Origin of the sequence: Wolbachia endosymbiont (group A) of Clivina fossor (genome assembly GCF_964026865.1) — a bacterium.
Taxonomy (GTDB): Bacteria; Pseudomonadota; Alphaproteobacteria; order Rickettsiales; family Anaplasmataceae; genus Wolbachia.
Window position 1 is genome coordinate 807,401 of the sequence record NZ_OZ034707.1, and the last position, 57,671, is coordinate 865,071.

Sequence of the window (57,671 nt, forward strand, 5' to 3'; positions counted from 1 at the left end):
CATGAAGTAAAATGCTTTTCTGATCGCCATTTACTGTAGTTAATACCAATTTCCGAAATAATAGCTTGTACAGTTAGTACATCAAATCCAGGAATTTTAGTAAAATCTATACCGGTTACTCGATACAATTCTTCACGCAAGGCAAAGTTTGGCTTATCTTTTCGATACTTACTTCTTTCCTTGCTTAACTCTTTACTCTCGTCAGATTTCGCTTCAAATGTCTTATAGTGGTTTTCAATATTTTTGTCACACTCTGCTATTTTTTCCTGATAAACATTGTATAGTTCAAATTCCTGCTGTAATGCAAATAAATGTTCCTCTCTGTAGTCACCTGTTAGTGCTTTGGCAATAGCCGATTTATCACTCTTTATTCGCACATCCCTTAATTCAGCTAATTTATTAGGATTTCTTTCACCTTCGATTATAGCCTTAATAATTTGCATTCCAGTGACACCTGTTATATGGCTTATTACTTTATGTAACTGAATATTCATTTGTACTAACGCCTTTTGCATCCTATTAATATGTGTAGTCGCACTTTCTGTAAGATTTTTACGTTGCCGAACATAACTACGCAATATGCACATTTGATCATCTGGCCTAAACGATCCTTGGATTAACCCATAACTGTGTAGTTGTTGTAGCCATTGGCAATCCTGGACGTCTGATTTTCTCCCAGGTACATTTTTTACATGCCTTGCATTTGCCAGTTTTACTTCGAATCCATACGATTCAAGTACTTGGAACAAAGGAATCCAATATACTCCTGTTGACTCCATAGCTACTGTAGTAACTTTACACTTCTTTAACCACTTTGCTATATTGTGAAGATCTTCTGTGAAGCAGCTAAACTTTTGTACACGTTGTTCATCTCTTTCTTCAGGTACACATACATAATGCACAGATGAACCGATATCTATTCCTGCTGCGTTAGGATTCATTATCTCTAATTTACTTTTTGCTTTTTTCATGGTAGCTCCTATAATTTGTAATAACGAAGTGCTTCAGCTTGGGAATGGTTAAGATTATACAATCTCCTAAACGAGGTAGTCATAAAATATGGCTCCATCAATGGTTCGAACGTTCCTCCCAAAACCATGCTATGAAACGGGCACTTATGGCACCAGTGAAAAATTCGGTTATAACTGCAAAAGCACCTCCTGTACAATTGTACTTAAAAACTGCTAAAAACTTAAATTGGAGAGTTTCTTCCTGGTTTGACAGATTTTTCTGTTCGGTGCTATGAAGCAAGTACTTTAATCCTCCTGATTATAAATATTAATTTGCTTAAATCAAGTTTAGAAGCAACTATCTCATCTAAAAAACTATTATAACGTTCTATGTAGTCCTTATCATTACAAGCCCAGGTTTGAACCTTATCTTCGGGGTTATCAGTAGCTTTTATGACTTTAACAGCTAGCTTGTGATGGTAATTGCTTAAATCGTCCAATAAATCATTAACTAAGCTGCGATCCCAATAAGAAGAGCGGCTTTTCATCTTGATGGCAATTGTTCTAATCAGATCGAATCTTAACAGCGACTTTAACTCAAAGTATATTTTACCAGCATCAAGAATGGACAAAGATGTCTGTTCAGCAACAGATATAATGTCCAGTGCATAAGCAAGAACGTATAGATCAGCAACTTTTTTTGCTAGATCTTTATTTATATTAAGTTCTACTAAAGAAGTTGATCCATGGCTACAGACCTTTAATAGGTGTTCATCTAAAACATCAGTTAAGTTCTGGCCTAAAGTTTCAATTGCATCTTTAAATTTTGTAACATCATCCAACTCTACAAAGCTAAGCTTGCCAAGATTTTTCACTAACCAAAACGATACTCTGCCAATAAATTTCTGCACGTTCCTCACTATTTGTAAGTATGAGTTAACATCAATTTTTCCATCCAATTCATCAATTTTCTGCCACAGGCTGTTTAAATCATACAGGTGGTTAACAACAATATATATGTTAACCGCTTCTTGTACCTTAATTCCAGTGTTCTCAGCCAAATTATTGATGAATATACAGCCCATTCTATTCACTACATCATTTGCAATGCAAGTAGAGATAATTTCTCTACGAAGTTGGTGTTTTAATATGAAATCCTTAAACTTTGTTATCATCTTTTTAGGAAAATAACCTAGCAAGTAGTCATTAGATATAAGATCTTTTTCAGGCAGATCGGAATGTATAATGTCATTTTTTATTGCCGTTCTAGCATAAGACATTAGAATAGAAAGCTGAGGAGAACTGAAACCTTCTGCACCAGTTAACATCCTTGCTATCTCTTCTTCAGTTGGAAGAAATTCTACGCTTCGGTTTAACAGCCCAGATTTTTCTAAACTGAGCAGTAACCTGTGGTGCTGCTCCAATCTCTCTTTAGCTTGCAAACACTCAAGAAGTAATGCTTTTGTTTCAATTCTGTTGTGGTTCTCAAGCACTTTGGATGCAACTTCGTCCACCATACTTGCCAGTATTTCATTCCTTTTTTCTAAAGAAACACCCCCTGCTTTCATAGCTGAAACAAATGCAATCTTGATGTTAACTTCAAGGTCCGAACATATCACTCCGGCTGAATTATCAACAAAATCTGCATTTATATATCCACCTCTTTCAGCATATTCTATTCTTCCAAGCTGTGTGCATCCCAAATTTCCGCCTTCTATAAACATAGAAGCTCTAATATCTTTACCATTTACTCTTAACTCATCGTTTGCTTTGTCACCGACCATGCTATGATTTTCACTCTTTGCCTTAACAAACGTGCCAATTCCTCCATTCCATATGAAGTCCACTTCTGCTTTGAGTAGATATCTAATCAAATCACTTGGAGGTAGCATATCTTCTGTTATATCAAAGCATTTTTTTATTTCTTGAGAAATATTTACTTGCTTGCTGCTACGCTCAAATACTCCTCCACCCTTAGAAATCAAATCTTTGTTATAATCCATCCAAGTTGAAAATGGTAACTCAAAGAGACGTTTACGCTCTGTGAAACTCTTTTCTGCACTAGGATTTGGATCAATAAAAATATGCATATGGTTAAATGCGCCGATTAAATGTATATTTTTTGAAAGCAGCATACCGTTTCCAAATAGATCGCCAGCCATATCTCCAATTCCAATAACAGTTGCATCTTGGTAAATATCCTTATTCATTTTCCAAAAATGCCTCTGCGCTGCAATCCATGCACCTCTGGCTGTAATACCCATTTTTTTGTGATCATAACCTGCTGATCCACCAGATGCAAATGCATCGCCAAGCCAAAAATTGTATTCAGAGGCTATTTGGTTTGCATAGTCAGAAAAAGAAGCAGTGCCTTTATCTGCTGCAACTACCAAGTATGGATCATCCTCATCATACCTAATCACATTCTCTGGTGGAATTATTTTGCCATTAACTACATTATCAGTAATGTCAAGCATTCCCCTGATAAAACTCTTATAGCATTCAACACCTTTCTCTCTTAAAATATCTTTGTCTTTATAAACTTGCTTAATTACAAACCCACCCTTTGCGCCAACAGGTACAATAACCGCATTTTTTGTCATCTGAGCTTTCATGAGCCCCAAAACTTCAGTGCGAAAATCTTCCGTCCTATCCGACCACCTTAAGCCACCACGGGCCAATTTCCCTCCTCTTAGATGTATTCCCTCAAAAAGATTTGAATAAATATACAATTCACGATATGGACGAGGATCAGGCAAACCATTTATTTTATTTGAGTCAAATTTTGTAGATAAATATGGTTTATCGTCTTGATAATAACTGGTCCTTAAAATAGCCATTATCAAGTTAAATATCGAGCGCAAAACGTAATCATGTGAAACATTGCTGATCTCTTTTAGAAGTTCTTCAATTTTTTCTATGAAAATGTCCGTGGTTTCTGCTCTATCAATGTCTATGCTAGGATCAAATCTTGCATGAAATAGTTGTATCAAATACTTTACTATTTTGGGATACTCTGAGACTACCTTTTGGATATATTCTGGATTGTAGTTAAATGACGTCTGCTTTAGGTAAGCACTGAGCGCTCTAACCAGAAGCACTTCTTTCCACTCCAGTCCAGCAATAATGACCAAACTATTGAAATAATCATTTTTAATTTCCTTTCTAAACACTTTCGCAAGTGTTATTTCAAATTGCTCTTTTAGAGTAATGTTGTCTATTAATTCATCGACTCTTGACAACACAAAATGGTGTATCCATATTCCGCCGTTAATTTCTATGTAATAGCCATTATGAGATAGAATCTTAGCTCCCAAATTCTTAGTAATTCTTAATATCTTCGATAATTCAAGACCTCCATTGCTCGAAGTGTAAACCTTTAATTGATAATTAAGATTATCACAAGTAAGTCTTAAATCGACCTCGCTAACTCCTTTTTTCCTCACTATCTCCAATTTTTTCATATCGTAATATGCGTCATGAGGTTCGAAACTCTCTTGATAGCTTATTGGAAATGCCTTGCAATAACGGATGAATATATCCTCAACAGTACTAAAAGTATTATATAAATTGTCTATAAAACGATCTTCCCACTTTTCCGTAATGTTCCTTAATTTGTTTTCGATACGCAAAACTTCGTCATCAGGAACACTAGCATTTTTGGTCTTTAGCACTACATGCAATTTCATCAAATCATATTCATTGATAATGTGATTGTTATAAATATCTGAACTTTCTGCACTTGTCTCATCCTTCAATATGTCACGTATCTTGAACATTAGCCTAGCGCTAGCATAACGCATTGGTATCAGCACTATGCAACTAATAAAATCCCTTACTCTTCTTAAAAATAATCTGACCCTTGGCCTAATCGCAAGAGACATGATCGAAATGCAAATTTTAAATAATTCGTCTTCATTTGATTGGAATAATTCATCACAAGAGAATGCTTGTAAAATAGAAATTAAAGCTTTGTTATTGTGGCCCCCGGTTACAAACCCTGCATTTTTTTCTATAACTTTAACTTTATCTCTTATTATTGGAATAGTTCGAATATCTTGGACCTCCGCTACAGAAGTAAATAGCCCGAAAAAACGCCGTTCCTTTACTACATTACCCTGGTCATCAAATTCTTTTACTCCTATACAATTCATGTATGTACGCCGATGGACTATTGAGATTAGATCTGATCTCAATATGTATAGGGAATCAAGGTTTGCAGAAGGAATCAACGTACTTTGACCTACTCTTATCAGGCCAAGGTCCTTTTTGCTATCACAGACGAGTTTTTCATCTTTACCAGCAATATATTCTTGATAACCTAGAAATACAAAATTATTGTTTTTTAGCCAATCTAAGAAATCTTTTCCTGGTGTCACTCCAGCGTTCGACGCTGGCTGCTCGATGGCAAAAAGAAGACTTTTTGCTTCATCAAGTTTCTTGAGCATTAAGTGCCAATCTTTCACAACGCAATTAACTGCTTTCAGCGTTTTTTGTAGAGATTCTTTTAATGTATCAACAAAACTGTCACTTATACCTTTGATAATTACATATATAACTGATTCTTTGACTCCATTGCTTTCTTCCAAGGAGTAAATCTCATCTATTAGGCCATCTTTTCTTTTAATGTTAATTATGCTGTTGCTGTAATAGCATATGGTTAAATTGTGCGATTTAATAGTTGCAATAACAGAATCAACCAAAAATGGCATATCATCGTTTGTTATCTTAATCGTGGTAAAATCGCCTTCTATTCCTGGTATATCATCTATATTGCTTACTACTAACTTACTTTCATCTTTCTCTTTTTGAGAAACAAAATTGTAAGCATCGTTTACAATATATAGCAAAAACTTATCGTTGGCTTTTAGGTCGCTTTTATAAACAAAACTATAAAAATACTTAATAAATTTTTTAATTTTTTCTTTATCTTGCTGATTTTCTTGATCAACTAACTCAAATAAAGACTCAGTGTCAACATTATGATCTATACACATTTTTTTAACAAAAATACACAGTGAACTTAAACCTTTTTAACTAAGATTTCATTATCAAGAGCGTACACTATTAGCTCATCATTTTCTACTACTTCCCCTGATAAAACTAATTTAGCTAAATTATTTTGAATACACTCTTGTATAACCCTTTTTAGGGGCCTTGCTCCATATTCAGGGTCATAGCCAGTTTGTGCTATTAGTTCTTTAGCTTCCTGCGACAAACTTATACTCAGTTTACGCTTAGCAAGTGTTTTTTGTAAATAAGAAAATTGAACATCTATAATTTTATAGATGTCATCTCTGGTTAAACTGTGGAATATAATAATTTCATCCAGCCTGTTTAAAAATTCTGGACGAAATGCTGATTTAACTATTTGCATCACTTCGCTTTTTACAGAGTTAGCAACTCCTCCTTCCGATATCATTCCAGCGCGTGACGCTGAAATCTGCATCTGGATCCCAGTGTCAGCTACTTGGATGACAGGAGGTAGAGTCTCATTTTCTGTAACTCCCTTAAGCATTATCTCTGCACCAAGGTTAGAAGTTAAGATCAGTATGGTGTTGCGAAAATCAACTAATTTGCCATGACTATCAGTGAGTCTACCCTCATCCAAGATTTGCAGCAATAGATTAAATATATCTGGATTTGCCTTCTCTATTTCATCAAACAGAATAACCTGATATGGCCTTCTCCTTACTGCTTCGGTTAATCTGCCACCTTGCTCATAGCCAACATACCCTGGAGGCGCGCCAATTAGCTTTGAAACAGAATGTTTTTCCATATATTCTGACATATCGAAACGCAAAAGCGCTGATTGATCGTCAAACAGAAATTCAGCAAGGGCTTTTGCCAGTTCTGTTTTTCCAACCCCGGTTGGGCCTAAGAATAAAAATGAACCGAAAGGTCGATTAGTATCTTGCACACCAGAGCGAGAGCGCCTAACTGCATTACTTATTGCTTCTATCGCGCCTTTTTGCCCTATTACTCTTCTTCCTATTTCATTCTCCATGTTAAGAAGTTTTTCCTTTTCGCTGTGCATCATGTTATCAACTGGAATTCCTGTCCACTTTGAAACAATGTTTGCAATATCATCTCCAGTCACTTCTTTCTTTAAGAAACTATCAGTAACCTTTTCCTGATTTTTTAATTCATTCTCAAGCTGAGGGATCACACCATACATCAGCTCTCCTGCTTTTCCTAAATTTCCACTCCGCTGAGCCAATTCCAGCTCTTTTCTGGCGTTATCTAATTTTTCAACTGTTTCTTGTATTCTAGCTATTTTATTCTTTTCCATCTGCCATTTGCTGTTCAAGTCAGCAAATTTACTGTTTAGATTTTCGATCTCTTCATTTATCTTTTTTAAACGCTGTTTAGAATTTTCATCACTTTCTTTTTTTAGAGCTTCTGCTTCAATCTTTAGCTGTATAACCTTTCTCTCAAGTTCATCAATAACTTCAGGCTTGCTATCCATTTCAATTCTCACCCTACTTGCTGCTTCATCAATCAAATCAATTGCTTTATCAGGTAAAAACCTATCTGTTATATATCTATTGGACAACGTTGCAGCAGCAATTATTGCACCGTCTGTAATTCTTATACCATGATGCACTTCATATCTTTCCTTCAAACCCCTGAGTATTGAAATGGTATCAGTTTCAGTTGGTTGAGAGATAAACACAGGCTGGAAACGCCGTGCAAGTGCAGGATCTTTTTCTATATGTTCACGATATTCATCTAAAGTTGTGGCTCCTATACAGCGAATTTCTCCACGCGCAAGAGCAGGCTTCAGCAGATTCGAGGCATCCATTGCACCACTTATTGCTCCTGCTCCAACTAAAGTATGAAGCTCATCTATAAACAAGATAACTTTTCCCTCTGTTTTTGAAATTTCATTAATCACTGCTTTTAACCTTTCTTCAAATTCTCCTCTAAACTTCGTTCCAGCGATTAATGCACCAAGATCCAAAGCTAAAACCTTTGCATCACGCAAACCAAGTGGCACGTCATTTGCAACGATTCTATTTGCAAGCCCCTCAACTATTGCAGTTTTTCCAACACCAGGTTCACCGATCAGCACTGGATTATTTTTTGTCCGCCTCAGTGATACCTGCATAGTTCTTCTGATCTCTTCATCACGACCAATTACAGGATCAAGCTTGCCTTGCATAGCAAGCTCTGTAATATCCTTTGTATATCTCTTAGCAGCGTTCAATTTTTCCTCACTATTTGGCGAGTCTGCACTGCTGCCTTTTCTCATTTCTGCAATAACTGAGTTCAGTTTTTGTGGAGTCACACCATTCTCTGCCAGAATTTTGCCTACAGTATCATCTTTTTGTGCAGTGAGGCCCTGCAGTAAACGCTCAACAGCAACAAATGAATCTTTATTTCTCTTTGCAATACCAATTGAATCTTCAAAAACTTTTGCTATTTCTCTTGAAAGTTGAAGGCCCCCACTTCCTGGACCTTCAATTACTGGCAACTTTTTTATTGCGCTATCCACAGCATCAGAAATACTTTGCACATTTCCACCACAAGCGTTTATCAAATCCTGAACTAAACCTAATTCATCCTCAAGCATCACTTTGAGTAAATGCTCAGGCATAAAAATCTGATGCCCAGCTCCCAACGCTTTCATCTGAGCACTTTGAATTAGACTTTTTGCTTTTTCGGTAAATTTATTTAAGTCCATAACACCAGTTAAATTCGTATTTGCTGATGTATATAACAACTGATTTCATAAATTTAAACCTAAAGTTGTTTATTGTTAGGTATGGTCTGCAAAAATTTAAAACTTTCTTAAGAACCTGTTTAAAATCTTCGTAATAGGAGAGAAATGAAGGAAAGGACAATCATTTGCAAGCTGGTATTGAGTTTACGTTCGCAATTTTTCCACAACCGCCTACACTTTTCCAACTAAGCAAAAGAGCGCTCAACGACCCATCTCTTTGGCAATACAACAAAGGTCACTGGGATCCAGAAAAGTTTGCTTATTTATAAGCAAACTAGCATGGAAAGTAGCTGATCTTATACTAAATGAATGTTTTTGATGAGGTTGCATAGAAGCTGGATTCCAGTGTCAAGCACTGGAATGACAGCAGTCCTACGTCATACCACCGCGAACCGTCATACCGCCGCGGTATCTCTAGATCCCGCTAACAAGTAGCGGGATGACGATTGTCAGGGTGTCATTCCAGCGCCCCTATGATGTCATCCAAGTAGCCAACACTGGGATCCAGGAAACTTAACTCTACACCAAGTAAATGTACAATAAGAACTAGATTCCAGACTGGAATGACAGCAGTCCTACGTCATACCATCGCGAACCGTCATACCGCCGTGAATTAACCGTCATACCGTCACGGTATCTCTTGACATAGATCCCGCTGCGGGATGACGAATTACTATACCACCGCGAACCGTCATACCACCACGAACCGTCATACCGTGATTCATTCACGGTATCTCTTAGCCGCTAACAAGCAGCGGGACGACGATTGTCAGGGTGTCATTCCAGCGCCCCTATAATGTCATCCCAGTGCTCCTATAATGTCATCCGAGTAGCCCCTATAATGTCATCCCAGTAGCCCCTATAATGTCATCCCAGTGCGTGACACTGGGATCTCATTTTACTTTATGATGATGTTATGAAAGTAGCTGACACTGGGATCCAGAAGACTTAATTTCAACCAAATAATAAAGGCTAGATTCCAGACTGGAATGACATCATAGGGGCACTGGGATGACAGCAGTCCTACGTCATACCGCGATTCATTCGCGGTATCTCTTAACATAGATCCCGCTAACAAGCAGCGGGATGACACCTCTCTTGGGCTCTTTTAGCTACAAACATTAAGAAATTTACCAAATGAAAAAAAAGGCAAAAGAAGCCCCGTGGTGCGAGTTTTGACTCTATATTACTGTAAGTGGCGCTGTAATAATGTGCTAACGCTTAAAATAAGCGCGATTTGGCTGAATGTAGAAAAAATAAAAAAGACATGCAGCCGCTATAATTTTATGTAATCCGCCAAAAAATACCCTAAGTTTTTTACTGAATTTTGTCATTGAGCCTGCAGGTCAAAAACAAGTTTTGAGTCATAAATACCCTTATTGTCATAATAAGGGGGCTGGCGGAGTTTGTCAAGCAACTTTCTATATAATATTTTCTAAAATAAATGGACTTCTCGCATCCAATTTCGGCAGCGCGTGACACACAACTGCAATGACAAGGTGTTGTAAGATATTACCACAAACATCATATTCACACGAAATACTTGACTTCACTTGTACTAAGAAGCATTTTATATATATTGTGTGCCCGTAGCTCAGCTGGATAGAGCAACAGCCTTCTAAGCTGTGGGTCGTAGGTTCGAATCCCACCGGGCACACTCTTCTATCAATACTTTCTATAAATCTTCAAGTATTCTGGCACCACATTTTCAATTGCTAATGGTCGAACCTTCATTGTTTCAAGGTCAGCTGACTTTTCGATTGAGCTATTCATCATAACTTTCACCTGATCTTGAGTAAGCACAGGGTTCGTATCTCCGGTTATTGGTTTTAGCAGCATAGAAATAATTTTATTTTCTAAAAAGAAAGCTATTAACTTTGCCATTGGAAAAGATACATTGATCAACAAACACTTTCTGTTAGTAACATTCAGAATAAACTTCAATAAGCTTTTGAAAGAGTAAACCTTTGGTCCACCCATGTTATAAATTTTCTTGTCTTGCTTATTAAAACTGATAATACGATATACCACTTCAGCTAAGTCTGTTACACATATTGGCTGAAATTTAGTCGTTCCATTGCCAATTAGCGGCAAAAAAGGAAGAACAGTTGCTAATCTTGCAAATTTATTAAAGAAGTTATCTTCTTTACCAAATACAAGGCTTGGCCTAATTATTATTGCTTCTTGAAATGCTGAAGTTACAGCTTTTTCACCTTCCAATTTACTTTTGGCATATTTTGACAACTTGCTATTTTCTATTCCCATAGCGGAAAAATGTATCATCATAGGTACATTTTTCATTTTTGCAGCTTTTGCTATCCTTTCAGCTATTTTAACGTGAACAGCGTAAAAATCGTGCTTTTTTGCTTCATATAATATTCCCACTAAGTTTATGGCTACATCACATTCTTCCATACCCTCTAGAACTGATTTTTCATCAAAAAAATCGCCTTTAAATATTGATATTTGTCCCAAATTGCCACACAATTTTAAACAAGCAGCTTTTTCCTGATTACGAGTGAATATCTTTATTAAATATCCTTCTGCTGCCAAGCGTCTTACGATGTGTTTCCCTATAAACCCCGTTCCACCAAAAATAATTACACGTTTTGTCACGATTAAAGTTCCTAATAATTTGTTACTGTAAATTAATACAATGATTTTGCTTAATATTCTATTATGAATTCCCGTACAATAAGATCCATTTTCATTCTTCGTGAGCCTTTAACTAGAATTGCGTCATTATTCTGAATAATGTTAGCTAAATCACTTTTCAATTGATTAGAATCATTAAAATGCGTGCCTCTTATATTATCTGGCAAAAGCTCATGCAATTCTAACATAAATTTACCAACTGTATAAATTTTATCTATATTATTTTCTGTGACAATCTTAACCAAATCTGTATGAAATTCTATGCTTTTATCACCAAGTTCCAACATATCACCAAGCAAAGCTACTTTTCTCTGATTAGAATATGTACTCAAAGTTTTTATTGCAGTTTTCATCGAAGCAGGGCTGGCGTTATAGGAGTCATCAATTAAATGTATATATTTTTTATTGTATTTGACCTTATGAATATTGCCTCTACCTTTCGTTACACTAAAATTCTTAAGTGCAAGTGGTAATTTTGATAAATCAAGTCCGAGGCTCTGCACAACTGCTGCAACAACAAGTAGCGAATAAGCAAAATGCTCACCTTGCACACGTAAATTACAGTTTATAATTTGATTATCACTCAGCCTGATTTTTAAACTTAATCTATTAGCAACTCGGTTTGATGTCATTCCAGCGCGTGACGCTGGAATCCAGTCTTTATTATACAACCGTCTGATATGCTCATTTGCAATTGAACTTCCTGGATCCCAGTGTCTGGGCACTGGGATGACAGAAGATAGTGCTGAAATGACAGAAGATTCATCGTTTCTTATTAAGTTTAGTAAACAAACTTCAGCATTTTTATCTTTACCGAGGCTTATTACATTTCTATTGGCGCGTGATGAGAGATAATCATAATATTTATTATCTCTGTTCAAGACCAAAGTACCATTACTTTTCATACCATATAGAATTTCTAACTTCGCTTGTGCAACGTCAAATAGTGATGAAAAATTTTCAGTATGTGCAGGTTCGATGTTGGTAATAACTGCAATATTTGGATTACTAATCTTTGATAATTCTTTTATTTCACCAGCTTTATTCATTCCCATTTCAAGGATTAAGTACTGGCAGTTTTTTGGAGCTTTTAGAATTGTCAAAGGCAATCCTATATTATTATTTAAGTTACCTTTGTTTGCATGGGACACTCCATATTGCGATAAAACAGTGTGCAGCATATCCTTTGTAGTGGTTTTCCCGACACTGCCTGTAATTGCAATAATTTTAGCATCAACAAGAATATTTCTAATATAGTATGATGCCATATCGTGCAAAGCTTTCAGGGTATCTTGTACAATAATGAGAGGGAAATTTTTATATTTACCCTCACTTACTATTGCAGCGGCAGCCCCTTTTAAAAACGCTTCATGCAAAAAATTATGGCCATCAAAATTCTTTCCCTTGAGTGCAATAAATAAATCACCTTTTTTTATGCTTCTTGTGTCCGTTGAAATATTTGAGCTATGTGTCCAATTACAACCATTTACGTCTCTTCCGCCAGTTGCATCAATGATATTATTTGTGTTCCATTTAAACATAATTTAGAGAGTACTCTTTAAAGTAAATTGAATAAAGTAGCAAATACCACATGTTTTAGACAATGTATAAATAATGGTTGCAATCCCTATAATTCTATCTTATAATGGATATAGAAGTTTAAATTTTTTCGTCTATAATTAAAATGTATTTAGTTGTAGAAAGTAACTTGGAGGTGTGTATGCCAAAAAATGAAGAATCTACTTCTATACTAGCTAAAGTTGGTAATGCAGCTTCGGGAGTAGGAAGTTTTCTGGGTAGAGGTGTAAAAGTCCTAGTCAAGGGTGCAGTATACCCTATATGGCCAAAGAATTGGTTTAAGTCCTGGGATGAAATGCGGCACGACATAAAAAATGGCGGGCGTTCTATTATTGTCAACCCACTTGAAGAGTATGATCCACCTATAGAAACCACACAAGCTAGTGAGAATCTTGGTGTAGAAATAACAGAGCAAAAGAAAGGGAAAGGAAAGGTAGCTTTTTTAGCGTCAAGGACTCTGACGGGAGATATACCTTATTTGAACGATGAACAATTAGGTCAAATAAAGAAAAACCTGCCAAATGTAACTATTTTTAGAGAAGAAAACAAAATTGTAATTGAAATTAACGTTGAGGAAATAGCTAACACTATTAAAACTAATCCTGATAATAAAGGCAAGAGCAAGAAAGAAATAGAAGAGCTTGTTCTTAAAGGAATTGCTAATAAAGTTGACGAAGACCTTAAGAAGCTTGCAGGAATTACTGGTGGAGAATTTAAAATTCATACAGACTTAAAATTGCTGAATGGTATTGCAGAGAAATTGTATCGAGAATGTGATAACCAGAACAAACCATCAAAAACTCTAAGGCCAGCACAAACTGGAAAGTCACCAGGGCAGTCTTCAGAAACTGTTACAAGTACAGATGAATTAGTAAAATCTTTTAACATTACTAATCCTAACGAGTTTCCTTTTGGTAAAAGTAAAGAAGCTATTTCTCCTATAAAAAATATGCAGTTATCAGAACGAGATATCAAAAAGCAAGCAGAAGGATTGGGAAGTACTTTTTTGAATTTTGAAGATGCCTCTGGTGAAGTAATAAAACCACTATCTACGCCTGATGTAGAAAGAAATAAAGGAAGAGGGAAAGGTCGCTCTTAAAATATGAGCAATGAAGTTTATGATAGCAATAACATCTTTGCTCAAATATTAAGAGGTGAGTTACCTTGTGAGAAGGTACATGAAAATGAAAATGTACTAGCTTTTCGTGATAAGTACCCTGACGCACCAGTTCACATTTTAGTTATACCAAAAAATCAATATATTTCATACGATGATTTTATTCTAAAAGCTTCTGAAGAGGAGATAGTAAGTTTTTTCAAAATTGTCAGAGAAATAGCACATAAATATAATTTAGAAAAAACAGGATATAGATTAGTCACTAACTACGGTGAAAATGGAGAGCAGGTTGTACCACACTTTCACGTGCATATTTTAGGTGGTAAAAAGTTAGGAAAGCATGTAAACTCATAGTGTTATATGTTTTGTTAAATGAGCGAATATCTAACCATAGTAATCTTTATCTGCGTATCAATTGTAGTATCTTTTGCTTTAGGTATATTGCCTATGTTTCTTGCAGTGAGTAAGCCAGATGGTGAAAAACTTTCCACATATGAGTGTGGCTTCAATCCACTATCCAGTGCAAGAAACAATTTTGACATTAAATTTTACCTAGTTTCAATATTATTTATAATATTTGACTTAGAAATCGCTTTTCTTTTTCCTTGGGCTGTTTCTTTATCTAAGATAAGCTATGGTGGATTTTGGTCTATGATGGTATTTCTTGCAATACTCACTATAGGTTTTATCTATGAATGGTGTAAAGGTGCATTAGAGTGGGAGTAGTTTATGACAAATCAAATTCTATCTAATGATGACTGGGGTCGTTATAAAAAAGAAGGGTTTCTTGTTACTAAATTTGGTGATTTAATAGATTATGTAATGAATTGGGCAAGGTCTGGTTCATTGTGGCCAATGACATTTGGTCTTGCATGTTGCGCAGTTGAGATGATGCATACTGCATCCAGCCGTTATGATCTTGATAGATATGGCATAATGTTTCGTGCAAGCCCACGTCAATCAGATGTGATGATTGTTGCTGGCACACTAACTAATAAAATGGCAGCAGCATTGCGCAAGGTTTATGATCAAATGGCAGACCCGAAGTATGTTATTTCTATGGGAAGTTGTGCAAATGGTGGTGGTTATTACCATTATTCTTATTCAGTAGTCCGAGGCTGTGATAGAATTGTGCCAGTTGACGTGTATGTCCCTGGATGCCCACCAACCGCTGAGGCGTTGCTATATGGAATGCTATGCCTACAAAACAAAATAAAACGAACTCAGAATATAAAGCATGGATAAAACTGCAAGGCATATACAAAAAAAGACCAAGTGTGAGTGCATTCAAAAAGATGATGGCATTATTGTAATATATTCAACTTTAGATGAAATTGAAAAGCACCTATCCTTTCTACGTGATGATGAAAAGTGTAGGTTTGAACTATTAGTTGATATTTTTGGGGTTGACTATCCAGATCGAGAAAAGCGCTTTGAGTTAGTGTACAATTTACTCAGCATTGTGCATAATATTAGAGTACACATAAAACTTCAATTATGTGAGGGCGATATGCCTCCAAGCATAGCAAAGGTATTTAGCACAGCTTCGTGGTTTGAGCGTGAAGTGTTTGATATGTATGGAATAGAATTCTCTGATCACCCTGATTTGCGTAGGATTCTAACAGACTATGGATTCAAAGGTCATCCAATGTTAAAAGATTTCCCTCTCACTGGTTATGAGGAAGTAAGATACGATATAGAGGCAAAAAAGGTTGTATATAATCCTATAGATTTATCGCAAGATTTTCGTATGCTTGATAGCCTATCGCCTTGGGAAGGTAAAACCATAAAAGTAAATACAAAGGAGTAGAAAATGACAGTACAAAGAAAAAAAATATCTTTAATCGGTGCAGGAAATATTGGTGGAACTCTTGCCCATATGATTGCACTAAGGGAACTCGGCAATGTTGTTTTACTTGATATTAGTGATGGAATACCGCAAGGTAAAGCACTCGACATAGCAGAATCATCCCCTATTGATGGATTTAATTCTGGTTTAACTGGAACTAATCAATACAAAGATATAGAAAATTCTGATGCAATCATCATAACAGCAGGCATTGCTAGAAAACCTGGAATGAGCAGGGATGACCTCCTGCAAACCAATGCTAAAGTAATGAAGGAGGTTGGTGAAAATATTAAGAAGTATTCTCCAAATGCGTTTGTAATAGTGGTTACCAACCCTTTGGATGCCATGGTTTCAGTGGTGCATAAATTTTCAAACCTTCCAGCTAATATGGTTGTTGGAATGGCAGGAGTGCTTGATTCTTCCCGTTTCCGTTATTTTCTTGCAAGTGAATTAAATATTTCAGTTGAAGATATATCTGCTTTTGTGCTTGGAGGACATGGTGACACTATGGTACCACTCATTAATTGCACTTCTATCGCTGGCATTCCACTTACCCAAGTTATCGATATGGGTCTCATTACGCAGAAAAAAGTTGATGAAATAGTTGAACGCACTCGCAATGGCGGTAAAGAAATAGTTGATCTGCTTAAGTCTGGATCTGCATACTACGCTCCTGCATCTTCAGCTATATGCATGTTAGAGTCATATTTAAAAGATAAAAGGCGTATATTACCATGTGCTGCTTACCTTAATGGTGAATATGGTGTAAAAGATTTGTTTATTGGTGTTCCTGTAATTATTGGAAAAAATGGAGTTGAAAAGGTCCTAGAAGTTAAGATGGATAATAGTGAACGAGAAATGTTCGATAAATCTGTGAATGCAGTGAAAGAACTATTTAGGCTCATAAGCAAATCAATGGTTTTATAGAATTTCCTTGTAGCTCAAGTTTCGTAAACAGCCTAAAAAAGTTGCTTGTGGTTATTTCTGCTACTTTGTCGGGTGACTCATTCCATAACTCTGCCAAACAATCCACAACATATTTTACCATTGCTGGTTCGTTCTTTTTTCCTCTGTAAGGCTCAGGTGATAGATACGGTGCATCAGTTTCAACCAAAACACGTTCGCGTGGTACACCTTGTGCAATTCCTCTGAGTAAGCTCGCATTTTTAAAAGTAATGATTCCAGAAAATGAAATATATAACCCTAAATCTATAGATTGATAAGCAAGCTCTTTAGAGGAAGCAAAGCAGTGCATTACTCCACTAAAAGCACAGGTTTTCATTTCTGACTTTAACATATCGATCATCTCACTATCAGCACTCCTAGTGTGAATAACTAAAGGTAACCCTGTTATTCTTGCTGCTTCTATGTGTGATGCAAAACTTTTTTTCTGATTGTCTTTGTTGTCAGATTTATAAAAATCTAACCCGGTTTCACCGATACTAATTACCTTTTGATTCTTAGTAAATTCAACTAATTCATCAGCATGTATACACTCACCGTTTTCTATAGCAGCATCAAGTGGATGTATACCAACAGAGAAGTAGACTTGATCGTAGGATGAAGAAATTTTTAATAATTTAGGGATATCATCAATGCTTACGCATATGTTATGCAAAATTTTTACACCATTTTGCTCTGCCCTTGAAATTACTTTTGGTATTTCATCATCGGAAAAATAAATCAAGTGGCAATGAGAATCTACTATCATGAGCTTATTGTTGAGGCTTTTATTATAGAAGAAAACTCTTCTATCACTGTCTTATAAACTTCTTTTTTAAATGATATAGCATTGGCTACTAAATCATCTATACTTTGCCAACGCCACTCTTTGAACTCTGGATGATCAGTATAATTAATATCAATATCCTTATCCTCTCCATAAAATTTCATTAAGAACCACCTTTGCTTTTGACCAGAATATTTCCCATTCCAGCACTTTGGTATAACTTCTTCAGGCAAGTTGTAGTATATCCAATCCTTGCTTTTAGTTATAACCTTTACTTTATTAGTACCAACTTCCTCTAGCAACTCACGTAACGCTGCTTGTTCCAGTTCCTCACCATCATCAACACCTCCTTGTGGCATCTGCCAGTAAGAGTCGCTATCAAAGCGTTTTCCAATAAAGGCATGTCCTTGTCTGTTAAATAGCATTATGCCAACACAAGGACGATACTTATCTTTCTGCTCAACCACGAGTACGCTCTGTTTTTAAATGATTTGTTACAGAAGTTTTAATTAATTTTCCATTTTTTTCTTCCTTCATCTCTTCAACAATTTTCTTTGCAACTTCCTTTGCACTTAAGTTTGAGTTATCAATTTCAAGTGTACCTTCCGGTATAAATAGCCTTTTCCCTTCAATTCTTTTCATAACAAAATCCGAATCAATAATTTTATTTTTCCGGCATCTCTCCTTTGAGTGAATACGCCTTGCTAGTTCTTCGTCATTACAATGTAACACTACAGGAAGAATTTCCATATCCATTTTTTTACTTAAATTTACCACAGAGTTGTATATTCTCTGATCATAGGGGTCACCCTCTATCAATTCATTTGTAAATATATAATGTTTTGATTTTATGTAGTGTTTTTCTAGTATTGCTAATACATTTTCCCTAACTGCAAAAATTTTTTCCCATAGTTCATCTGGAACTTCAGCATCCTGCAATTTAACAATATCAAATATAATATTATTGAATAGATTATTGCTTACTATTACTGCATCAATGATTTTACACAGTTCCTTTGCAGTAGTAAACTTACCACTGCCTGGAAAGCCGATTAAGTAGATGAGAGTCTTGTCCATAATGAATACTAGTAGAAAGCTATTTTCAATTATATATAAAAGTATATCATTGTACATGCTAAAAACATGATGATAAAATAGATGCAGGTAATACCTTTTTAACGAACAGTCGCGTTGAAAATAGTTCATATTTAGAGATTTTGAGTGTATAATTATAAGTAAATTAAATAATTTAAGATGATGACTAATGTATCCAGTGATACAGAATCAATAAAAAGCATGATTGTAAGTATAATAGATCAAAATAAAGGTCACGATATAGTTACTCTCGATGTGCAGAATAGAACCATTATTGCAAAATATATGATTATTGCATCTGGTGATTCAAGTCGCCATGTGAAAGCGTTAGCTGAACACGTAATAAAAAGTCTCGAGCGACATGATAAAATAGATGTAGAAGGTATGGATGAAGGCAATTGGGTGATTTTGAATTTTCAAGGCATAATGGTTCACATATTCAGGTCAGAAGTAAGGGAGTATTATAAAATAGAAGAGTTATGGAACTGATTGCCTGGATAGCTGGTGCACAACTGCACAAACGTTGTAATTTTGAAGGCAACTCCTGCACAGGTGGTGTCATGAAAGTAGCTGACACTGGAATCCAGTTTTTCATGCAATTTCATCGAAAACGTTGTATAGTGTGCTTGTTTATAATTAAGTTTTCTGGATCCCAGTGTTGGCTACTTGGATGACATCTTTCCCTATTAGGGTTACCTTCGGCATTAATGACAGGATAGACTGGGGTTTATAAAATGAAACACAAGTCCGAGTTTTTAAATTTTATCCAAGAAAGAGGGTACCTATACCAATGTACAAATATTGAAGGGTTAGATCAGCTATTATCCGAAAATAATCATATAGTCGCATACATTGGGTTTGATTGCACAGCACCAAGTCTTCATGCTGGTCACCTAATTCAGATTATGATGCTCCGTCACCTGCAGAAATTTGGTTATAAGCCGATAGTCTTACTTGGAGGTGGCACAACAAAAATTGGTGACCCATCCTTCAAAGATAAAGCAAGAAGCATCTTGCCCGTAGAGAACATCAATCAAAATACATCCAGCATAAGGAGAATATTAGAGAAAATGGTGTCTTTTAATGACAGCAAGACTGGTGCAATGATAGTAAATAACGCAGATTGGTTGGATAACATAAAATACATAGATTTTTTGCGTGATATAGGAGCTTATTTTTCTGTAAATCGTATGCTAAGTTTTGATAGTGTGAAAACTAGGCTGGATAGAGAGCAAACCTTAAGCTTTCTGGAATTTAATTACATGCTATTGCAGGCTTATGATTTTGTTGAGTTGAATAAAAAGCATGGCTGTCGTCTGCAGATTGGAGGGTCAGACCAGTGGGGAAATATAGTAAACGGAATTGAGCTTGGAAAAAAGTTGAATTTACCTGAGCTGTTTGGCCTTACTGCCCCTCTTTTATTGAATGCTCAAGGGGTAAAAATGGGCAAAACTGAAAGTGGAGCAGTGTGGCTTGATGATAATATGCTAAAGCCTTACGACTACTGGCAATATTTTCGCAACGTTGATGATCAAGATGTTGGACGTTTTTTGAGATTGCTCACTGATGTGTCAATTGATGAGATCAAAAAGTTAGAATCCTTAAAAGATCAGGAAATAAATGAAGCAAAAAAAGTTTTAGCAACAGAGGTGACAAAAATATGTCATGGTGACAAAGAAGCGGAACTTGCACTATCTGCTGCAGTCTCTGCTTTTGAGAATGAAGATAGCTCACTACTTCCTGATTACATCATAAAAAAAGCACAAGTTGCAAGCGGCATATCCTTAGTAAACCTACTGCGTGACACCGGTTTTGAACCTTCAAAAGGCGCAGCAAAGCGTTTAATACAGGGCAACGGGTGCAAAGTTAATGATAATATTATAAATGACGTTAACTATATAATAAATTTCGAGAGCTTTAAAGGTCAGCCATTTATAAAATTATCTGCAGGAAAGAAGCGCCATATTAAAGTTGTGGTAGATTAGGTCTCGAAGTAAGAAAACAAATTTTATACAAGTGAGAAATTAGATAATGATGATATGAATGACTTAAATCAAATATATTTATCTAATCATAAGCCTATATCGAATCTCTTTTTAAATTTGGATATTATTACGTTACGTGAAGCATTAGAATATGTACATGAGCTGCCTTATGGACGCAATTTTGACCGCACAGATTGTATATCAGTATTCAATGAAAGACGAGGAACGTGTAGTACAAAACATGCTCTGATTTATAAGTTAGGTTGCGAATGTGAAATCGACATAACGCTACACATAGCTGTCTTTATGATGAATAAAGTGAACACTCCGAAAGCTTCTGCAATTCTAAATGAGTATAACTTACTACACATTCCAGAAATGCATTGCTATCTTCGTTACGAAAGCCGAATTATTGACATAACTTTTCCAGGAAATAACATGTTATTAAAACTGACAGAGGAAGAAAAAATTGAGCCAGAACACCTTGGAAGCTATAAAATAGAAAAGCATAAACAATTTATTGAGAGCTGGCTGATCAGTAACCCAACCATACCGTATAACATGGAGCAAATTTTCAAAATTCGAGAATTATGTATAAAGCGATTGGAAAGATAGTAGAAAGCGAAATTCTATTATATATAGCTAAAGTGGCTTAGGTTTACCTACAATTTGAAAAACAACAAATTCGTCATTCCGCTACTCGTTAGCGGAATCTATGCTGAGATACCGCGAATGAATCCATAGCTGTACGAACATTCATTTTTGAAGGTAAATTGCACAGCAAATGGTGTCATTCCAGTGCTTGACACTGGAATCCAGGAATTTTGCTTATAACTGAGCTGATGAGCTAAAGGTAGTTGTCTTACGCTAAAACAAACGTTTTTAATTAAGTTGCATAGAAGCTGGATCCCAGTGTCTGGGCACTGGGATGACACCCCACTGGTGGCCCAAACTACAACGTTCGTACAGTTGTGGAATGAATCGCGGTATGACGTAGGGAAACCTTTCTTGAGTTAGCTATAGCACTATAAAGTTGTCCGCAGGGCCATATAAAAGTTGTGGTGGGTTAATAAATTTTTATGGAAGAAAGGATATATTAGAAAATTGAGGGCTTTATATATGAAATAAGGAGGCAAAAATGAGACTGTATTATAAAGATATCACAGGTCTTATCAAAGAACCCTACCTCTCTAGCGGAAGAGATTATTTTAACAAAGGAAAGGTACAGATTATATCTGTTAATGAATCTCAAGCTAAATCAAAGGTAGTTGGATCAAATGTATATCGAGTAACACTAAAGCACGATGGTCCTCTTTTCAGTGGAACATGTTCCTGCCCTGCATTCTGTTACTTTGGTCCATGTAAGCATATGGCTGCAACGGGTTTTGCTTTGATTGATCTTGACAGAAAGGAGTATCGATCATCTATGTGCCCGGGATATGTTGATGAACAAACTCTCCTTGAAAGGTTTTTACTTAAAAAAACAAACAAAGAGCTCATTTCAATAATTGTTCGTCTAGGTGACCAACATCCAGAAATTTTTGAAGAACTAGAGGATGAAGAATATGAGCAATTCACTCAAAGTAAGTTTTCAAAATCCGAGAATTATTTATAAAGTGATTGGAAAGATGGTGAGATCAGGTAATCTATAGCTGATCCAAGGAAGACATCATACCGCCGCGGCGCTAACGAGTAGCAGAATGACGAGGATGCCGCCGCGAACCGTCATACTGCCGCAGACCGTCATACCGCAGCGGTATCTCAGCCGCTAACAAGTAGCGGGATGACGGTTGTCAGGCTAGCTGTCATCCGAGTAGCTTGACTACTTGGATCCAGAAAACTTAACTTTAAATAAGTGGCTGCATAATAAAGACTAGATTCCAGCGTCACGCGCTGGAATGACACCATTTTCGGTCTCTCAAATTGCTTTAGCTACAAACATTAAGAAATTTACCAAATGAAAAAAAAGGCAAAGAACTCCCGTGGTGCGAGTTTTGACTCTATATTACTGTAAGTGGCGCTGTAATAATGTGCTAACGCTTAAAATAAGCGCGATTTGGCTGAATGTAGAAAAAATAAAAAAGACATGCAGCCGCTATAATTTTATGTAATCCGCCAAAAAATACCCTAAGTTTTTTACTGAATTTTGTCATTGAGCCTGCAGGTCAAAAACAAGTTTTGAGTCATAAATACCCTTATTGTCATAATAAGGGGGCTGGCGGAGTTTGTCAAGGAAGTTTTTTCGCTTCTGCGGACTACTTGAATAACGGCTACAATGTTTGTACAGCTATGTACATAGTGCTGAACCCAAAAAAAGAACCAAGTAGCTTGGCTACTTGGATGACAGAAGGTAGTACAAGAAGTCTATTGGCTCTCGTATACCTTAATGAAATTTAACAAGTTTATCTATAGTTTTAGTGATGATTCTTGGAGTATCCGGAGAAACTGCTGAGCTCAGCTTATTTAACCGCTCTATAGCAAACTCGCTGTTCTCATTTGCTATGAAATCACATAAAATATTTTCTATATCCTTAGTAATACTTTCATGCTTTCTCAGAGGATGATTATGTGGATACCTACTGATGGTTTTGATACTGGAATATTCAACAAAAGCTTGATCCTTAAAAGCAAGTTGTCTCAATTTCTCTTTGAATTTTCCTTCTTCCTCTTTTGCTAAAAGGCGAGACTTTATCAGTGATTTTATAATCAAATTTATAGCTTGATGTATTTCAGAATGCACTATAACTTTAATGGTATTTTCTTCTACTATACAATCATAAATATTTTTTTCGCTCTGTAACGACTCTATTAATGTCTTGCTACTTTGTGAATTCAATTCCAAATTCTCTTCACTCATAGGAGTTATTATGAAGGTGTTCTTACTCACTCTGATGTTAAATTGTGGAGAGCCTTCAGAAAAAGAAAATGCTACATTCTTAGATTCAAGTGCGTGATTGTATGCAGCAAAAAGGGTGTGTGCTATAACACTGCTGGGCACCTTCATTCCATGTTTACTCAGGTGGTTCAATACATTTTCAACCTCATGATATGTAAAGTCTGTATCTTTTAGCAATTCAACAACTTCTTTGCCGTTGTGCTGTTTATACTCTATTCTCACTTCTTCTGTAAAAAGTGTTTTAGCTGCTATATGTTTATCAAGCACTGTGAAAATCTTGATGAAATTCTCTAAATCTTGTTTGTTAACTAATTCGATACTAATTAAGTTTCTGCTAATAATTGAAATATTTTTTGTCATTTTTTCCCACTAAAAAAACTCACTAAATGAATTGTATTTTTAATTCATTAAGAATTGTTTAAAGTGAGCATACTAGTTTTCATTTACGTATTACACGACAAAACAAGATAAAAAGTTACATAAAATCATCATGTGGTATAACACACTCTCCACATTCATCATTGCTGTTTGTGTAGGTTGTGACATCAGTGTGATTATCATTATTATTTAGCATATCATCCAACTTTCCTTCTTTTTCAAGATCCATCAATTTGTCACACCCCCCAATGTGCTTATCGTTAATAAAGATCTGTGGAACTGTTCTAACGTTATACTTTGATTTTATGTCGTTAAATAGATCTGAGTTTTTGAGCACATCGATTTCTTCATATTTCACACCTTTTTTATCCAGTAACTCTTTTGCTTTTTTGCAGAATGGGCAGTGATGCTTTACATATATTATAACTTTTCCTTTAGTATTTTTCACAATTTATCTCCGTAGCTTGCTAAAATATAGTTATTATATATAAGAAACATGTAAAAACATCAAATTGTATGAAAATTATTTATAATTGTGAGCAAGGGATAGAAAATAATATAGCACTAACCTTCGGAAATTTCGATGGCATTCATTTAGGACATGAATTTGCAATTTCCACTCTAAAGAAGGTAGCACAAGAAAGAGGATTACCCTCTGCAGTTTTAACTTTTGAGCCTCACCCATCAACTGTTTTATTTGGTAGAAACAATTTTAGGTTAATAGACCAAGAACAAAAAAAGGAACTAATCAGCAGCTATGGTATAGATTACTTGTATATTATTAATTTTAGTAGAGGTTTTTCTGAGGTTAGCTGCGATGACTTTATCAGTGAGATTTTAATAGATAAATATGGCGCTAAACACATAATTGTCGGAGAAAATTGTACTTTTGGTCATAAACGATTGGGTGATATATTAACTCTAGAGAAATATTCTGAAACATATGGATACTCTTTGACTAAATTAGAGCCATTAATAATTGACGGCAAAATTTGCTCTTCTTCTTCAATCAGAGAGTATGTACAGAAAGGTGAAATAGACATTGCTAATAAATTACTTGGTAGACCTTATCAAGTTTCTGGTGTTGTGACAAAGGGTGCGTGTAGAGGTAGAGAAATAGGATTCCCAACCATAAATATTCCTATAGAAGATTGCATGATAAAACCAAAATTTGGTACATATTACGCTAAAGTGATGTTTTCTTATAATAACCCAAACTGGTTATATGGAGTAGTCAATATTGGTATGAGACCTACATTTAAGGACCTGAAAAAGCCTATAATAGAAATGCACATATTCGATTTTGATGAAGACTTATATAATCATAAAGTTAATATACAACTTTTAAAATTCATAAGGTCAGAAAAAAAATTCCATAGTATTGAGGAGTTAACAACACAGATAAATTATGATATCTTAAAATTTATAGGTTAAAGGCAAATTTATGAAAAAGTTATGCTTAATTGTTATATTAATTATAGTATTGATTGACCAAACGAGCAAATTGTACATAAACTCATTGATTGATGAGGGAGAATCAATTGAGATCGCTAGCTTTATAAAGCTAGTTGAAGTTTGGAATTCAGGCATTAGTTTTGGAATGTGTAGCGCTTTACCGCATGGCGGTTTCTTTTTTTCAGCATTTTCAATACTAATAATTGGTATACTTGCATACTTAATATACAAGTCTGATGATCAGTCAACTTACCTTGGGTTTTCTCTGATGATTGGTGGAGCAATCGGAAACGTAGTTGATAGGATTTATTGGGGAGCTGTATATGATTTCATATATTTTCATATTGATGATTGGTATTGGCCAGCTTTTAATTTAGCGGATTTATCTATAGTTTGTGGAATGTTTACATTGTTATATAAGTGGTATATATACGATATGTTTATTTCTAAACAAAATGAGGAATAAAATAATTGTTTTTATATTAGGTCGAAATAATGCTTCATAAGTTTTTTAGTTTTCTTATACTACCTGCACTCTTTTTTACTTACCCAATTTCTTTGAAGGCTTTAAGCATAGAGCACGACATAAAACATGCTAAACTCAGTAACGGACTAGATGTCTATGTTGTTCCTAATCATCGGATTCCAGCCGTTTTACATGCAGTAATATACAAAGTTGGGGGAATGGATGATCCAATTGGCAAAGCAGGATTGGCTCACTACTTTGAACATTTAATGTTTGAAACTACAGGGAAGTTCACAGATATAGAAGCCACTATGAGTAGCATTGGGGCCCAGTTTAATGCGTTTACTACTAAGGAATATACCTGTTACTACGAATTAGTCCTTAAAAATGACTTACCACTGGCAATGGAAGTTGAAGCAGACAGAATGGGCAATTTTAATGTTACCCAAGATAAAATAGAAAGAGAAAAAAACATTGTACTGGAAGAGAGGAAGATGAGATTTGATAATCATCCTAACAGCTTGTTGTGGGAAGAAATGGATAGTGCATTTTACCGTACTGGCTATGGCAGGTCTGTTATTGGCTGGGAGAGCGATATCACAACTTACAATCAGGATGACATAACGAGGTTTCATGATAACTATTATCACCCCGGCAATGCAATATTACTGATTGTGGGTGATGTGGAATTTGATGAAGTAGTGAAGCTAGCAGAAGAAAAATATGGCGAAATTAAAGCTAAGCCTGTAATGAGACATTACCCAAATCAGGATCCAGTGCATAATGCAGGTTTATCGGTGATTTTAGAGAGCACTGAAGTAAAAGAACCAGTTTTATATTTTCGTTATCGTGTTTCTTTATTTAAGCACACAAGTGAAACCTCTGCTGCTCATTTAGCGGTTGACATTTTAGGTGGCGGCAAATCCAGCAAACTGTATAAAGATTTGGTTTTAGATAAAGATGTGGCAGTATCAGTATCTGCTTATTACAATAGTTTAACTTTTAGTGATGGCTATATTGATATTCAGGTCATTCCAAAAAGCGGGGTTAATTTAGGCACTGTTGAAAGAGAATTAGAAAATGCTATTAATAACTTCATGTCTAAAGGAATAACGGATGAGGAATTGCAAAGCTCGAAGTATAGATATAAAGCAGCACAGTTTGATAACTTATCTAGCTTAGAGAATATAGCATTCTTTTACGGCTCACAGTTAGCGCTTGGTATTCCACTTGATGAAATAGATATTTCATATAGCAAGATTAATGATGTCAATCTAGAGGATGTAAATAATAAAATCTGTGCTATTTTTTCTGCTAATAAGTTAATTGGTCGTTTGTTGCCAAAAGGAGATGATAATGAGAATAAGTAAATTTGTACTCCTATTTTTTTTCTGTCTAGGCTTTAATTTACAAGCAAGTGGTAACCTAAATATAGAGGAGGTCACTACCCGTAAAGGATTTAAGTTTCTATTTGTTGAAAACCACGATTTACCAAAAATTTCACTTAATATATCATTCAAAGATGCAGGTTATACATATGAAAATGTAGAAAAACAAGGACTTACCTGGTTTACTTCTCTTATAATTCAAGAAGGGGCAGGAAAAAATGATGCCAAAGATTTTGCAAAAAGGCTAGAAGATAAAGGGATTAGTTTAAATTTTATTGCTGGTTTAGAAGCATTTAGAGTTTCATTAGATGCTTTATCAGAAAATCTTGAAGAAGGTATTTCATTATTGAGCGACGCTATAATGCGTCCTAAAGTTGACCCTGAAGGGTTGAATAGAGTTTTCGAGAAAGCCAAAGTTGATTTTAATAATCTTGAAAAAAATCCTTTTTTTATTGCTGGAGAAGAATTGAATACGTTATTGTTTAAAAAACATCCTTACTCAAAAAGTGAATATGGAACTCTTGACACTGTAATGAGCATTACTAGAGATGATGTTTTAACATACATAAAGCGTAATTTTGCTAAAGATAACATAGTTATCAGTGTTGCTGGTTGTGCAAAAAAAGAAGAAATTATTACATTATTAGATAAATATTTATCTAAATTGCCGTCAAAAAGATCAAAAGTTAGAAAAATACCTGTGAAAAATGATTTTGGTTCTGCAGAAAGTAAGAATATTTTTATGGATATACCACAGAGTGTAATATTTTTTGCTCAAAAAGGTATAGCTTATGAAGATCCTAATTATTATAACGCAAGCGTCTTAATTAATGCACTTGGCGGCATGGGGCTAAATTCAATATTAATGAAAGAATTGAGACAAAATTTGGGTATTACTTATGGTGTTTATGCAAATATTATTTCCAATAAACATGGGAACGTTATAGCTGGAAGTATTAATACTGATAGTTCTACTGCTGGCAAAGCTATATCAGCAGTAAAAGATACATTTAGCAGGATAAAAAAGGAAGGAATTGATGAGCAGTTGTTTCGGGATGCAAAAATTGGTATGGTAAATTCCTATGTTTTCTCTATGTTTAATAATAACAACATAGTTGCAAAACTAAATAATATTCAGACAAACAACCGCGATATTAACCATATAAATGATTTTGTGAGCTATATTAATGACGTTAAATTAGAGAAAGTAAACGAACTGGCAAGCTCTTTACTGGAACCCGAAAATTTATTTTTTGTTGAAGTTGGGAGAAACACTTAAGGTCAATAATTAATATTTTCTGCTATTGATCTTACTGCTTCTACATAACACTTATGCTCCTCAGCTAGAATGCGTTCTGAGAGGCTTTGAATATCATCAGCTGGTAACACTGGCACAGCAACTTGAGCAATTATGGCTCCAGCATCAATTTCAGGAGTGACGTAATGTACAGTACAGCCTGCGATTTTTACTCCTGCTTTTAGAGCTTGCTCTTGAGCATTTAGGCCCTTAAAGGACGGAAGTAGAGAGGGATGAATATTTATCACCTTGTTATTCCATTTACTGAGAAAATTAGCTTGCAGGATTCTCATAAACCCTGCAAGGCAAATTAAATCAACCTTATGTTGAACAAATATTTCGTGAATTTTATCAGCATCAAGTGGTTTATCTCTAACAATAAACGCTGGCACTCCTGCTTGTTCTGCTATTTTTAGGCCAGCAGCTTCGCTATTATTTGTGATAGCGCACACAACTTCTGCAGGAAAATTACGATTTTGACATGCCTCTATCAAGGCCTGCATATTTGATCCCCTGCCTGAAATTAGTATCCCAAGTTTCACCTTTTTCATTTTGTGCAATTGATTTGGTGTAATAATTAATGTTAACAAAATAACTCAAAAAGTAAATCTATACCTAAAGTGACTTAGGTTTACCAACGATTTGAAAAACAACAAATTCGTCATTCCGCTACTCGTTAGCGGAATCTATGTTGAGATACCGCGGCGGTATGACGTGGGAAAACTTTTCTTGGGTTAGCTATATTTCAGAGTGCTCCTGTTATGAGCTGATGTCCAACTGTCATTTTACAGCTTAGCTTGCTTAGGTAACGCAGAAATAAGAGGTGCCCAATATAAACCAGCCTAAATCAACTTTAATGTCTGGATATCGTACTATTTTACATAACATGCCATTATGAATATATATTTTTATGATTGCGTTATCATTTATTTAACAAAGTATTAGTATAATCTATCTACTGGATTAAATGGAGAAAGTTGAATGAGTAAATTACCGAACAATGCAAAAATAGGTAAATCCCAGGTTACTCAGTGGGAGGTAATAAAAAATTGTGAATATGCTGATAATTGCTTATCAAAAATAGTAACTTTATACGTTATTAGAATAACTCAGCTATCAGATTTTTATACAAATGACGAACCTGAAATTAACACTGTTTTAGCAAGAATAAGCGTGACAAGTGAAAATGTATTTTTAAACAAGGCTACTACTATTGAAGTTATGGAAGGTATTTTTCCGTATAAATTCAACAGCAAGAAGAGAAATAACATACTAAGGTTAGAAGATTTACATAATTATTTATGTTCTATTGTTAACAATAGCCTTCCAAAAGAGATGCTTGAAAGTCTTGTAAGGGAATATAAGGATGCTGTTAACTTATTTAAAGCAATTACTTAACTGAACGTAGTATTTTTAAGATTTTATTTTCTATTTCAGAAATGCCGCTTTCAAGATCTTTATCTATCAGATACATGGTAGAGAAATATGTTTTCTGCTTACTTTCAACATTGATAGTTAAAGTTCCAGGAGTGATTGTAACCGAATTGGCAAATAACGCAATGCTTTCATCATTATGCCCTTTGCATTTTCTTAGGATAATGATTGGCTCAAGCTTAGATTTGAGTCGTAGCACCTTTTTTGTTACATAAACACTTGATAAAATGATTTGGTACATTAACCATGGTATATAACTTACTAACTTATAAAACGACAGTCTACTCGTACCATTTAAAATCTGGCTAAGAGCTCTTTCAGCGTTTATCAACCTTCTAAAGATAAATAATGTGAATATAGAGGAAAACACTCCACAAAAAATAAAAAATGGCTCAAAATAACCAGACAATACAGTCCATAGAGAAAATAAAATTACAAATGATAGAGAAAAAAACTTGATTTTTTGCCTAAGGTTCATGGTTTGCAGTATAACTTAAATGATTTTTTAAGGAAAGATATATTATGAATTAAGTCAAAAACTCTGTAATATATTGAAGCTTAAAGATATCTTTAGATATGGAAGTTATTGCAGAAAATAGGAAAGCAAGGTTTGAATATTTCATCTTAGAAGAATTTGAAGCGGGTATGGTCTTATTAAGCAGTGAAGTTAAATCGCTAAGAGAAAGAAAAGTAAATATTTCCGACGCCTACGTTATCGAAAAGAATAGCGAAATATGGCTGCACAATATGCATATTGCAGAATATAAAGCTGCAAACCGAAAAAATCATAAACCAAAAAGGGAACGTAAACTGCTTTTACATAAAAAAGAGATAAACAAACTAATTGGTCAAATCAAAACCGCTGGGATAACTGTTGTGCCGCTTTCGATCTATTTTAATGATAAAGGATTTGCAAAAACTAAAATTGCCATTGTAAAAGGAAAAAAACTCTACGATAAGAGAGCAACCATAAAACAGAGAGAGTGGGATCGTGAAAAAAGTAGATTGTCTAAGAATAATTTATAGCAAAATATGTCTTTAAATCCAGTAATTTTCAGCATCGGTCCTGTTTCTATATATTGGTATTCCTTAGCTTACGTTTTGGGTATAGTGTCTGCATATTGGTATTTACACAAGCTAGACGACCAAAAAATATTTACTAAGAATTTTTACGATTCGTTATTAACAGCCACTATTATAGGCATTATCCTTGGAGGTAGACTTGGCTACGTATTGATATATGATCCAGTTCTTTATATAAGCAACCCTATCGAGATATTGAAGACCTGGGAAGGAGGAATGTCATTTCATGGTGGTGCTATAGGAGTTTTGCTTGCAGTAATAATTTCGTGTAAAAGACATAACATTCCTATATTTTATGCACTGGACCTAGTTTCTTGCGGAGTTTCCATAGGTTTATTTTTAGGTCGCATAGGCAATTTTATAAACGGAGAGTTATTTGGCAGAGTTACAACTATGCCATGGGGTATGGTATTTCCAGAAAGTGGTGATAATTTGCTGCGTCATCCAAGCCAGCTTTATGAGGCACTTTTTGAAGGACTGCTACTTTTTGCAGTTGCAAATTCACTGTTTTTCTTGACTAGAATAAGACTGTATCACGGAGCGTTAACTGGTATTGCAGTTATGTGGTATGGAATAGCACGTTTTTTCGTTGAGTTTTTTCGCGAACCAGACTATCAAATTGGCTATTTGTGGCTTGATTTAACTATGGGGCAGTTGCTTTCTATACCTATGGTTTTGCTAGGAATGCTTGTATATCTAGGCGCATTAAATTTAAAATTTAATACGAAATCTGTTACATAGAGGAAAGGTGAGTTTAATAGAAAAATGTAGCCAGAAACCCTACATCATACACAATTGTACGAATTTTCTGCGTTGCAGTAGAATGAATGTGAGATCCGGTGTCATTCCAGCGTGTGACGCTAGGCCATAAAACTTGCTTGACAAACTCCGCCAGCCCCCTTATTATGACAGTAAGGGTGTTTATGACTCAAAACTTGTTTTTGACCTGCAGGCTCAATGACAAAATTCAGTAAAAAACTCAGGGTATTTATTGGCGGATTACATAAAATTATAGCGGCTGCATGTCTTTTTTATTTTTTCTACATTCAGCCAAATCGCGCTTATTTTAAGCGTTAGCACATTATTACAGCGCCACTTACAGTAATATAGAGTCAAAACTCGCACCACGGGGCTTCTTTTGCCTTTTTTTTCGTTTGGTAAATTTCTTAAATATCTTCTTAAATTTTATAGCTAATCAGTACTGGGATGACAAGAAAGGAGCACTGGAATGATACTATTATAGAGTGAAATGAGATCCCAGTGTCACGCACTGGGATGACATTATAGGAGCACTGGGATGACACCCTGACAATCGTCATCCCGCTACTTGTTAGCGGGATCTCTTGTTAGCGGATGAGATACTGCGGCGGTATGACGGTCTGCGGCGGTATGACAATTAAGCAATTCGTCATCCCGCTACTTGTTAGCGGGATCTATGCCAAGAGATACCGTGAATAAATCACGGTATGACGTCTCGCTTGCAACCTATAGCCTTGTCATTCCAGTGCTCCTTTTTTTGTCATCCCAGCGTCACGCGCTGGTTTCAACATTATATCATGGACAAAATAAACTTTCTAAAATTCATTGAACTGTGCTTTCAAACGGTGGTACCGGGGTGTGAGTATAATGATTATCAGTATATAAAAGTCATAGCAGACAGACTTGAAGCGGCAAATGTTGGCAAAATGTGTCAAGGAAGTTTTTCGTTTCTATGAGCTACTTGGCTCTCTGTTATAATGTTCGTTTGCTTGACCTAAGATCCAGGAGTATTTAAACTGAACCCTATACAGTGCTAAAAATGATAGGAAATCTAAGCGGAATAGTTGATGAAGTGCGCAGTGATCACATAATCCTGAATGTGAATGATGTTGGCTATATGGTGTATCTCTCAGCCAAAACTTTAAATGCATGTTCCATCGGAAGTAGAGTTAAATTACTTATCGAAACCTATGCAAATAACAGAGAAAATGTCGCTCAGCTATATGGTTTTATAAGCAAAGAAGAACAGCAGTGCTTGAGGTTGCTTGTTAAAGTAAGCGGTGTTAGCTACAAAACTGCAATGTCAATTTTGAGTAAATTAACTCCAGAACAGCTGTTTCTGGCAATTATGAATGAAGATAAAGTAGCACTCAAGATGAGCGGACTTGGCCTGAAACTCATAAATCGAATCATCACTGAATTAAGTGGCAAAGTGAGTAAATTAGAAATAAATAACAATAATTTTCATCCAATCAATGAAGATGCCCTTTCAGCATTGATCAATCTTGGGTATGAAAAAATGAAAGCTTATGATACGATAAAAAAAATACAAGACGAATCGTCAAATCTGGACACCAAGGATATTATTCGCATGGCGCTTAAAACATTATGAAATCAATATCGTGCGATAAAGAATATACTGAAGATGCGCGCAATATCAACATCAGGCCTGAGCAACTTGATGATTTTGTCGGGCAAAAAGACTTAATACAAAATTTAAAAGTGTTTATAAATGCTGCACAGACAAGAACTGAAGCCTTAGATCACGTTTTATTGTATGGTCCCCCAGGACTTGGCAAAACAACTTTAGCACAAATTGTTTCTAAAGAATTAAGGGTCAGCTTCCGCGCAACTTCTGGTCCTTTGCTTAGTAAAGCTGGGGACTTGGCTGCAGTGCTTACCACTTTAAATGCAAAAGATGTTCTATTTATCGACGAAATCCATAGATTAAATCGCAGCATCGAAGAAGTTTTATATACTGCTATGGAAGATTTTTGCTTGGACATATTAGTAGGTGAAGGTCCATCTACTCGCACTTTAAGGATAGATCTACCACCATTTACGTTAATCGGAGCAACTACACGGCTTGGATTACTTTCTGCGCCACTCAGAGATCGTTTTGGCATTCCCTTGCATCTTGAGTTTTATTCTTTTGAAGAACTGGTTAATATTATAAAAAGAGGCGCAAGAGTTCTTTCTACTGAAATTGAAGAAAATGCAGCACGGGAAATTGCCTGCCGTGCACGTGGCACTCCAAGAATTGCTTTGAGGTTACTCAGAAGAATAAGGGATTTTGTTGAAGTGAAAGATGATAAAAAAATCACTTATGAAGTCGCTGATTCTGTATTGCTAAAATTGGGTGTAGACAAAATGGGACTCAATAAACTTGATATGCATTATCTAAGATTTTTATTCAACACCTCAGGACCTGTTGGAATTGACACTATATCTATTGCGCTATCCGAGGATGTTGGCAATATTGAAGAAACAGTAGAACCTTATTTAATCAAAATTAGTTTTGTAAAGCGCACACCAAGAGGGCGCGTTCTAACCGATCAAGCAAAGGAATATTTGAGCTTTCAACATTAAACATCATAATTTATATTGACTAATTGGCGTGGTATCTATATGCTAGCATTTATATATTAAGAATAATGGAGGGTATATGTTAGGTAAGGTTAAAGAATTCCTAAAAACTATTCTATTTTTCCACAATGAGGATAAAGTTAAAACTCCTTATGTGCCTATGGTGGAGGGACTTCTTTCTGATGATACAACTTAAAACCGGATAAGAAAAAGCCAGAAGAGCATCTTACCCTTCTAAGTAATAAAGCAAAGGAGAGCGGTAATTCTGATAAAACAAAAGGACTTCCTAGCGATTTGAGCACTCAGGATATACCTAAATCAACACCAGACAAGAATAAGCGTAAATATGTCGAGTTAGAAAGCGATGAAGAATGGAATAAGTTCTTTGCATTACAGAACAACCCTTCTACCAATACCACAAACCAAAAACCTTTTTCTCCAAAGAAAGGAGAATCTCAGTATCACGGCAAAGAGATTGTAGGCAAAATTGCTGACCAAATTAAATCAGAGATATCTGAAGGTATGAAAAATAATACCATAGGGTCCATAATGATAAAAGAAGGCAAAAGGGAAGGGAATGTTGTTTACCCTTCCGTGAGAGTTGTGTTGAATGTTAGTAAAGAAGGAGTAGATATAGCTAAACTTCTGAGTGGTAATATATGTAAAAAGTACAATGTAAAAACAATTACATTTTGTCATTCTAATCAGGAAAAAAAGAGAGGGGCATGTTGCTATATTAATGATAAAGGGGAAAGAGTTTATGAAATAATTAGTGGATTATATGAAATGACTTTAAAGTGGTATGTTGATGGAAAAGAATGTAAAATTAAAATTAATATTGACGATAAGAATGGTGTAAAGCTCCTTGAAAGCAACGGTGTTACTGAAGAACAGTTACGTGCAAACAAAGAAGTAAAAGTAGGCAAGAGACGTGAACCAAAGTCTTTACATGAAGCATTAGCATCACAATTGCAACAAACACAATTACAACAAAGCTCTGAAGAAGTAAAATTTTTGGAGCAGCCTTCAACAAATGTAGAAGACTTGAGCGGCGCACCACAAAAGCATCAAGCTTCTGCTGCTCAAAATAGGTAAAGTAGTGAAAATTCAGTATAAGTTGCTTGCATTTGCAAGTAACTTATACTCTTATAATGAGCAACATAATACTACCAAGAAATTTCTACGAGCGGCCGACCTTAACTGTAGCTGGAGAGTTATTGGGAAAAGTCCTCAAATTTTCTAACTTTAGTGGAATAATAACCGAAGTTGAAGCCTATATAGGAATGAATGACCCAGCTTGTCACGCGGCAAGAGGCTATACTAACCGAACCTCAGTAATGTTTGGTATGCCGGGGTTTTCATACGTGTATTTTATATATGGAATGTATTACTGTTTAAATATTGTAACAGAAGCAGAAGGGTTCCCAGCAGCAGTGTTAATACGGGGATTAAAGCTCATTGAACCGCTTGAAGCAAACTTAGGCGGACCAGGAATATTGTGCAAAAGATTAAACATTACAAAAGAACACAATAAACTGGACCTTACTATAAGCCACAAATTTTGTATTTATGAATCTCACCTCAACCCGGATTATGTGTGCACTCCGAGAATCGGAATTAGTAAAGGCCAAGAGAAATTTTGGCGGTTTAAGATTTTCTAAACTTAAGATCTTGCGTAGACTATTTGCCAATCGGATAATCACCAGTGAAACAAGCATCGCAATATTGTGGTGTAGCATTGTTACGCACCTCTCCTTTAACAGCCTGATATAGTCCATCAATACTCAAGAAGGCTAGGCTATCTACTCCTATAACTTCCTTAATTTCCTCTACAGATTTATTTGCAGCAATTAAATCTTTGCACTCTGGCGTATCTATTCCATAAAAACAAGAATGCTTAATTGGTGGGCTTGAAATTTTGAGGTGAATCTCTTTTACTCCTGCATCCTTTAGCATAACTATTATATTTCTGAGCGTACTACCACGCACTATACTATCATCTATTAAAATTATGTTTTTACCTTTCAAAGTGTGCTTATTAGCATTGAATTTTAATTTTATTCTAACTTTACGTACTTCAGCGGTTGGTTGTATAAAAGTTCTTCCTATGTAATGATTACGAATTATCCCCAGTTCCATAGGTAATCCTGAATGCTTTGCATATCCAATAGCTGCAGGTATTCCAGAATCAGGTATTGGTACAACCATATTTACATTGTTTTTTGGTGGGCTCTCTTCTGCAAGTATTCTCCCTATTTCTTTTCTTATATCATATATGGACCTATTCTCCATTATGCTGTCTGGTCTCGAAAAGTAAACGTATTCAAAAATACAAAAACTTGATTTTTGCTGTGGGAAAGGAAACATTGAGGCTAGCTTACTATCCGAACTGATGGTAACTAATTCGCCTGGTTCTATTTCTCTAACAAACTCTGCATTTATTATATCAAGAGCACAAGTTTCAGATGCAAGAACGTAAGAACCGTTTAACTTTCCTAAAACAAGAGGCCTGATTCCAGATGGATCACGTACTCCAATAACTACTTCTTGATTGATTGCCACAAAAGAATAAGCACCTTGTATTTGCTTTAATGCATATATAAAACTCTCTAAAAAGCTATCTTTTTCACCGCTTGCTGTCAGATGCACTACTACTTCTGTATCAATATCTGACTGAAAAACGCACTCTTGTTTAATTAATTGTTCGCGTATCGGAGAAATATTAATTAAATTACCATTATGTGCTATGGTAAAATCCCCAAATTTGCCACTTTTGCCAAGCATGGGCTGCACTCCAAATTTACTACCACTTGTTGAGTATCGAACGTGACCTATTGCACAATCTCCAGGTAAGGATTTCTTTATTTCATCTATATCATCAAATACGCTGCTCACTTGACCTTGAAAGTGATAAGAGTGCAGCTTATCGTTGTTACTGGTTACTACGCCAAAAGACTCTTGACCTCTATGCTGCAAAGCGTGGAGAGCAAGTATAGAGTTAAATGCAGCATCGTTATTGCAGCTTATACCAAATACTCCACATTCCTCACGCATTTCATCTAGCATAAAAACTATTAAGTAAAGTTTAATTTTACTTTAGCATAGGTGAAATACAAGCATTTTGTTGTTCATCTGCTTTTATTGCCAGCAATAATCCTATGCATATCAAGCTTGCAGCAGTTGTACTTCCTCCATAGGAAAGAAATGGCAGTGGATCGCCTATCACAGGCAAGAGGCCTATTGACATTCCAATGTTTATAAAAAAATGAGCGCCAAAAAAAGCAAAAATCCCGATAGATACTAACTTAGAAAAATAATTTTTCGACCTATAAGCGATAGAGAAAATTATGCCAAGTAATGAGGTATAAAGCAAAATTAAAGCCATGCTACCTAAAAAGCCCCACTCCTCACTCAGCACTGCAAAAGCAAAATCCGTACGTTTCTCCGGCAAAAATCCAAGTTGAGTTTGACTTCCGTTAACAAAGCCCTTACCAAGCAAACCTCCTGAACCAATAGCTATCTGAGATTGCTGCGCATTATAACCTATTCCAAGTGGATCCACTGATGAATCCAAAAACGACAATATCCTTTGCTTGTGATAAGGACGTAAAAAAGGCCAAATAGCCGGTACTGCAAAAATGCCAAGCGTCCCACAAATTACTAAATGAGCTCTTTTTATTACTGCTGTGAATATAATTGATGCTCCTATAAACAACATTATCACAGATGTGCCTAAATTAGGTTGCTTTAACACCAAGAATACAGGCAAGAAAATAATTATTACCGCCTTAAGCAATCTTTTAAATTCCATCATTTTATACACACTTTGCTTATCAAAATAACGAGCAAGCGCAAGTATTAAGCCTACTTTTGCAAATTCTGATGGTTGCAAACTAATTGACCCAATTCTTATCCACCTCGTCGCACCCATTATGTGCGAGCCAAAAAAATTTACTGCTAATAGCGAAATCGCTGCTGCTATATAAAAAAAGTAGGCGTGCTTCAAATAAAAATCTAGCTCTATGAATGACATAGCTATAGCGAGTAGGAAAAAGAAGGAAAATATGACTATTTGGTGAATTGCAAATGGTACCCACTTTCCTCCAGCAGAAGAGTATTGAACAGCAATGCCAACGCAAAACAGCACTATCACGTTAATGACTAATAACCAATGAATCTTCTTCAGCCTATCCACACTTATAACCTTAAAGTATAGTAAAATATGAAACAAAGATAAAAATCAAAAAACCAACTTCTCAACTACTAACCGAATTGGAGTGCTATATATTCCAGTTACTATTGTTAAAGCTGCCATAAACAATAGACAGAAAAGCATAGGAAATGGCACATCATTAATTTTGTCCGGTGTCATTCCAGCGCTTGATGCTGCACTATTTTCAAAATACATTTTCTCTACCATCTTCCACATGTATATTAGTGCAAGAAAAGAACCGGCAGCAAAAGCTATCAGGGAAATCCACGCGCGAGATTCTATAACTGCTTTCATTATATACCATTTGCTTACAAAGCCATTTGTTAGCGGCACACCGACTAATGCTAAACTAAGTAGAGTAAACGCAAGTGCTGTATAAGGCATTGATTTCTTGAGTCCCGATAAATTCTCTATTTTTGTTGTATCAAATTTGTAAGAAATACATCCTGCAGCCATGAATAAAGATGTTTTTATTATGCTGTGGTTTACTATGTGAAGAATTGCTGCAAATACACCTGTTTTTGAGTTAAAACTCAGTGCTAAAATTATATAACCAATTTGGCTGACACTAGAATTAGCAAGCAGTCTTCTTATATCTTTTGCAGTTATTGCAGATATTGACCCAAATATAACAGCGCAAAGTGCGAGGATAATTATCACGTTGCTTAGTGATGGTTTAAATAAGAAGAAATTCTGATGGAAAACAGTATAGAAGATCCTAATGAAAACATATATCATCACTTTTGTCACTGTGCCTGAAAAGAATATGCTAATGAAACTTGGCGCCTCACTATATGCATTAATCAGCCACCTGCTTAATGGAAACAGTGCCATTTTAATTGAGAGACCAACAAAAATGAACAATGTGCCAAGTTTTATGATGTTGTTATCGTATAATGGAACTATTCTTTCAGCCATGTCAGACATATTGAGCGTTCCTGTCATGGAGTACAAAAGCCCAACACCAAACAAGTAAAACGTTGCCCCTATAGTGCCACTAATTAGATATTCAAATGCTGCAACCAAGGCTTTTTTATCCCTTCCCATTGAAACTAATACATAAGAAGAAAGAGATGAAATTTCCAAAAAAACATAAAGATTGAATATGTCGTTTGTTACTAGAATCCCGAGCAGTCCGCTTAAGCACAGTAGAAATAGAGAGTAAAAACCAGTGATTTTGTTTTTGCTAATTTCTTTTTCGTTAATATAAAAGCTATAAAGCACGCTAATCAGCGCTATAAAATTCACCAAAGTTAGAATCAAGGAGTTTAACACGTCGATTCTTAACTCTATTCCATGCGGAGGAGCCCAATTTCCAAGGTGATAAGTTATAATCTCGCCTCTATATGTTTTTATGAGTAGTATTGATGAAATGATAAGAGTGATTGTTGTTGCAATAAAAGAAATAAACCAAGATACCTTGTGTTTCTTGGTAAGAAAGCAAAACATTGATGCAATTATTGGTATAATAACTTGTAAAATTGGTAATTGCATTAAATTGTTGTTAATATATCGTTAAAGTATTAGTATATATAATACTTTTTGTTTTAATACTCTTATGTTATCTAAAATTTGTAACGCAATAAAACGCCTATTACGAAGAGAAGATAAATTTGTAGGAAGAGATGAAAATGGAAATTCTTACTATGAATCAAGTAAAGGGAAAAGGTGGATTATGTATAGCAGTGTTTCTGAGCCTACAACAGTGCCTCCGGAATGGCATATATGGCTTCACTATACTGATAATGTAGTACCAGTTAATAATAAAAAAAGAAAAGTAAAACATACTCCTAATTTAACGGGTACAAAAGATGCATACTATCCAAACCAAAAAGTGAAAAATTACTATAAAAGCTGGAGTCCTGATAACTAAAGATGCGAAGGTCAAATATACTTGAAATAACCGCTGGATTATTTGTATTGGTTTTCACTATTTTTCTGATTTTCTTTGCTATTGATAAGCTATCTTACATAAAGAAAAACTATAAGGATTGCTATAAAATATATGGTCTTTTTGCTAACGCTAACGGTATAGGAGTTGGTGATAGTGTCAAGATCTCTGGTGTGGACGTTGGAAGCATAACTGGTGTGTCACTTGACAAAGCTACCTACATAGCACGAATCGATATGTGCGTAAGCAGAGATATAAAGTTGCCAGTTGATAGCTCAGCTCTGATCACTAGCAGTGGAGTTGTTGGCAGTAAATTTGTTAATATATCACCTGGATCAGATATTAAACTAATCTTGCACGGTGGTAAAATAGAGTATACTCAAGCTGAAGCAAATATGGGTGGAATAATGGACAGAATTCTTGGTATGTTTACGAAGTAAAAATGGCAGGATTCCAAGTATATCCGTTCAGGTGAAGCCTCCTGTAGTTCTAAAGTATTTAAGGAGTTTGCCTTATTTCTTGTCTTTTCTACCCCTTGCTAACCTATAATTGGGGTTTATAGTACAGCTTAACAGTTGCAGTGCATGTCTATCAATGATAAAATGAAGATTAATTTATTTTGATATTATGATTGGTTTACTGTTTGCCGTACTGTTGTTTTTTTGTGGTAGTGATGCACTTGCAAAACAGGAGCCACGTTCAATAGCTGGAGATAATCACATAAAGGTAATAAATTATAACCCACAAGCTATACATAAGTATACGGGTTTTTATGGTTATCAATCCAGCATATTGTTTGAACCAGGGGAGGTAATACAAAACCTTTCAATGGGTGATTCAACTGGTTGGCAACTCCTTCCTCAAGGTAACAGATTGTTTATTAAGCCTATAGATGATATTGCCGATACTAACGCAACTATAATTACCAATAAAAGAGTTTATTACTTTGAACTTCATGCTGAAGAAGCAACTGGACTAGATGATCCAAAATTAGCATATGAAGTAAGGTTTCTTTATCCATTATTTAGCAGTGATGAGATTTACACAACAAATAACGGCGATATCTTCGAACAAGCTAGTCATACCATTATTCCTGATATAAACGACATTGAAGTTGTAAAGAAGGGCTTAAATTTTAATTATTCCATCTCGCACGTTAAAGGCAGTCAGTCAATAATACCAATTAAGGTTTTTGATGACGGAAAATTTACATATCTACAATTCAATAAAATAAACTCTGATTTCCCGGCAGTTTTTATGGTTGATTCTGCAGGGTATGAGTCTTTAGTAAACTTCCGTACAGCTGACAACTACCTGATAATCGAAAGGGTGAGTTCAGTGTTTACCTTAAGGAATGGATCAAGTACAGTTTGCCTATTTAATGAAAACATGCCTTTCAAAAAAGGTAAGTGATTACTATCTAAAGGCTATAATGCCCGAGATATGGGTGCAAAGTTTTTTCTATGATGTTCTGTAATTCCATAAAGGCCAATAGCGTTAAGGTGCTCTTTTGTCCCATATCCTTTATTTTTATACCAATTATATTCAGGATGCTTATTGTGCAATTCTTGCATAAGCCGATCTCTCGTAACTTTTGCAACGATTGAAGCTGCTGCAATTGATGTACTCAAATTATCACCATTTACTATGGATTTCACTTGCCATTTCACTTCAGGTGGTTGATTACCATCAACTAGCACATAATCTAATTCTAGGTCCAGGTCTATCAACGCACGTTTCATTGAAAGTTTTGTTGCTTGCAAGATATTGTATGAATTTATTTCTTCTACGCTTGCCATTCCTATACCAAATTTTGCAACGGATGTTATTTTTTCATATAGGACTTGCCTACATTGAGGAGTCAACTTTTTCGAGTCGTTGATTCCATCAATAATTGTATTTCTATCAATAAACACTACGGCTGCGGATATTACTGGACCAGCTAGCGGACCTCTTCCAACTTCATCCACTCCTGCTATCACTCCTGATAATTTATTTTCTAATGTAAAGTCTGGGTATTTCATAGGTTTTTATAATAAGAAAGTTATAGTAAAAACTGAACAGATAATAGAAATTATCCAAAATTTCATAACGATTACATTTTCTGACCATCCCTTCTTCTCAAAGTGATGATGTATTGGTGCCATAAGAAAAACTCTTTTTCCTTCTCCATATTTAAACTTTGTATATTTAAAATATGATATCTGAATAATCACAGATAGAGTCTCTATTACAAAGATTATTCCAATAACGGCAAAAAGCATTTCTCTCTTCATTAAAACGCTAGTTAACCCTAAAGCTGCACCAATTGACAGGCTTCCAACATCACCCATAAATATTTTTGCTGGATGTGTGTTAAACCACAAGAAACTTAAAATAGCTCCTATAAATGCAATGCAGAATAAAGTAATATTCATATCTGCTTGAGTTATATATGCAATTAGCCCCAAAAAAGCAAAGGAAGTGATGACTTGAGTTGCAGCAAGGCCATCCAAACCATCTGTGAGATTCACAGCATTAGCAGAGCCGACAATTACAAACGCAGCAAACGGAACATATAGATAGCCAAAGTCGATTATTACTCCTTTAAATAGAGACGTTTTTGTAAAACCTTCAGCAGAGTATAGCTTAAGTATAGACATACTAACCAGAGTTACAATAAACTGAATAAGTATTTTGGTTTTTGCACTTAAACCTCGATAGTGATTTATCTTCAATTTTAAATAATCATCAATAAATCCAAGTAGAGCAAAAAATAGAGTTATCAATATCAGCAGCAAAATTTCTAGTGTTAACTGAGCCCAGAGTAAAATTGGTAATAAAGAAGAAATCAGTATTATTATTCCGCCCATAGGTGGTACATTCTTTTTTGTTATTAAATGACTTTCTGGTCCACATGATCTAATTGGTTGCCCATCTTTACTTATTTTTTTTAGAAGCTTTATAAAATAGGGAAAAAGAATAAACCCAAAAACAAATGAGGTAAAAAATACTTTTGTAGCTAAGATCATCTGCTTACTTAAATTGACTAAGTATCATACCACCTATAGCTAATAAAGCCAACTTCTGTCATCCTATAGCCTATTCCTCTTTTACTTCATTTTTTCCTAACTTGGTGCGTATAATTACAATAACTCTGGAATGGTGTGAAGAATTATATTGTTATCTTCTGCAAAACAAAATTCGCTATTTTTATCTGTCCATTTATACATTTCTTTTAGATTAATCTCAGAAGAATCATAAGTATCATATTCCGTTTTTTTATGATAATCATAATAGTGAAACTTATTATTTTTATCAAAATAACCAAATTCATCAGTCAATGTAGCCTTTTTTTCACCCTTTCCACTATTTATTACTTCGAACACTACAGCTTGATGGTTACCTAGAGAATCTGGTTCAGCAATTCCTTCTGTAATAAAAAACGATGGCCGATGGCTAAGTAACTCACCAAGATTTAGGTTACGTTTTTCTTTCATACAACTCAAACTTATGAATTTATATTCATCTGAAACGTTCGAATACTGTGGATCGTATTTTTTATATTCAAAGAATTCATTACCTAAAAAATTACAAAACGTTAATTTATAATCATCATTATTAGATTTAATAACTTTTAAATAGTGAAAATCCCTTGGGACAATTACCTCCTCTTTCGTAACATGATTACGCATGACCAATTGATCATCGAGCATGTAGTAACCTATTTTTGGTAAAGTAGCTATGGGCTTATCATTCAAGGCAACATTTGCTTCATAGATGTTATCCGATAACTCTTCCCCTTTTTGCAAAGTGAATTTCTGCTTTTCGTTGTTAGTCTCGGTTAAATTGCCTATTATTGTTGATACATCACTTATTGTTAATACATCACATTTATCTTTTGTGTATTGATATTTATAGCAACCAACATCTTTACACACTGAAAGACACTTTCCATTTTTGTCTGATATATAGATATAATCACCTTCTATTGTAAAATAAAGTCCACCATTTTCTCCTTTGATCTTCTGTAGTACTGGATCATTTTCATCATTAAAATTGATGAAGTTTAGTACTTCAGTTGTTGTACTGTGTCTAGAAATGGGTAATTTGGCACCAAAATATGGAATATCTTCTATGTGGTAAAGCGAAATCTCTATTGGTTTTGATCTAAGCTTTTCTATAATATTGTCCCTGTTTGCACTTATGATATCTTCTTGCTGTATAATAAGATTCTCTTCTTCACCATCTTTATTTTTCACTTTCAGAGGTGATTTTCCCTTATATAAAACTATTTTATCACCCAGCTTCTGTAACTTTAAATCACTAATAGTATCACCCAACTCAGCCGTACCAATGTGTGAACGAATAGTATACTTGTTGTTATTAATCTCTAACCTGTAATATGCAGTAGGAAGTTTAATCAGCTTCTTATAGAGCGGATCTTTATTATCTATTCTAAATGTATTTCCCATACTATTACCTTAAACAATTAACAGCCTTCAGATCAATCGCCTTGAAACTACTTGGAGGAGTGACATCGCTCATAAAACTCCTTGGCTGCTCGTTATCTGTTGCTGTTTTCTCAATATTAACAAACCCCCTTTGTTGCTCATTGTTTTCTAATGTTCTTTCCATACGATCTTTGAAAGTAGTCAAAAATCTATCAGTTTGTTTGTAATTTGGACATGATTTTTTTGCAGATAAATATAAGAGTTTTAACAGCTCGTTACGACTTTCATCATTAAATAATGACCTATCTAGAATGGTTGACTGTAGTTTTACTGGATCAAAATTTAGGCTTTTCTTTGGAATGCCGCATTTTGAAGCTGTTTCTTCTAATACTTTTTCAAATTTTGTAGCAATATCTGCTGCATCCATTACTTTTACCACTTGATTAAGCTCTTGTATTTTATTCTCTATTTTATATTCATCTTGTTTTACAAAAGGATAAAAGAAATTTATTACTTGAGATATAAATGAAGTTGGTCTACCTGCTCCACTTGTCACTGGCAGATTGTCTGAATTTTTAATTTCCCTCTTCTTTATACGTGCAGTACAAACTTGATCTGTAGGTTTTGTTTTACAAAATATATCCTTTACCTTACTATAAAGTGCTTGAGTATTTTGTTCTGATTGAAATGCTTTATCAGCAAAATTGTCAGCCTCTTCTTTAAAATCTTTAGCTTCTTTGGCAGATTTTTCAGAAGCGCTTTTAGCTACCTCTGCTGCTTTCTGAGCATTCTGAATTTCAATTTTTGTTTGATTCATCTTGCGCAGAAACTGATCAGCAACTGCAGCACCTATTCCATCTTCTCCCTTTGAGCCTTTAGGACCAGGCGCTCCTGTGTTGCCTTTAGGACCTACTAGACCTTGAGCACCTTTTTCTCCTTGCATGCCATTAAAGCCTTTTAGACCTGGCAATCCATCCATTCCTGGTGCTCCAATTTCACCTCTATCTCCCTTGAGACCAAGATCACCTTTTATTCCAGGCATCCCTGGTAATCCATCTACTCCTTTGTCACCTTTTAATCCATCTGTACCTGGCACTCCGGTATCTCCTTTATCACCCATATCGCCTTTAGGACCTATGTCTCCCTGATCACCTTTTATTCCAGACATCCCTGGTAATCCATCTACTCCTTTGTCACCTTTTAATCCATCTGTACCTGGCACTCCGGTATCTCCTTTATCACCCATATCGCCTTTTGGACCAGCATCCCCTTTATTACCAGACACACCTGGCGCTCCATCTACTCCTTTGTCACCTTTTAATCCAGCCGTACCCGGCGCTCCGGTATCTCCTTTATCACCCATATCGCCTTTTGGACCAGCATCCCCTTTATTACCAGACACACCTGGCGCTCCATCTGTACCTGAAGCACCATCTACTCCTTGAGGACCTATATCTCCCTGATTACCTTTTATTCCAGGCATCCCTGGTAATCCAACATCACCTTTCTCCCCTTGCATGCCATTCAAGCCTTGTGGACCTGGCAATCCATCCATTCCTGGTGCTCCAATTTCACCTCTATCTCCCTTGAGACCAAGATCACCTTTTTCTCCAGACACACCTGGCGCTCCATCTGTACCTGAAGCACCATCTACTCCTTGAGGACCTATATCTCCCTGATTACCTTTTATTCCAGGCATCCCTGGTAATCCAACATCACCTTTCTCCCCTTGCATGCCATTCAAGCCTTGTGGACCTTGTATTCCTGGCAATCCATCTACTCCTTTTGCACCCATATCCCCTTGATCACCTCTAGGACCTACTAGACCTTGAGGACCTGTATCTCCCTTTGCTCCCGGCAATCCATCTGTTCCTGGTGCTCCAAATTCACCTTTATCCCCTTTTAGACCCTGAGAACCTTTCTTCCCTTGCGTACCATTAAAGCCTTGAGAACCTTGTATACCTTCGTCACCTTTTTCTCCAGGTATTCCTGGCGCTCCATCTGCTCCTTTATCTCCCTTACCACCTTTTGGTCCTTGAACTTTTCCTGGATTTTTCCTTAATTCTTCTGAAATGCTTTTTGTTAGCTCAGTACTGTTTGCAAGTTTCTCTACCAATGTATCATTGTCAGCACTACTTAGTAACGCGTCTGCTAACTCTTGAGCTCTGTTATCAATTAGTTTAGTAGCTATTCCTTCGTGAATATTTTCATCATAAAGTCTTCCTATGATCTGTTGCTCTAGCAGTAAATTTCCACCTTTATCACGATATTCAAGTACTTTATTCGCAATGGTTTCATTGTCAATTAATTTTTGTGCAACCCCAGTATGCAGACTTGAACTGCCTGCAAGTTCTTCCATTAACATTTTTCCACTGGAATCAGTGAAGTTAAGCATCATCTCCTTAAACCCAGTGGCTCTAGTAGTGACTAGCTTATCTGCAACTTCTTCAGGATTTGCATCCATGCCACTATGCCCTTGTTCACCCTTTGCGCCTCTTGAACCAGAGAGGCCCTTGAAACCTCTAGGACCTTGTATACCCTGTTCTCCTTTATCTCCCTTGAAACCTTGTGGACCTACTAAACCTTGATCACCTTTATTTCCTTGAGGGCCTCTTGGACCTGCATTTCCTTGGTCACCTTTTTCTCCAGGCATTCCTGGCAACCCAGTATCCCCTTTATTACCAGACACACCTGGCGCTCCAGCAACTCCTTGAGGACCTACTGGACCTGAATCTCCTTTATCACCTTTAGGACCTACTCGACCTTGAGCACCTTTTTCTCCTTGCGTGCCATTAAAGCCTTGTGGACCGGTTTCTCCTTTTAGTCCAGCCGTACCCGGCGCTCCGGTTTTACCTTGTTCGCCTTGTGAACCAGGTTCACCTTTCCAACCTCTTGGTCCTTGGGGACCAGCTTTTCCCAGTTCTCCCTTTTTACCCTCTGGACCTATTGGCCCTTGAGGACCACTAATACCTTTCTCTCCCTTTGTTCCACTTGGACCTTGTGGGCCTATATTCCCCTTTGAACCTTTCAATCCCAGTTCTCCAAGATCTCCTTTTGGACCCCGCGGACCAACTTCTCCTTTTAATCCTTGCTCACCTTTTATTCCTGGTTGTCCATCTAACCCTGGTCGTCCTGGTGCACTGGGCTCACCTTTTAAACCTTTAGGACCTGGCTTTCCTGTTAGTCCTGAGACTGCATAAAACTCGCCTTTTTGGCCCTTTTCTCCAGGTATGCCTGGCAGCCCATCGAGACCACGTGGTCTTGGTTCGCCTCTTTGACCTGGCAAACCTCTTGGCCCAGGAGGTCCATCTAGTCCTTTAGGACCAGGGGTTCCGTCTCTACCATCTTGACCTGGATAACCTGGCTCACCTTTTTGACCTGGATAACCTTTTCCACCTGGAAGACCTGAATGATCTCTAAAGCCTGGCGACCCAGGCTCGCCCTGTCTACCTTTTTCACCTGGAATACCTGGAATACCTCTAGGACCTGGAAAACCTTCATAACCTCTTAGACCTTTATCACCTGGAGGACCTCGATAACCTGGAGGTCCTGTCATTCCTTTTACTTTGTCCTGCAGAGTCTCAATCACGTTTATTAAACATTCAACTTTTGCTTCTAAGCTTCTAGATTTTTCACATTCTTCAAGATTCATATCAACCTCTAAACCATTACTTATACCAAATCTCATAAATAAGTAGGCAAATAACTCACAGAACAAATGGTTTTGATCGAACTTTCCGTAATATTACGAATGAATGCACATACAGTATCCTCCAATAAACTAACAGAGTCATATATTCTATTTTTAATGAGATTGTCTTTCAAATATTGCCATAAACGCTCTACTGGATTTAACTCTGGTGAATATGGAGGTAAATAGATTAAGGTAATATTTTGTGGTATTTTTAAACCTTTGGATCTATGCCATCCTGCACAATCCACAACAAGAAATGCCTCCCTTGTTCCTAAATATTGTGACATCTGCTCAAGGAATATATTCATACAATCAGTATTGACGTTTGGTACGAATAAGCTAGAACTCTCTCCATTTCTAGGATTAACTGCACTATAGAGATAAAAGTTTTGCCTACCTAATTTTACCTTAACCTGTGTCCTAATGCCTTTTTTAAACCACCCGTGTCCAATCTTTGAATGTGTGCCAAACCGCGACTCATCGAAGAAAAATAGCTCTTTTTCGGGATACGTGACAATAGTTTCATTAAGATTTTTTTTTAAACTCTTCTTGTTTATTTTTATCCTGTTTATTGTGCACAGGCCTTGGAGTAATATACGAAAAACCTAACTTTTGCATCAGTCTATGTGCTGTAGACTTACTTACCTCAATAGAAAACATTTTCTCAATTATGATTTTTAATTTCTTAGCCGTTAGGTTGGCTCCTTCTTCTGCTATGACATTTTTAATTTCTTCTTGCTGCTTGTAGCTCAACTTCGGCTTTACTCCACGTCCTGGTTGTATTTTAAACGCATTGACTCCTCCTTCCTTAAATCTTGTAATCCACTTCATCAATGTAGTTCTAGTAATTCGGTATATTTGAACAACTTTTGTTATTCCATATTCTTTTGCAGATATTATTGCCTGTAATCTTCTTCCTATCTCTCCTCTTATGCCGTGCTTCTTTAATTCCAGGTTACACTTATTATATAATTCTTCTCCTATTGCTTTACTTTTTCCTGCCATAACTCCCCACTAATTCTTAAATTATTCTATTTTAGAAATTTTTCTTTATTCGTCTATTTATTTTTAGGAATTGGTATTACTTTTACTTTAGCAGCCACATGATAACCTGTGCCACAGGTATTACATCTCCCGTTTCTAATTCAAAACGCACTTTTGCCACCACTTTGTAACCTATACTCCAAATATAGTTAATTCACAAGTATTAATTATTGATTAATAATGATAATATGCAAATATAGTCATAAAGCAACTGTTACACTTGAATTTCTTCCTGGTTTCTGTTGTCATCATAACATTAAAAACACTTTAAGAAAGCTGCTTAGTTAAATTAACTTGGACAAGTAAATAGCAGCTTTGCAGCCTGTTTTTATGAATGAGGATAAAATGTTGTAGCCAAATGCGCTTTCAGCATTGTGCTGAATTGCAATATCTCTGTGTTCTAGCTCCTCATCGCGGAATTTACTTATAGTTTCTCTTAATTCCCCATCTTCTAAATGTGAAACTTGCTCTTTGTAGTGCTCCCCTATAACTTCTTCAACTGCAGCAGTGCAAGCCATAGCAGCTTTTTTGCCCATAATGGCAGTTGCAACGCCAAGTGACACTCCTAAAACACGCCAAACTGGCAACAAAACAGTAGGACGAACTTTTTGCTCTTTGATTTTCTCATTAAAATAGTGAAAATGCTTTTTTTCCTGCTCTTCCATTTCAATTATTTCATTGATTATAGAAGATTTTTTAAGAATAAATTTTTGACCAGAATAAATGCAAATAGCTCCATATTCCCCAGCATGATTTACTCTAATTGCCTGTTGCAAGAACTGATTGTTGCTGTACCTTAAATTATTTAGATTTCTTTCTTTCTCCACAATACACCTTACCTGATACGAACAGAGCTGCTATGAGATAAATTAAATTCCATGTTGCTAAGGAAACACCTAGAACGTAATGAGGTCTGTCACAAGATGGAGAGTAATTAGGATTTAGTAGATTATTTCTGAGCTCTTCTATACTAACGTTACCACTTGCTTGCTCTGTACAACCTAAAACATCATGAAATAAGAGGAGTTCAAGACCTACATGATAAAAAGATATTACTGCACCTATGAGGTAGCTGCAAAACATTGCATAGATTAGAATTTTGTTGTCTTTAAGCATGCATACTACTGCAAGTAACCCTGCAACATAGTAAACTACCCGCTCGTATGTACATAACTTGCATGGCAGCATGTTGAAAAAATATTCTAGCACATATGCAAAAATTAGAGCAAAAGCACTTGATAGCAGAAAGATTGTAGGAATTCTGGAGTTATTACACACGACTTTAAGTAAATTATTATAAAGACCCCTGAAAGTATAAAGCAGAGTATTCATTTTGCATAGGGATTTTTATTTTTTTTCAAAAGTAATCTGACTGGCACACCATCTACGAAGAAATTTTTTCTAAGATCATTAATTAAATAGCGTTTATAACTTTCATCAACACTTTCAGGTATGTTACATATCAAAGAAAAAGCTGGAGGTTTAGTACCAATTTGAGCGATATACTTCATTTTAACTGCTTTACCTTTTACAAGCGGGTGAGAGTGCCTATCTAAAGCATCAATTAGCCACTTATTCAGTTTTGCAGTGCTGACTTTCTTGTTCAAAGATTCACTCACTTCAAGACACTTATCTATCACATCGCCGCAGCGCATGCCTTTCAATGCAGAAATTGTTACAGTTGGCACTTTCAAGAATAACCGAGTCACTTCCTGTTGTTTGACAAATTTTATTAACTTACTTCTGTCATCCTTACCTATTAAATCCCACTTATTTAAAACAACAATAATCCCTTTCCCTCCCTTAATTGCAGCTTCACCAATTGATAAATCCTGCTGCTCAATACCAACTAGGGAGTCTAGCATTAAAACTACCACATGAGAGCGCTTGATTGATTCTAAGCTTTTTTCAACAAATCTTGATTCTAAGTCATCTATAACATTCGCCTTTCTGCGGATTCCTGCAGTATCAATGAGAGTAATTAGCTCCCCATTATGATCATATACAATATCTACAGAATCACGTGTGGTGCCTGGCTCTGAATTCACTATTACTCTGTTTTCTGTAAGTAGGCTGTTTAAAAAAGTTGATTTTCCGACATTTGGGCGACCGATGATTGCAATTCTAAGTTTACTGGACTCACTGCCCAATAGATCAGTGTTTTCATTCAAATTTTCAATAACATCAGCTAATGCATCATAAAGATCAACCATGCCAAGATTATGTTCGGCAGAGATATACACCGGGCCAAGAAAATCAAAAAACTGCAAATAATCAACATTTTCAGACTTATGACTCTCGCATTTATTTGCTATCAGTATCACAGGTTTATTTATTTTTCTCTTCAGCCACTTTGCAAATTCTTTGTTTTGCTCATTTTGCACTTTTGCATCAACAAGAAAGAAAATGATGTTTGAATTGGATAGAGAAAATTTTATTTGTTCAATAACTTGTAGTGAAAAATTAGTTTGGTCGTTCCATCCTCCTGTATCTATAACTTTAAACTCTAAATCGCTAATTCTGCCTATTCCTTCTCTTCTATCTCGTGTAACCCCTGGAATATTGCTGACCACCGCTGCTTTTCTTCCCACCAATCTATTAAAAAGAGTTGATTTACCAGCATTTGGTAGGCCTACTATAGCGATTTTTAGCATAATTTAAGAGCACCTTCTATACACAGTAAATTATAACCGAAATCTTGCAATTTAACTATTGACTTTGTAGGTTATATCAATATTCTCAAGTCAAGATATTTTATCTTAACTTTATTATGTGAAATGGAGGAGTTATGTTAGGGCTAGAGCAAATAGAAAGTGTAGGTAATGGAAAATTAGAACAACAAGGGTCACAAAAGCATTCATATAAAATAGAGCGTCCAGAAAAAACAAATGATTTCCAGTTAAGCATGACAATATATCAAAAATCTGAAAAGGAGAAACGAGAAAAGATCTTAAAGCAAGCAGAAAATATAGAAAAAAAGTATCAAGTGCCTTCTGATAGCCAAACTGTAGGAAAAATGTTAGATGAACTATTAAAAGTTATAAAGCATGCAGATAAGGACAAAATCATGTTTGGCATGCCGGGCAAGTTGGTGCACGGTATGCCTGAAGAAAAAGAGCAAGAAGCGATAAAAGAAACATCATTAATAGGCTATCTGATAAAAAGTGCAAGCCTAATCAAAAAACAAAATTTAAGCCTTGAAAATAGTGAAAAAGAAAAGTTGGATTCTCTTTGCTTAAAAGTATCCAATTTAATTTTAACGGGTACATATATTAAAAAAGAAATTTTGGATTCATATTGTGACGGTATACCAGTAGATTCAACTCTAGAAGAAGAGCGTAACAGCTACTTATTGAGCCTAGAGCAAGCTGTGTGTAGCAGTATTGAAAATGACGAAAAAGAAGGAATCATAGTAGAGAGAGACAATGAATCTTATTGTGTAAAATGTCCAGAAGAAAGTGTGATCACTCCTGCAAAGTTTATGAATTCTCCGGAATTTAAGGACTTAGAATATGGTGCATTGCGAATGGGAGAAGGAGATGATGTAATCCGAATAAAAAACGGACAATATCATGATATGAAAGGCAAAGTAAAAATGATCTTTAAAGTGGGTGATGATGAAAAAATTGAAATGACTTTATCTTCTATAAAAGATAATACATTAACTTTTGGTGCAATAACAGTGCATATTGATGATAAAAGTTGTGAAATCTTCTCAAAGTACCTTGAAGAGCTAGAAAAAGAACCTCGTGTAAGCAAGGTCGTCGAAGCTGCTAAAAGTTTTGTACAAAGTAAAACTGTTTCACCTCCTCTTTCTTCTATGGGCGATACTAATACATCCAATCACCTTGAAAACATTGGCAAGAGCGCTGAACAGAGAAGTTGAGAAGCAATAGCTGTCCACACATACACTGTTGCATATAGCAATAGTGTATGTGTATAGTTAATAGGGTTTGTAAACTTAATAAAGTCTACAACTAATTTGAAAACTACTTTATTGTATGCAAGACTTTGAAATACTAGAAAATCTAAAAACCAAATCACTAGAAGCTGAAAAAGGAGGCGGTTCTAACAGAATCAATAAACAACACGAAAAAGGGAAATTAACTGCTAGAGAAAGGCTCAGTGTATTACTCGATGAAAATTCGTTTGAGGAATACGATAAATTCGTGAAGCATCACGCAACTGATTTTGGCATGCAAAATGCTAATTTTTTAGGTGATGGAGTAGTGGTTGGTCATGGTACTATCTTCGGCAAGAAAGTTTTTGTTTATTCTCAGGACTTTACTGTCTTTGGTGGATCACTTGGTGCATCACATGCAAAAAAAATATGCAAAATTATGGATATGGCAATTAATGCCAGGGTTCCAATTATCGGACTAAATGATTCTGGTGGAGCCAGAATTCAAGAAGGAGTAAATTCCCTTGCTGGTTATGGAGAAGTTTTCCAAAGAAACGTAAATGCATCGGGCGTTATACCACAAATCTCTTTAATTATGGGTCCATGTGCAGGAGGGGCTGTTTATTCTCCAGCATTAACTGACTTTACTTTCATGGTAAAGAATAGTTCATACATGTTTATAACCGGACCAGATGTAGTAAAAAAGGTTACCTATGAAGATGTAAGCTTCGAAGACCTCGGTGGAGCAAAAATTCATACAAGCAAAACAGGAGTGGCAGATTTTGCATTCAATAATGATGTTGAGATGCTGCTAAAAATGCGTGAATTCTTTACTTTCTTACCAGCAAATAATCAAGAACCACCGAAATCTGTACCAACCTGTAATGATGTTAATGAGATTGATGAATCCTTAAACACTCTAGTTCCTACCAATCCTAACACTCCTTATGATATGTATGAACTCATTGAAAAAGTTTGTGATGAGAAGAAATTCTTTGAACTAAAACCTGATTTTGCTCGTAATATTATAATTGGCTTTAGTAGAATTGGAGGAAATACTGTTGGTATTGTTGCAAATCAACCCATGCACCTTGCAGGATGTTTGGATATTGATTCTTCAAGAAAAGCTGCAAGGTTTGTAAGATTCTGTGACGCATTTAACATTCCTATCATCACACTTATTGATGTTCCGGGGTTTTTACCTGGTACAAATCAAGAATACAATAATATAATACAACACGGAGCAAAGTTGCTTTACGCTTACGCTGAAGCGACCGTGCCGAAAATTAGCCTTATCACTAGAAAAGCGTATGGTGGTGCATATATCGTTATGAACTCGAAACATTTAAAAGGTGACATAAATTATGCTTGGCCAACTGCTGAAATAGCTGTAATGGGCCCTGAAAGTGCAGTTGAAATTATATTTAGGCATGAAAAAGATCAGCAAACGTTAATCAAAGAATATAAAGAGAAATTTGCTAATCCATTTTTTGCTGCATCATATGGATACATTGATGACATTATAGTGCCAAGTAAAACAAGGCATTACTTTTGTAAAGCATTAGAGCTACTCAAAAACAAGAAAGTAGAAAGGATATGGAAAAAGCATGATAACCTGCCTCTGTAACTTTCTTTTAGGCCTTGCTTACAAGTTATGCAATATTATAAGTGTAATCAGTGTGCCGTTACCAAGACTCGAACTTGGGACCTCGTCATTACCAATGACGTACTCTACCACCTGAGCTACAACGGCAAGTTTATATATTATGATAATGAATAATACAAAAAAGAATAAGGAAAAAGAAGAGGAGAAAAAAAGATTAGCGAAAGCTTTAAAGCAAAATATTTTGAAAAGAAAAAAGCAGCAACAGAGTAGACAAGATGCCAGAACTACCAGAAGTAGAAGTAATCTCTAACTTTTTGCTTGATAAAATTAAAAACAAGCAAATTAGCAATGTTATAGTTAATAATTGGAATTTACGTGCCCCAATAACAAAAAATATTGATGATATGCTAAAGGGCAAAGTCATAAGCAACATCAAGCGTAGAGGTAAGTATACGATCTGGAATACAGATGGTAGTATGGATGTAATCATACATCTTGGCATGAGCGGAAAGCTTATATATGCTGACCATGATCAAGTGCGGAATAAGCACGATCACGTGGTATTTTTATTTTCCGATAATACTTCAATAATCTTTAATGATCCAAGAAGATTTGGATTAGTTATTATTTTAAGCAAAGAACAAGAAATAAATTTTTTTGATGGTTTTGGAATAGAGCCCCTCACGGATGAATTCAGTGGAGACTATTTACAGGAGTTGCTGAAAAACAAAAAAGTGAATATCAAATCAGCATTAATGGACAATAAATTAATAGTTGGCGTAGGCAATATATATGCTTCTGAAAGTTTGTTTAGAGCCCGCATATCACCACTCAGGTCAGCAAAAGACTTGACCTATAGAGAGTGCGAAAAACTTGCTGCTGAAATAAAAAATACTCTGAGTGATGCAATTGCTGCAGGCGGTTCAACACTGAAAGATTATGCACAGCCATCTGGATCTGCTGGATACTTTCAAAATAACTTTTACGTATATGGTAAAGTTCAAAAACCTTGCAAAATCTGCAACAATATCATAACACTTATACGACAAAATGGCCGTAGCACTTATTTCTGCAACGTATGTCAGAATTAAGATTTTATTTTTGAATATGACATTTTTACCTGAAAAAGATCCGATTAACTTGTTTTCAAAGTGGTATGAAGAAGTACTTAATTCTCCGTGTAAACAACCAACTGCAATGATGCTAGCAACTTGTAGCAAAGACTGCATTCCATCTGCAAGAGTAGTATTACTAAAGGAATACAGCAAAGAAGGTTTTGTGTTCTTCACTAACATAAATAGTAGAAAAGGAAAAGAACTGACCGAGAACCCTAAAGCTGCATTAGTGTTTCACTGGATAGAATTTGCTAGGCAAGTGCGAATTGAAGGAGATGTTAAACTTCTAAACGATGAAAGAACTGACAAATACTTCTCTTCTCGAGCGCGCGATAGTCAAATTAGCGCATGGTGCTCAAAACAATCGAGCATTCTGAAAGATTGGCAAGATTTTGAGCAAGCTATAAAATTGAAGGAGAAAGAATTTTACAATACACAAGTTTCTCGTCCTGACTTTTGGGTGGGATTTTGCGTAATCCCAAAAGTAATTGAATTTTGGCAAGAAGGTGAATATAGGAGACACACTAGGTTTAGATATACTCTTGTTGAGGGAAGCAATTGGAAAATAGAGCAATTATATCCCTAGCTACATTCGTTATTGCAGACCCTTCTTAATTTACCATTGAGAATTGGATGACACCCTACTAATCCGAATTCTGGATTAAGGATAAAAAAGAGCAAATAACTTATAATTTTATAGCTAAAGTGACTTAGGTTTACCGATAATTTGAAAAACAACAAATTCGTCATTCCGCTACTTGTTAGCGGAATCTATCCTTGGCGGTATGACGTAGGGAAACCTTTCTTGGGTTAGTTATAGAAGGTTAAGGACTGCAAATTTTTCATTGGACAGGCTTCTTATACTTTTGGTGAGGTTAAATTTTGAAGTGAAAATTTTAATAAACAGCAAATAAACAAGTTTATCAAAAAAAGAGTTAAATGTTAGGATTTTCAGCATTCCGGACAATTTAAAATCAACCTGGGATGGAGGAAGTTAGTGGCGGTCACATACTCTTTCATCACAATGATAAAGAAGCTTACCTTTATCTCTGACGTATTTTAAAGGAATTTTGGGATTATTGATGTCTTTACCACCAGTATCATGCCATTTCTTTTCCCATGTAATATAATATGGTTCAAGGTCTTGCGGCGTTAATTTATATATTTCTTTTAGCTCTATTCCTTCATAAATAGCAAATACCCAATCCACCTTTCGGTATTTTGCAATTATTGTAGGATTCATATGATGATGAGTAGAAAAGCTTTTTGTAAGAAGAGCATTTACTGATTTAAGCTCATATTCATTACCATACTCATCAATGGCATCATTTCCCTCGCGTGCTGGAAG

Annotated in this window: 52 protein-coding genes, 2 tRNA genes and 2 pseudogenes (2 of these 56 running past the window's edge); 30 read left to right on the forward strand and 26 right to left on the reverse strand. The window is 35.6% G+C overall.

The genetic code is table 11. The annotated features are described in order from the left end of the window. From AAGD99_RS04160 to AAGD99_RS04175, 4 genes and pseudogenes are all read right to left on the reverse strand, one after another. Nucleotides 1-971 carry the 5' portion of an IS110 family transposase gene (locus tag AAGD99_RS04160; protein WP_341822673.1) on the reverse strand. Its footprint begins 376 nt before the window's first position, so only the first 971 of its 1,347 coding nucleotides appear in the window; its start codon is at nt 969-971; its stop codon lies beyond the left edge, outside the window. A 269-nt stretch (nt 972-1,240) separates the two neighbouring features. Beyond that, the gene (locus AAGD99_RS04165; protein ID WP_341822674.1) at nt 1,241-5,947 is read right to left on the reverse strand and encodes an NAD-glutamate dehydrogenase; all 4,707 of its coding nucleotides are present in this window, start codon (nt 5,945-5,947) and stop codon (nt 1,241-1,243) included. A 26-nt stretch (nt 5,948-5,973) separates the two neighbouring features. Beyond that, nucleotides 5,974-8,637: an ATP-dependent Clp protease ATP-binding subunit gene (locus tag AAGD99_RS04170; RefSeq protein WP_341822675.1), complete on the reverse strand. Its 2,664-nt coding sequence runs from the start codon at nt 8,635-8,637 to the stop codon at nt 5,974-5,976. A gap of 119 nt (nt 8,638-8,756) precedes the next feature. Next, a pseudogene (locus AAGD99_RS04175) lies at nt 8,757-8,912 on the reverse strand (transposase); the annotation flags it as partial. A 1,347-nt stretch (nt 8,913-10,259) separates the two neighbouring features. Here AAGD99_RS04175 and AAGD99_RS04180 point away from each other — a divergent pair. Further along, nucleotides 10,260-10,333 (forward strand) — tRNA-Arg (locus AAGD99_RS04180). A gap of 8 nt (nt 10,334-10,341) precedes the next feature. Here AAGD99_RS04180 and AAGD99_RS04185 read toward each other — a convergent pair. Further along, nucleotides 10,342-11,292 carry a complex I NDUFA9 subunit family protein gene (locus AAGD99_RS04185; RefSeq protein WP_253307182.1) on the reverse strand — a complete coding sequence of 317 codons (951 nt, stop codon included), beginning with the start codon at nt 11,290-11,292 and terminating at the stop codon, nt 10,342-10,344. A 50-nt stretch (nt 11,293-11,342) separates the two neighbouring features. Further along, on the reverse strand, nt 11,343-12,872 hold the full coding sequence (locus AAGD99_RS04190; RefSeq protein WP_341822676.1) for a UDP-N-acetylmuramoyl-tripeptide--D-alanyl-D-alanine ligase: 1,530 nt from the start codon (nt 12,870-12,872) through the stop codon (nt 11,343-11,345). 179 nt (nt 12,873-13,051) lie between these two features. On the opposite strand from AAGD99_RS04190, the gene AAGD99_RS04195 reads away from it, so the two are divergent. Genes AAGD99_RS04195 through mdh form a run of 6 tightly spaced genes read left to right on the forward strand, consistent with a single transcriptional unit; the run spans nt 13,052 to nt 16,802 of the window. After that, nucleotides 13,052-14,008 (forward strand): hypothetical protein, encoded by a 957-nt coding sequence (locus AAGD99_RS04195; protein ID WP_341822677.1) that lies wholly within the window; start codon nt 13,052-13,054, stop codon nt 14,006-14,008. A 3-nt stretch (nt 14,009-14,011) separates the two neighbouring features. Beyond that, nucleotides 14,012-14,380 (forward strand): HIT domain-containing protein, encoded by a 369-nt coding sequence (locus AAGD99_RS04200; RefSeq protein ID WP_164224547.1) that lies wholly within the window; start codon nt 14,012-14,014, stop codon nt 14,378-14,380. 18 nt (nt 14,381-14,398) lie between these two features. Further along, complete coding sequence (locus tag AAGD99_RS04205) at nt 14,399-14,752, forward strand: NADH-quinone oxidoreductase subunit A (RefSeq protein WP_341822678.1); 354 nt, start codon at nt 14,399-14,401, stop codon at nt 14,750-14,752. Between the two features lie 3 nt (nt 14,753-14,755). Further along, nucleotides 14,756-15,271, forward strand: coding sequence for a NuoB/complex I 20 kDa subunit family protein (locus AAGD99_RS04210; RefSeq protein WP_164224545.1), 516 nt, complete (start codon nt 14,756-14,758; stop codon nt 15,269-15,271). After that, nucleotides 15,264-15,836, forward strand: coding sequence for an NADH-quinone oxidoreductase subunit C (locus AAGD99_RS04215; RefSeq protein ID WP_253307178.1), 573 nt, complete (start codon nt 15,264-15,266; stop codon nt 15,834-15,836). The genes AAGD99_RS04210 and AAGD99_RS04215 overlap by 8 nt, the downstream gene beginning before the upstream one ends. 3 nt (nt 15,837-15,839) lie before the next feature. After that, nucleotides 15,840-16,802 (forward strand): malate dehydrogenase, encoded by a 963-nt coding sequence (gene mdh, locus AAGD99_RS04220; protein WP_253307177.1) that lies wholly within the window; start codon nt 15,840-15,842, stop codon nt 16,800-16,802. Here mdh and AAGD99_RS04225 read toward each other — a convergent pair. From AAGD99_RS04225 to AAGD99_RS04235, 3 genes are read right to left on the reverse strand one after another with little or no spacing between them, the layout of a single operon-like run. After that, nucleotides 16,777-17,586, reverse strand: coding sequence for a TatD family hydrolase (locus tag AAGD99_RS04225; RefSeq protein WP_341822679.1), 810 nt, complete (start codon nt 17,584-17,586; stop codon nt 16,777-16,779). The two genes, mdh and AAGD99_RS04225, sit on opposite strands and share 26 nt — an antisense overlap. Continuing rightward, complete coding sequence (locus AAGD99_RS04230) at nt 17,583-18,071, reverse strand: RNA pyrophosphohydrolase (RefSeq protein WP_341822680.1); 489 nt, start codon at nt 18,069-18,071, stop codon at nt 17,583-17,585. The genes AAGD99_RS04225 and AAGD99_RS04230 overlap by 4 nt, the downstream gene beginning before the upstream one ends. Then, nucleotides 18,064-18,738, reverse strand: a complete 675-nt coding sequence (locus tag AAGD99_RS04235) for an AAA family ATPase (protein WP_341822681.1) — start codon at nt 18,736-18,738, stop codon at nt 18,064-18,066. The genes AAGD99_RS04230 and AAGD99_RS04235 overlap by 8 nt, the downstream gene beginning before the upstream one ends. A 123-nt stretch (nt 18,739-18,861) precedes the next feature. Between AAGD99_RS04235 and rsfS the strand changes: the two genes are divergently transcribed. The 4 genes from rsfS to AAGD99_RS04255 all read left to right on the forward strand — a co-directional run bounded on the left by rsfS (nt 18,862) and on the right by AAGD99_RS04255 (nt 22,299). After that, a complete protein-coding gene (rsfS, locus tag AAGD99_RS04240; protein WP_253309997.1) occupies nt 18,862-19,188 on the forward strand; it encodes a ribosome silencing factor in 327 nt (108 codons plus the stop codon). A 245-nt stretch (nt 19,189-19,433) separates the two neighbouring features. Continuing rightward, on the forward strand, nt 19,434-20,684 hold the full coding sequence (gene tyrS, locus AAGD99_RS04245) for a tyrosine--tRNA ligase (protein ID WP_264731905.1): 1,251 nt from the start codon (nt 19,434-19,436) through the stop codon (nt 20,682-20,684). Nucleotides 20,685-20,738: 54 nt separating this feature from the next. Continuing rightward, nucleotides 20,739-21,299, forward strand: a complete 561-nt coding sequence (locus tag AAGD99_RS04250; RefSeq protein WP_253307172.1) for a hypothetical protein — start codon at nt 20,739-20,741, stop codon at nt 21,297-21,299. Between the two features lie 523 nt (nt 21,300-21,822). After that, nucleotides 21,823-22,299: an SWIM zinc finger domain-containing protein gene (locus tag AAGD99_RS04255; RefSeq protein ID WP_341822682.1), complete on the forward strand. Its 477-nt coding sequence runs from the start codon at nt 21,823-21,825 to the stop codon at nt 22,297-22,299. A gap of 768 nt (nt 22,300-23,067) precedes the next feature. Here AAGD99_RS04255 and AAGD99_RS04260 read toward each other — a convergent pair. Then, nucleotides 23,068-23,940 carry a hypothetical protein gene (locus AAGD99_RS04260; protein ID WP_341822683.1) on the reverse strand — a complete coding sequence of 291 codons (873 nt, stop codon included), beginning with the start codon at nt 23,938-23,940 and terminating at the stop codon, nt 23,068-23,070. Between the two features lie 115 nt (nt 23,941-24,055). Then, complete coding sequence (grxC, locus tag AAGD99_RS04265; protein WP_164224674.1) at nt 24,056-24,406, reverse strand: glutaredoxin 3; 351 nt, start codon at nt 24,404-24,406, stop codon at nt 24,056-24,058. A 68-nt stretch (nt 24,407-24,474) separates the two neighbouring features. Here grxC and ribF point away from each other — a divergent pair. From ribF to AAGD99_RS04285, 4 genes and pseudogenes are all read left to right on the forward strand, one after another. Beyond that, nucleotides 24,475-25,406 (forward strand): annotated as a pseudogene (ribF, locus tag AAGD99_RS04270) (riboflavin biosynthesis protein RibF). Then, nucleotides 25,403-25,879, forward strand: a complete 477-nt coding sequence (lspA, locus tag AAGD99_RS04275) for a signal peptidase II (protein ID WP_096617753.1) — start codon at nt 25,403-25,405, stop codon at nt 25,877-25,879. The pseudogene ribF and the gene lspA overlap by 4 nt, the downstream one beginning before the upstream one ends. A gap of 29 nt (nt 25,880-25,908) precedes the next feature. Continuing rightward, complete coding sequence (locus AAGD99_RS04280; protein WP_341822684.1) at nt 25,909-27,249, forward strand: pitrilysin family protein; 1,341 nt, start codon at nt 25,909-25,911, stop codon at nt 27,247-27,249. Then, nucleotides 27,236-28,546 (forward strand): pitrilysin family protein, encoded by a 1,311-nt coding sequence (locus AAGD99_RS04285; RefSeq protein ID WP_341822685.1) that lies wholly within the window; start codon nt 27,236-27,238, stop codon nt 28,544-28,546. Before AAGD99_RS04280 ends, AAGD99_RS04285 begins: the two co-directional genes overlap by 14 nt. A gap of 2 nt (nt 28,547-28,548) precedes the next feature. On the opposite strand, the gene purN is transcribed toward AAGD99_RS04285, so the two are convergent. After that, nucleotides 28,549-29,115: a phosphoribosylglycinamide formyltransferase gene (purN, locus tag AAGD99_RS04290; RefSeq protein ID WP_187297655.1), complete on the reverse strand. Its 567-nt coding sequence runs from the start codon at nt 29,113-29,115 to the stop codon at nt 28,549-28,551. A gap of 430 nt (nt 29,116-29,545) precedes the next feature. Between purN and AAGD99_RS04295 the strand changes: the two genes are divergently transcribed. Then, nucleotides 29,546-29,962: a hypothetical protein gene (locus tag AAGD99_RS04295; RefSeq protein ID WP_253309572.1), complete on the forward strand. Its 417-nt coding sequence runs from the start codon at nt 29,546-29,548 to the stop codon at nt 29,960-29,962. Here AAGD99_RS04295 and AAGD99_RS04300 read toward each other — a convergent pair. After that, nucleotides 29,955-30,476, reverse strand: a complete 522-nt coding sequence (locus AAGD99_RS04300; protein ID WP_253302098.1) for a Na+/H+ antiporter subunit E — start codon at nt 30,474-30,476, stop codon at nt 29,955-29,957. The two genes, AAGD99_RS04295 and AAGD99_RS04300, sit on opposite strands and share 8 nt — an antisense overlap. Before the next feature lie 98 nt (nt 30,477-30,574). Between AAGD99_RS04300 and smpB the strand changes: the two genes are divergently transcribed. The 6 genes from smpB (at nt 30,575) to AAGD99_RS04330 (ending at nt 36,087) form a co-directional block, all read left to right on the forward strand. Then, nucleotides 30,575-31,024, forward strand: coding sequence for an SsrA-binding protein SmpB (gene smpB, locus AAGD99_RS04305; protein WP_253309571.1), 450 nt, complete (start codon nt 30,575-30,577; stop codon nt 31,022-31,024). Nucleotides 31,025-31,030: 6 nt separating this feature from the next. Next, a complete protein-coding gene (lgt, locus tag AAGD99_RS04310; protein ID WP_341822686.1) occupies nt 31,031-31,822 on the forward strand; it encodes a prolipoprotein diacylglyceryl transferase in 792 nt (263 codons plus the stop codon). 1,057 nt (nt 31,823-32,879) lie between these two features. Further along, the gene (gene ruvA, locus AAGD99_RS04315; RefSeq protein WP_341822687.1) at nt 32,880-33,452 is read left to right on the forward strand and encodes a Holliday junction branch migration protein RuvA; all 573 of its coding nucleotides are present in this window, start codon (nt 32,880-32,882) and stop codon (nt 33,450-33,452) included. Further along, complete coding sequence (ruvB, locus tag AAGD99_RS04320; protein ID WP_341822689.1) at nt 33,449-34,429, forward strand: Holliday junction branch migration DNA helicase RuvB; 981 nt, start codon at nt 33,449-33,451, stop codon at nt 34,427-34,429. Before ruvA ends, ruvB begins: the two co-directional genes overlap by 4 nt. A gap of 291 nt (nt 34,430-34,720) precedes the next feature. Beyond that, on the forward strand, nt 34,721-35,521 hold the full coding sequence (locus tag AAGD99_RS04325; RefSeq protein ID WP_341822690.1) for a hypothetical protein: 801 nt from the start codon (nt 34,721-34,723) through the stop codon (nt 35,519-35,521). Nucleotides 35,522-35,577: 56 nt separating this feature from the next. Beyond that, complete coding sequence (locus AAGD99_RS04330) at nt 35,578-36,087, forward strand: DNA-3-methyladenine glycosylase (protein WP_264731736.1); 510 nt, start codon at nt 35,578-35,580, stop codon at nt 36,085-36,087. A 19-nt stretch (nt 36,088-36,106) separates the two neighbouring features. Here the strand turns inward: AAGD99_RS04330 and purF are convergent, their stop codons facing one another. The 3 genes from purF to AAGD99_RS04345 are packed head-to-tail and all read right to left on the reverse strand — an operon-like array spanning nt 36,107 to nt 40,133. Next, nucleotides 36,107-37,492, reverse strand: a complete 1,386-nt coding sequence (purF, locus tag AAGD99_RS04335; RefSeq protein ID WP_341822691.1) for an amidophosphoribosyltransferase — start codon at nt 37,490-37,492, stop codon at nt 36,107-36,109. A gap of 25 nt (nt 37,493-37,517) precedes the next feature. Next, nucleotides 37,518-38,621, reverse strand: a complete 1,104-nt coding sequence (rodA, locus tag AAGD99_RS04340; protein ID WP_341822692.1) for a rod shape-determining protein RodA — start codon at nt 38,619-38,621, stop codon at nt 37,518-37,520. A gap of 45 nt (nt 38,622-38,666) precedes the next feature. Then, nucleotides 38,667-40,133 carry a proton-conducting transporter membrane subunit gene (locus AAGD99_RS04345; RefSeq protein ID WP_341822693.1) on the reverse strand — a complete coding sequence of 489 codons (1,467 nt, stop codon included), beginning with the start codon at nt 40,131-40,133 and terminating at the stop codon, nt 38,667-38,669. 64 nt (nt 40,134-40,197) lie between these two features. Between AAGD99_RS04345 and AAGD99_RS04350 the strand changes: the two genes are divergently transcribed. From AAGD99_RS04350 to virB9, 3 genes are all read left to right on the forward strand, one after another. Further along, nucleotides 40,198-40,512, forward strand: coding sequence for an NADH-ubiquinone oxidoreductase subunit NDUFA12 family protein (locus tag AAGD99_RS04350; protein ID WP_064125427.1), 315 nt, complete (start codon nt 40,198-40,200; stop codon nt 40,510-40,512). A gap of 2 nt (nt 40,513-40,514) precedes the next feature. After that, nucleotides 40,515-40,970: an outer membrane lipid asymmetry maintenance protein MlaD gene (gene mlaD, locus AAGD99_RS04355; protein ID WP_182184055.1), complete on the forward strand. Its 456-nt coding sequence runs from the start codon at nt 40,515-40,517 to the stop codon at nt 40,968-40,970. A 187-nt stretch (nt 40,971-41,157) separates the two neighbouring features. Beyond that, nucleotides 41,158-41,943: a P-type conjugative transfer protein VirB9 gene (gene virB9, locus AAGD99_RS04360; protein ID WP_253309562.1), complete on the forward strand. Its 786-nt coding sequence runs from the start codon at nt 41,158-41,160 to the stop codon at nt 41,941-41,943. 14 nt (nt 41,944-41,957) lie between these two features. On the opposite strand, the gene AAGD99_RS04365 is transcribed toward virB9, so the two are convergent. The 8 genes from AAGD99_RS04365 to der form a co-directional block, all read right to left on the reverse strand. After that, on the reverse strand, nt 41,958-42,554 hold the full coding sequence (locus tag AAGD99_RS04365; RefSeq protein ID WP_010082329.1) for a ribonuclease HII: 597 nt from the start codon (nt 42,552-42,554) through the stop codon (nt 41,958-41,960). 6 nt (nt 42,555-42,560) lie between these two features. Continuing rightward, entirely contained in the window at nt 42,561-43,541 is a 981-nt protein-coding gene (gene mraY, locus AAGD99_RS04370) for a phospho-N-acetylmuramoyl-pentapeptide-transferase (RefSeq protein WP_341822694.1), read from the reverse strand. Between the two features lie 114 nt (nt 43,542-43,655). Then, nucleotides 43,656-44,984 carry a hypothetical protein gene (locus AAGD99_RS04375; protein WP_341822695.1) on the reverse strand — a complete coding sequence of 443 codons (1,329 nt, stop codon included), beginning with the start codon at nt 44,982-44,984 and terminating at the stop codon, nt 43,656-43,658. Between the two features lie 4 nt (nt 44,985-44,988). Then, entirely contained in the window at nt 44,989-48,651 is a 3,663-nt protein-coding gene (locus tag AAGD99_RS04380) for a hypothetical protein (RefSeq protein ID WP_341822696.1), read from the reverse strand. Further along, nucleotides 48,648-49,662, reverse strand: a protein-coding gene (locus AAGD99_RS04385; RefSeq protein ID WP_341822251.1) for an IS630 family transposase whose coding sequence is annotated in 2 segments (ribosomal slippage) — nt 48,648-49,196 and nt 49,198-49,662 — 1,014 coding nt in all. Because the reading frame shifts where the segments join, the coding sequence is not laid out codon by codon here. Before AAGD99_RS04385 ends, AAGD99_RS04380 begins: the two co-directional genes overlap by 4 nt. A gap of 323 nt (nt 49,663-49,985) precedes the next feature. Continuing rightward, entirely contained in the window at nt 49,986-50,528 is a 543-nt protein-coding gene (locus tag AAGD99_RS04390) for a demethoxyubiquinone hydroxylase family protein (RefSeq protein WP_341822697.1), read from the reverse strand. Continuing rightward, nucleotides 50,503-51,033 (reverse strand): disulfide bond formation protein B, encoded by a 531-nt coding sequence (locus AAGD99_RS04395; RefSeq protein WP_341822698.1) that lies wholly within the window; start codon nt 51,031-51,033, stop codon nt 50,503-50,505. The genes AAGD99_RS04390 and AAGD99_RS04395 overlap by 26 nt, the downstream gene beginning before the upstream one ends. Next, the gene (der, locus tag AAGD99_RS04400) at nt 51,030-52,355 is read right to left on the reverse strand and encodes a ribosome biogenesis GTPase Der (protein ID WP_341822699.1); all 1,326 of its coding nucleotides are present in this window, start codon (nt 52,353-52,355) and stop codon (nt 51,030-51,032) included. Before der ends, AAGD99_RS04395 begins: the two co-directional genes overlap by 4 nt. A gap of 134 nt (nt 52,356-52,489) precedes the next feature. Here der and AAGD99_RS04405 point away from each other — a divergent pair, with 134 nt between their 5' ends. Beyond that, the gene (locus AAGD99_RS04405; protein ID WP_341822700.1) at nt 52,490-53,587 is read left to right on the forward strand and encodes a hypothetical protein; all 1,098 of its coding nucleotides are present in this window, start codon (nt 52,490-52,492) and stop codon (nt 53,585-53,587) included. A gap of 115 nt (nt 53,588-53,702) precedes the next feature. Next, complete coding sequence (locus tag AAGD99_RS04410; protein ID WP_341822701.1) at nt 53,703-55,229, forward strand: acyl-CoA carboxylase subunit beta; 1,527 nt, start codon at nt 53,703-53,705, stop codon at nt 55,227-55,229. Between the two features lie 53 nt (nt 55,230-55,282). Here AAGD99_RS04410 and AAGD99_RS04415 read toward each other — a convergent pair. Beyond that, nucleotides 55,283-55,355 (reverse strand) — tRNA-Thr (locus AAGD99_RS04415). Between the two features lie 19 nt (nt 55,356-55,374). Here AAGD99_RS04415 and AAGD99_RS04420 point away from each other — a divergent pair. From AAGD99_RS04420 to pdxH, 3 genes are read left to right on the forward strand one after another with little or no spacing between them, the layout of a single operon-like run. Next, nucleotides 55,375-55,518 (forward strand): hypothetical protein, encoded by a 144-nt coding sequence (locus AAGD99_RS04420; RefSeq protein ID WP_341822702.1) that lies wholly within the window; start codon nt 55,375-55,377, stop codon nt 55,516-55,518. Then, the gene (gene mutM / locus AAGD99_RS04425; RefSeq protein WP_341822703.1) at nt 55,484-56,299 is read left to right on the forward strand and encodes a bifunctional DNA-formamidopyrimidine glycosylase/DNA-(apurinic or apyrimidinic site) lyase; all 816 of its coding nucleotides are present in this window, start codon (nt 55,484-55,486) and stop codon (nt 56,297-56,299) included. Before AAGD99_RS04420 ends, mutM begins: the two co-directional genes overlap by 35 nt. Nucleotides 56,300-56,315: 16 nt before the next feature. After that, on the forward strand, nt 56,316-56,909 hold the full coding sequence (pdxH, locus tag AAGD99_RS04430) for a pyridoxamine 5'-phosphate oxidase (RefSeq protein WP_341823206.1): 594 nt from the start codon (nt 56,316-56,318) through the stop codon (nt 56,907-56,909). A 408-nt stretch (nt 56,910-57,317) separates the two neighbouring features. On the opposite strand, the gene AAGD99_RS04435 is transcribed toward pdxH, so the two are convergent. Next, nucleotides 57,318-57,671, reverse strand: the 3' portion of a protein-coding gene (locus tag AAGD99_RS04435) for a helix-turn-helix domain-containing protein (RefSeq protein ID WP_341823207.1). 345 nt of this gene lie beyond the right edge of the window; 354 of the gene's 699 nt are visible here — the last part of the coding sequence; its start codon lies off the right edge, out of view — the gene reads right to left on this strand; its stop codon occupies nt 57,318-57,320.

Bases quoted from the DNA above. Each gene is read 5' to 3' on its own strand.
- AAGD99_RS04165 (WP_341822674.1), bottom strand. From the start codon at position 5,947: ATGTGTATAGATCATAATGTTGACACTGAGTCTTTATTTGAGTTAGTT.
- AAGD99_RS04170 (WP_341822675.1), bottom strand. From the start codon at position 8,637: ATGGACTTAAATAAATTTACCGAAAAAGCAAAAAGTCTAATTCAAAGT.
- AAGD99_RS04190 (WP_341822676.1), bottom strand. From the start codon at position 12,872: ATGTTTAAATGGAACACAAATAATATCATTGATGCAACTGGCGGAAGA.
- AAGD99_RS04195 (WP_341822677.1), top strand. From the start codon at position 13,052: ATGCCAAAAAATGAAGAATCTACTTCTATACTAGCTAAAGTTGGTAAT.
- AAGD99_RS04200 (WP_164224547.1), top strand. From the start codon at position 14,012: ATGAGCAATGAAGTTTATGATAGCAATAACATCTTTGCTCAAATATTA.
- AAGD99_RS04205 (WP_341822678.1), top strand. From the start codon at position 14,399: ATGAGCGAATATCTAACCATAGTAATCTTTATCTGCGTATCAATTGTA.
- AAGD99_RS04210 (WP_164224545.1), top strand. From the start codon at position 14,756: ATGACAAATCAAATTCTATCTAATGATGACTGGGGTCGTTATAAAAAA.
- AAGD99_RS04215 (WP_253307178.1), top strand. From the start codon at position 15,264: ATGGATAAAACTGCAAGGCATATACAAAAAAAGACCAAGTGTGAGTGC.
- mdh (WP_253307177.1), top strand. From the start codon at position 15,840: ATGACAGTACAAAGAAAAAAAATATCTTTAATCGGTGCAGGAAATATT.
- AAGD99_RS04225 (WP_341822679.1), bottom strand. From the start codon at position 17,586: ATGATAGTAGATTCTCATTGCCACTTGATTTATTTTTCCGATGATGAA.
- AAGD99_RS04235 (WP_341822681.1), bottom strand. From the start codon at position 18,738: ATGTACAATGATATACTTTTATATATAATTGAAAATAGCTTTCTACTA.
- rsfS (WP_253309997.1), top strand. From the start codon at position 18,862: ATGACTAATGTATCCAGTGATACAGAATCAATAAAAAGCATGATTGTA.
- tyrS (WP_264731905.1), top strand. From the start codon at position 19,434: ATGAAACACAAGTCCGAGTTTTTAAATTTTATCCAAGAAAGAGGGTAC.
- AAGD99_RS04250 (WP_253307172.1), top strand. From the start codon at position 20,739: ATGAATGACTTAAATCAAATATATTTATCTAATCATAAGCCTATATCG.
- AAGD99_RS04255 (WP_341822682.1), top strand. From the start codon at position 21,823: ATGAGACTGTATTATAAAGATATCACAGGTCTTATCAAAGAACCCTAC.
- AAGD99_RS04260 (WP_341822683.1), bottom strand. From the start codon at position 23,940: ATGACAAAAAATATTTCAATTATTAGCAGAAACTTAATTAGTATCGAA.
- lspA (WP_096617753.1), top strand. From the start codon at position 25,403: ATGAAAAAGTTATGCTTAATTGTTATATTAATTATAGTATTGATTGAC.
- AAGD99_RS04280 (WP_341822684.1), top strand. From the start codon at position 25,909: ATGCTTCATAAGTTTTTTAGTTTTCTTATACTACCTGCACTCTTTTTT.
- AAGD99_RS04285 (WP_341822685.1), top strand. From the start codon at position 27,236: ATGAGAATAAGTAAATTTGTACTCCTATTTTTTTTCTGTCTAGGCTTT.
- purN (WP_187297655.1), bottom strand. From the start codon at position 29,115: ATGAAAAAGGTGAAACTTGGGATACTAATTTCAGGCAGGGGATCAAAT.
- AAGD99_RS04295 (WP_253309572.1), top strand. From the start codon at position 29,546: ATGAGTAAATTACCGAACAATGCAAAAATAGGTAAATCCCAGGTTACT.
- AAGD99_RS04300 (WP_253302098.1), bottom strand. From the start codon at position 30,476: ATGAACCTTAGGCAAAAAATCAAGTTTTTTTCTCTATCATTTGTAATT.
- smpB (WP_253309571.1), top strand. From the start codon at position 30,575: ATGGAAGTTATTGCAGAAAATAGGAAAGCAAGGTTTGAATATTTCATC.
- lgt (WP_341822686.1), top strand. From the start codon at position 31,031: ATGTCTTTAAATCCAGTAATTTTCAGCATCGGTCCTGTTTCTATATAT.
- ruvA (WP_341822687.1), top strand. From the start codon at position 32,880: ATGATAGGAAATCTAAGCGGAATAGTTGATGAAGTGCGCAGTGATCAC.
- ruvB (WP_341822689.1), top strand. From the start codon at position 33,449: ATGAAATCAATATCGTGCGATAAAGAATATACTGAAGATGCGCGCAAT.
- AAGD99_RS04330 (WP_264731736.1), top strand. From the start codon at position 35,578: ATGAGCAACATAATACTACCAAGAAATTTCTACGAGCGGCCGACCTTA.
- purF (WP_341822691.1), bottom strand. From the start codon at position 37,492: ATGCTAGATGAAATGCGTGAGGAATGTGGAGTATTTGGTATAAGCTGC.
- AAGD99_RS04345 (WP_341822693.1), bottom strand. From the start codon at position 40,133: ATGCAATTACCAATTTTACAAGTTATTATACCAATAATTGCATCAATG.
- AAGD99_RS04350 (WP_064125427.1), top strand. From the start codon at position 40,198: ATGTTATCTAAAATTTGTAACGCAATAAAACGCCTATTACGAAGAGAA.
- mlaD (WP_182184055.1), top strand. From the start codon at position 40,515: ATGCGAAGGTCAAATATACTTGAAATAACCGCTGGATTATTTGTATTG.
- virB9 (WP_253309562.1), top strand. From the start codon at position 41,158: ATGATTGGTTTACTGTTTGCCGTACTGTTGTTTTTTTGTGGTAGTGAT.
- AAGD99_RS04365 (WP_010082329.1), bottom strand. From the start codon at position 42,554: ATGAAATACCCAGACTTTACATTAGAAAATAAATTATCAGGAGTGATA.
- mraY (WP_341822694.1), bottom strand. From the start codon at position 43,541: ATGATCTTAGCTACAAAAGTATTTTTTACCTCATTTGTTTTTGGGTTT.
- AAGD99_RS04375 (WP_341822695.1), bottom strand. From the start codon at position 44,984: ATGGGAAATACATTTAGAATAGATAATAAAGATCCGCTCTATAAGAAG.
- AAGD99_RS04380 (WP_341822696.1), bottom strand. From the start codon at position 48,651: ATGAGATTTGGTATAAGTAATGGTTTAGAGGTTGATATGAATCTTGAA.
- AAGD99_RS04395 (WP_341822698.1), bottom strand. From the start codon at position 51,033: ATGAATACTCTGCTTTATACTTTCAGGGGTCTTTATAATAATTTACTT.
- der (WP_341822699.1), bottom strand. From the start codon at position 52,355: ATGCTAAAAATCGCTATAGTAGGCCTACCAAATGCTGGTAAATCAACT.
- AAGD99_RS04405 (WP_341822700.1), top strand. From the start codon at position 52,490: ATGTTAGGGCTAGAGCAAATAGAAAGTGTAGGTAATGGAAAATTAGAA.
- AAGD99_RS04410 (WP_341822701.1), top strand. From the start codon at position 53,703: ATGCAAGACTTTGAAATACTAGAAAATCTAAAAACCAAATCACTAGAA.
- AAGD99_RS04420 (WP_341822702.1), top strand. From the start codon at position 55,375: ATGAATAATACAAAAAAGAATAAGGAAAAAGAAGAGGAGAAAAAAAGA.
- mutM (WP_341822703.1), top strand. From the start codon at position 55,484: ATGCCAGAACTACCAGAAGTAGAAGTAATCTCTAACTTTTTGCTTGAT.
- pdxH (WP_341823206.1), top strand. From the start codon at position 56,316: ATGACATTTTTACCTGAAAAAGATCCGATTAACTTGTTTTCAAAGTGG.